The sequence below is a fragment of the Enhygromyxa salina genome (assembly GCF_002994635.1).
GTDB classification, from domain to species: domain Bacteria; phylum Myxococcota_A; class Polyangia; order Nannocystales; family Nannocystaceae; genus Plesiocystis; species Plesiocystis salina_B.
The window spans coordinates 1-44,875 of sequence record NZ_PVNL01000073.1 but is presented as its reverse complement, the minus strand read 5'-3'; the positions used below and the strand labels follow the sequence as shown (position 1 = coordinate 44,875).

Here is a 44,875-nt window from a genome sequence, read left to right as displayed (position 1 = left end):
GGGGTGGACGCGGGCGGGGTTGTTCTGCGGTTCTGAGCGGGAGCTGAGGCGTCTCGCGGCTTGGTAGAACTTCGGCTCGTCGAACAAGCAGGACGGCGGCCAGGGCGTGGTCGCACTCGAGCTTGAGGTTGCATTGAGAGCCGGAGGTGCGGCACGGTTTCGAGTTCGTTCGCGGGGGGCCGCGTCTGCGGCGGTGCAACGACTCCAACGGGTCAATCGACTTCATCCGCTCGTGCATCACGGCGCTCCGAACTCGTATCCCACGCGCGGTCATCGAGTCGTGGCTCGACTCTGCCTTCTTCAACGAAGAACGTGCTCGACCTGGTCGAGGATCTTGGTGTCGAATACGCGATAGCGCTCAACTCGTGCGGCACCGACCCTGTGTCCGCAGCGGAGACGACTTTGGCCAAACGTGGAGCGCACAAAAGGCCGGATGAGGTCCCAGCCCGAACGTTCTGGCGCGGCGGAAAGCCACAGCGGAGCACAAGCCGCCCCGGAGTCATCGCTGATCCCCAAGGAATAGGCCGACGATCTTCAGCCAATCTTCGGGCTGGGACCTCGTCCAGCCCGTGCGCGCTGCACCGTCGCAGACGCGGGCCCCCGCGAACGAACTCGAAGCCGTGCTGCACCTGCGCCGCAGCGTGATCGAGCATCCCACGGCGCGACCTTGGTCTCCCGTCACCCACCCACCGAAGCGGTCGGCCGGCCCGCAGGCCACCCCTCACCCACCCCCGAGCACCAACCGCAGCACCCGCCGCTCGAGCTCCGTCTCCGACTCATACTTCACCAAATAGGCCCAAGCAGCATGCGTCGCCACCAGCTCCCCGATCGAAACCCGCCCAAGCTCCCCCCTCGAGATCAACCCAAACCGCCCAAGCTCGCAGCGCTCGAACAACCCCGCGGCCCCGTCAGCGACCATCATCGCATCCGCGAGCGCCTGCTTCCCATCAGCACAAGCCAGCAACCAGGCCTTCAAGCTCGCCTCATCCTCAGCAAAGGGCACGAGCATGATCGGCGTCCGCATATCCGGCGGAATCTGACTATGCTCCTCAAATACCCCAACCAACGCCGCAGGCAACCGCTCGCGCTCGAGCTCGGCGAACGCATAGCTGCTCAATTCAGGACGCATCTCCGCCGGAATATCCTGAATATGGTCCACCACCTCACGAACGTCCTTCACCGTCTCCGCATCACTCGCAGGCAGCCGATCCGCCCGCATCACCAAGCTGCCCCCAACCCCGACCAGCGCGATCACGACAGCGATCCCCGCCCCCACCAGCTTGCGCCGCCGCTGCGCGGCCACGTAGCCATCGATATCAGCATCCACCGCGTCGTGTGTCTCAGCGCTCGTGTCATTCATCGCATCAGCCTCCCCCTCGATAGATCAGTCACTCCGGCCCCAACAATCGCCGCGCCTGCATGAACGCATGCAGCTCCGGCCAGTGCACGGCCATGAAGTCGAGCTCGCCCCGCCGAAGCTCCGCGAGCAGCGGCTGAATTGGCATGCTCGAGAACACCCCACGGTACTCGTCTTCACCCTCCGACAAGCGATGCAGCGTATACGCCTGCAGCAGATGCAGCGCGCGCCCCAGCAGGTCGCCCTTCCCGCGACCCAGCCGCTGCAGCAGCGCGAACAGCTGCTGGTGGTGATCTTCCCGGGCCAAGAGCGTGGCCTCGGCGAGCTCCACGCTCAAGCTCGAGCTGTCGAGCTCATCGTCCTTGTGCGGCGTGATCGCGTGCTCGCGCGCGGGATCCAGCACCTCGCGGCCACGCTCCAACCACGCGCGAGCCTCGTCGACCTCACCGAGCACGGATCCGCAGATCGACAAGCTGGCGTAGCCCTCTCCGTTGGCTTGCCGCGAGATCCGAAAGGTCCCCAACCAGCCGGTCGCCTCGACGGCCAGCAACCGCGCGCGCGCCTCGTGAACCTGGCCGAGCCGCAGCGCCAAGACCCCGCGCAGCAGGGCCAGGCGCACGTAGACGGTCGCGTAGCGCAGGCTCGAGTCGGACCGGAGCAACACCCCGTCGACCGCCTCGGTCGCGGCCGCGATCTCCCCCTTGCGCATGTCTTCGCGGGCGTGTTCGTAGACGCGGTTGCCATGCTCGACCCGGCGGCGCTCCCTGGCGGCGTAGACCAGACCGACCGCCGCGATCACGTACTCGAGCAGCGGGATGCCGGTCGAGAAGGCCACGGCATAGCTCAGGATCACCAGACCGAAGATGCCGACACCGATGATGGTCGTGCGCAGTCGCCGGGCTGGCTGGTCCGGGAGCAACGGCAGCTCGATGTTCACGAGCTGCGCAGAGACGCTGGCCGGGACCAACGCCGACGAGGGCCTGTCCAGATCGGGTGGCGTCATCGGTACTCACAGTGAGTATCAAAGCTCGCCGCGCGAGGACATCGACGCCCCCGCGCAACGATCGAAACGGCCTGGGAGCGCCCCCCAGGCCGCGTTCGCGCCTAGTCACCGCGCGCTAGGCCTTGCGCTTCTTGTAGGTAGGCGCTGGCGCCGGATCGTCGCGGACGGTGTCCTGCCGCTCCTCGATGACCTTCTCGCGACCCTCCGCGTCGACCTCGACCTTGCGGGCGATGGTGACCTGCGACACGACCCGGAACTCGACGCGGCGGTTGGTCTCGCGCCCGACCTCGTCGCTGTTGGAGGCGAGCGGGGCGGTCAGACCGTAGCCGCGGGCGGCGAGGCGGGAGCTCGCCACGCCCTCGCGGACCAGCCGCTTGCGGACCGCGGTCGCGCGGCGCTGGGACAGGTCGAGGTTGTACTCGGGCGAGCCAATGTTGCAGGTGTGCCCCTCGATCGAGACTTGCTCGAGCTGCGGGTTGGCCTGGATCAGAGCGGCGATCTCGCGCAGCAGGCTGTCGGACGCGGGCTTGATCGTCGCGCGGTTGAGGTCGAACTGGATCTTCTCGTGGATGACGATGCGATCGTCGCGGAGCTCGACGCGGGTGGGGCCGGCCTCGGCCTCGAGCGAGTCGGTGATCGCGGCGGTGAGCGGCTCCGGGGCGACGGCGTCGTGCTTGGGCTTGCAGCCGGCGAGCAGCAGCACGCTCAGGGTCACGAGCGTGAGCCCGCGCAGCGGTCGAAAGGAGGGGGTGAGGTGGACGGAAGACGCGATGGTGCGCATGTTGGTGAGGCTGGGGAGACGGAGAGGTCGCGGCCGTATGTGATGCGTCTGGGTTGGCCGCGGACCCAGGCGACGCGTCGGCGAGAGACCAGTCGCGTGCGCTCTCTCTGAGCCGCGACCCGGGTCAGAGGGTGCAGCAAATCGACATATTTCTTCGGGTCGAGAGGGCCCGTCGCTGGCTCGCCGTTTTCCTGCCGCGTTGTCCCTCGCGGCTTACATATCGGAGCTGATTGATCCTGTAGTTGTGTCGGCTTGAACAACTTCGGTGGTCTGGCGGGCCGAGCCGTACCTGCGCCTGGGTTGTTGGTCTCGACCTGGGGCTTGGCCGATGGGAGGCGGTGGGGGTGCTCATCACTGGGGAAGAGTCGACCGCGGCCCGATCGGATTAAGCCGATCGAACCTAAAAAATTCAGCCCGCCGCGCCGAGCTCGAGCTTGGTCACCACCAGCGCGCCGTTGTCCCGGCCAAATCGACACGCGATCGCCGGATCCTCGTCCTCCATCGCAAACTCGTCGATCGGCCCGAACACCTGAGCCACTTCGTCATAGGTGCACGAGGGCAGGTAGACCCGCAGCACCCGCGGATCATAGAAGCGAAACTGGGCGACCCGGCCGGTCGGCAGCTTGACGCTGGACAGGGTCCGCAGGTGCTCGCGCAGCGCACCCATGTTCAGCCGGGCCCGCACGAACACGCCCCAGCTCTTGCCCCACCCCTTCGCAAGCAGCTGCTCGAGCGCGGTCGAGGGCCACGAGCCCAGCGCGATCAAGCGCGGCGCGCAGACCTCGTAGGTGGCCTCGACGACCCCGTCTTCGAGGTAGGCCCACGGCAACCCCGCCGTCGACGTGAACGCATGCACGGCGTCTTCGCGGGCGCCATCCAACACGGCGAACAGCTCGCCTTTGTCGGGGGCAAGGAGTTCGGACATCAGCGCGAGTTCTCGGGGTGACGACATGGGCTTGGCTCGGTCAGCAGCTGCAGCGTTCGCAAAACGGCGTGGCGTCTTCGGAGGCCTCGGTCAGCGCCTTGGCCTGCTTGGACTGGGTCGCGAGCTCGGCCTCGTCTTTTGCCAGCTGCTCTGGCGGCGGGAGCTCCTCGGCACCACAGGCCGCGCAGCGCTCGCAAAACGGTGTGCCGTGCTCGGCGGCTTCGGCCATGGTCTTGGCCTGGCTGGCCTGGCTGGCCAGCTCGCGCTGCGCGGTCTCGGTGGGGAGCTGCGACTGATGCCCGCCCGTGCACACCTCGCAGACGGGCACCGCCTCGGCCGACGCGGCGCGGAGCACCCTGGCCTGCTTGGCCTGACACGCAAGCACGGCCGGATCTACCGGCTGCGGCAGCCTGACCCGCGGCTGCGCGCTCAGGCCAACGCCCTCGTTGATCGGGTTGACGGGGGCCTCGTAGTACTCGACCTCCTGGTACTCGAGCGCCTCACTGCTCATCAGCACGATCGGCTCGCGCTCGAGCACCAGCTCACCGCTGACGATCCGCCGCGCGACCTGGCTCAACAGCGCCGAGCCCAAGATCGGATCCAAGCTGCCTGGCTCGGCGCCGTGCTCGAACAGGTAGACCCGCAGGCGTCGCAGCGCCTCGTGGTCGAGCGCGCCCCGCAACAGCGCGACGGCTTCGTCTTCGTCGTGGTAGCGGACTCGGTCACCACGGCGAGCGTTTGTCCCGGCGCCGACGCTCCAAGCTCGCAGCGTGTAGCGGGCGAACGGCCCCGCAAATTGAAAGGTGTCGAGCATGCCAGTGCAGACCCCGCGTCGGGCCGTCGAGCCTGTGAAGACCTCGACTCTAACATGAGGGCGCTGCATTTGGGTCCACGCGATTGGGTCCCCTGGGCCCATCCCGAGGCCAGCCACGGCCCAATCCAAGTTGACGTCGCGAGGGCGCTTCGCTAGAGTGCCGTCACGCTGAGGAGTCGGGCATGCTGACGATACGTGAGAGCCAGCTGCAAGCGCTCGCAGAGCCACGGGTCCGTGTGTACTTGGAACAGACCACCAAGTACGTCCGCGCCGAGTACCCCGAAGAGTTCGACAAGCGCGGCGAAGAGGGCGTCGAGCTGCTGGTCCGCCGCGCAATCAAAGACGCACAGACCTACGGGCTGCCGTCGAGCGTCGACGTCACCGGCCTGCTGTCGCTCATGATCATTCTCGGCGACGAGGACTTCGTCACCAAGCCCGAGAACGCCGAGCTCAAAGCCATCCTCGAGAGTGACATCATCAATCCCAGCGACAAGATCGGGATGCTGCTCGACGAGCTCGGTTAGTCACCATGAGTACCCTCGCGGAAACACCCAGAGCATGGGTTGGATCAACATTGCAGAGACCGAACAACAGGTCAGGCTCGCGAGCAGCGCCACGCTGACCAAGAGTGACCTCGACGTACTGTGCGACCCAACCCAGTGGATGACCGACGCCCTGATCAACTTTGGGGTCAAGGTCTACGGCGACGAGCCACTCGGGGAGCTCCATGACAACGTCCGCTGGATCGACCCGGCGACCGTCCGGCTCGGCAAAGAGGGCAACGCGGAGGCGTTCGACGCGTCGCTCGGTCGCGACGGCGTACTGGGTGCGCCCCGCAACCTGATCACGGCGCCCCAGCTGCCCGGCGACGTCAACGTCATCCTGTTTCCAGTCAACAAGGGCGACACCCACTGGAGCTTGCTCGCGTTTTTCAAGGCCGGCCGCAGCTTCGTCCACTACGACTCGCTGCACCCGGCCAACAACGACGCCGCGCAGGCGCTGATCGACAAGCTCCACGCCAAGGGCTACCTGCCGGAGGACGTCGTGTTCGAGAGCCCCGTCGAGGTCGCCCGCCAGGAGGACGGCTACAACTGCGGCGTCTACGTGGTCTCGTTCGCGCGCATGATCATGAACGGCGGCGCGAGGCCGGGCGGCGACGCGCTCGCAACGGTCACCAGCGACACCTGCGATCTGCTGCGCTTGCAGATGTTGCAGTCGTTGCAGCCGCTGGTCTCCTACGAGCTGCCGATGCCCGAGCATCGCCCGCTGCCGTCCAGCGAGACCGACTACACCCCCGCGCTCGTGACCACCGACGAGGCCGAACAGCTCGAGGACCAGGCCGAGGTCCGCCAGGTCGCGGTCAAGCGGCTCAAGGAGTGCCTGGCCAAAGAGGCCCCGGTCAAGCTCAACACCACCGCGCAGTGCGAGAAGGCCGAGGTCTCCAACTTGATCGTGGTGCTGCGCTCGGACGACATCCCGGTCCTGAACCTGAAGACCGCCAAGGTCACCTTTGCGATCGGGAGCCAGCGCTTCACCCGGACGGCGGCCCAGGCTGGCGAGGAGTGGGTGACCGCGCTCAAGCTGCAGATCAAGTCGGGGATCACCGTCGACGTGACCGCCGCGGTGACCCCCGATCTCGAGTTTGTCGCCAATCAAAAGCAGGGCGCGCAGGACATCGGCACTGGTGAAGAGAAGACCCTCGAGTTCACGTTCACGCCCAAGCCGCCACGCCGGATGTTCGCGAAATTCGTGTTCTCGGACCCGCCCAAGCCCGGCCGCGACGAGGAGGTGCAGCCGACCAAGCGGCCATTTCCGGCCGACTTCGAGGTCGAGCTGGTGTTCGACGAGGGCCAGGGCAACGCCATGGCGGCGATCCGCGCGGACGGGCAGATCGTCAGCGCGGACGACGAGCAGCTCGGGGTCCAGATCCCGCACGCGGTCAAGAAGATCTGGCCGCGGTTTCCCGGCATCTCGGACGATCGGGTGCTCCAGTGGGAGACTGACTCCGAGGCCGACGCCCCGACCACGCTCGTGGATCCAACGGCCGAGGAAGAGGTCGATCAGACCCGCAGCGGCCCGGTCCGCAAGGGCCGCTGGGGCCCGACCCCGGACCCCGACTGGGTGCTCCCGGATCAGCACAAGAACGGGACCGAGGAATTCCACCAGCAGGTCGACGTCTCCGAGCTCGCCGAGACGATCGGCAGCGAGGAAGCGCCGCTCGAGTACCTGCTCGAGAACATGCCGCAGACGTGGCACATGAACGGTCACCCGATCGAGCATGTCGTGGTGCTGATGCTGGAGAACCGCGGCTTCGACCACTTCATGGGCTACCTCTACGAGGGCAGCGACAAGCCGAGCAACAGCTACCCGGCCTCACCCAAGGGCAAGCACGCGGGCCTGCGCACATTCGAGGGTATGGAGGGGCTGAATCCCGAGTTTCCCTATGAGTACGAGTGGGAGACCCGGGGCCCGCGATCGCGGTCGAATCCGCTCGGCCCCAAGGTCAAGCAGACCGTTCGCGGCCGCCTGCGGACCCGCAAGGGCGCGCGCGCATGCAACATGCCCCGCACCAACCCACACGAGGACTTCATCCACATCTTTCAGCAGATGTACGGCAATGACGTCGTCGCCAACACCGCCGATATGAAGACGGCCGCCAAGCGCGACCCGCTCGTCAAGTCCGGGGGTGAGTACAAGCGCCCGGCCATGACCGGCTACGCCCACAACTTCGTCGACGGCATCCGCCACCACCGCGGCTACAAAAACAGCGTCTTCATCAGCGAAGACATGATCTCGGAGATCCTGGACATCTACCTGCCGGACCAGCTCCCGGTCATGAGCGGGCTCGCGCGGCACTACGCCGTGTCGGATCTGTGGTTTTGCTCGGTGCCCAGCCAGACCAACACCAACCGGGCCTACTGGGTGGCCGGCTCCGCCGCCGGAGAGGTCACCAACGCCTACTACCCGGCCTACCCCAAGGTGGACAAGGTGAAGGAGCTCCACGCGGATCAGATGCCCGAGGGCATCGCCGACAAGATGCTCCACCGCCGCAACCTGTTTACCGTCTGCGACGAGAACGAGATCGAGTGGAAGTACTACTGGTCGTCGCACTGGCCGCCCGCGCCGATCAAGGGCAATTACTTCAAGGCCATGTTCCCACAATATGGCGGCAAGTCGTTCAACAAGAACGTGCCGCTGATCGCCCAATTCTACACCGACGCCGAGAACGGGACGCTGCCGCCGGTCTCCTATATCGAGCCGATCTGGGGCGGCGGCGCCCACTGGGACGCCGGGATGATGCGCGCGGTGGGCAACGAGTTCCACCCGGTCCAGGACATGACCAACGGCGAGTTCTTCGTCAAGAAGGTCTACGAGGCGATCGCCAACAGCCCCAAGTGGGACACGACCTTGCTGGTGATCACCTTCGACGAGAACGGCGGGACCTACGACCACTTTCCGCCGTGGGCGGCCGTGCCCAGCGGGCGTGAGCCCGAGCCCGGAGCTGAAAAGCCGCTCCAGTTTGGGTTTGAATTCGATTGCTACGGGGTCCGGGTGCCGACGCTGCTGATCGGCAAGCACATCAAGCCCGGGACGATCTTCCGGTCCAACACGGATGTCCCGCTCGACCACACCTCGATCATCGCGACGATCTTGAAGTGGGCGCAGATCCCCAAGAGCGAGTGGAGGCTCGGCGATCGGGTCGACGGCGCCCCAACCTTCGACGAGGTGCTCGACGGCGCTGGCGACGACGACGAGGACCGGCTCGCCAGCGCACCCGGCATGTTGGCGTTCGACGCGGCTCGCAAGTCCCGGATCGAGGGCACCAAGCCGCTCACCTCCGAAGACACGATTCGCCTCCGCTACGTGGGCAACAAGTGGACGACCCCGCCGCCCGACGCGCTCGACTACATCGGCGGGCCGACCACCAGCATGAACTCCTGGTACCCGATCTGTACGCAGGTCAAGGGCGACGCGCTCGAGTTCAAGATCACCAGCGAAAGCGGTGAGGTCAAAGCCGGTGACAAGGTCGTGATCGAGGTGACCAGCGGCCCAGCCACGGGTTACTCGCTGGCGGTGCCAACCAAGGGCGCCAAGACGGTCTACCTGTACAAAGGCAGCAACCCGAGCAGGTGGGTCATCTGGTTGATCAATGATCGGGTCGAGGGCGTCCCGATCCACGCGGGTGACGAGGTGATCCTGTTCGCCGAGTGCTACCTGCCAGAGAAGCTCAAGGGCGGGGGCAGCTACAATGATCCCTATCAGCGGTTGACGGTCGAGACCGGCAGCGCCACCACGCGCTACGTCAAGTGGCGCGCGGGCGAGTGGGACATCTGGAAACTCGAGGGGTAGTCGATCGATCACAACATCGAGAAGGTGATCCACTTGTAGCCGTTACCGGTGTCGTGACAGAGCAGATCGCTGCGCCCGCTGTTGTTGAAGTCGCCGACGAACAGCTGGCTGCCAGCGTGGTAGCACCAGCTTGCGTTCTGATACCAGTTCGTGCCCCAGAACTGGCCGTTGCTGTCGGCGTAGTCAATCCACTTCTGCCCAGCCGAGTCGTGACAGAGCATGTCCTCACGGCCATCCCCGTTGAAGTCGCCGACGAACAGCTGGCTGCCAGCGTGATGGCACCAGCCGGCGTTGTAGTACCAGTCCGTGCCCAAGAACTGGCCGTTGGAGTTGGCGTAGTCAATCCACTTCTGCCCGGCCGCGTCGTGACAGAGCATGTCGTCGCGATAGTCGCCGTTGAAGTCGCCAATGTGGAGCTGGGTGCCCGGGTGGTAGCACCACCCAGCGTTGTAATACCAGTCCGTGCCCCAGAATTGCCCGCTGCCGTTGGCAAAGTCGATCCATTTTTGCCCATCGGTGTCGTGGCACAGCATGTCGTCGCGGCCATCGCCGTTGAAGTCGCCGATGTGTAGTTCGCTGCCCGCGTGCGCGCACCAGCCGTCGGTGTACGACCAGTCTGTCCCCCAGAACTGGCCGTTGCTGTCGGCGTAGTCAATCCACTTTTGCCCGGCGGTGTCGTGGCACAACATATCGTCGCGGCCGTCACCGTTGTAGTCGCCGAGGTGCAGCTTGCTGCCAGGGTGTGAGCACCAGCTGACCTCGTGTTTCCAGTCTGTACCCCAGAAGTGACCGTTGCTATCGGCGAGATCGACCCATTTGTTCCCGGCGCCGTCGTGGCACAACATATCGGCGCGGTGATCCCCATTGAGGTCACCGACATGCAGCTGACTGCCGGTGTGGTAGCACCACTGCGCGTCGCGCTCCCAGACATCGCCGCCGAGGAAGCTCTGATTCGACTCCGGCGCCGCTCGCAGGGTGGTGTCGAGCTCGAGCCCCTCCAGCGCGTCGTCGTCGACGACACAGCCGGCGCTGCAAACCACGGCAATGGCGCCTAATATAGATTTTGCGTTTGCGATCATGTTCGTCGAACGCATGTCACGTGCCTCCTTGGTCTCGCTAGTGGCGTGACCACTTTAGCACGCTCAATCTATCGAGTCTGATTGGCGACACGGCAATAACCCGAGCGATACGGTCCGACCGCCGTGCGCGCGAACGCGTATTTGCGCGCGCCGACGAATACCGCACTCACCGCGAGCCTGCGCGCATCAGCCACCACAGTGACATCTGCGCCAGTCGACGCGCGCTCGATCTCACTCGCTGCCGTAGGGCTGCGTGATGATCTCGAGCAAGTGCCCGCTTGGGTCCTGAAAATACACGCCGCGGCCGCCGTCGTGGCGGTTGATGCGGCGCTTTTGGGTGCGCCCCGGATCGGCCCAAAAGTCGAGGCCGCGTGTCTGAATTCGAGCGAAGATCGCGTCGAATTCCGCGTCGCTGACGAGGAAGGCGTAGTGTTGCGCGGAGATGTCGTCGGCGGCGGCGTCGAGGAACGCGAGCGTCACCTCGTTGCCGAGCTCGACATCGAGAAATGGGCCGAAGGGCTTGGGCGCGGGGAGGTCAAACATCTCGGCCAGGAAGGTCGCGGCCTCGCGCTGATCGCGTGAGCGCACGATGGTGTGGTTGAGCTTGATGGTCATGTGGCCCCGTCTGTGTCCCTGATTGCAGAGGATGGTCGGGGCGAGCAAAAAATTCGCTGAGCGGTTCCCCGCGTCCCGGGGCGTGTTTCGACCCGATCAAATCGAGACACGAACCGAGGGGATCGACTCACACGGTTGAATTTATGGCGCTTCGCGAGCTGCCCGCTTGTCCGGCATCGCCGGGGCTGAGACAGTGTCGGACATGGCGGCCAAAACCGGTGGTGAGTCTGGCGTCCCCGCTCGAGGATCCAGACTGAACATGTGGAGGAGCGCCGTGCTGCTGGCGTCGCTGCTTGGCTGCGGCGACGAGCTGCGGCCGCCGAGCTACATCGAGGTGACCGAGATCTTCACGATTCGCCACGAGGTGGAGCTCGGCCCGCTCAACCCCGAGCGCGTCGGTCCGCTGATCGCTGGGCCGGAGGCGCCGATCGCTGACGTCCTGCCTGGTGATCGGCTGCGCCTCGAGGCCGTGGTCGTGGATCCCCAGGGCGTGCTCGTGCCCGAGCACGAGCTCGAGACCCTGTGGCTCGCGTGTGGGGGCTCGTGTGTGTCCCACACTGGCCAGCTCGATCTGGCCCACGAAGTGTTCGACCAGCGCTGCGATACGCTCGAGAACTACACGACCGACGACCCTTGCCTGCTGGGAACCGGCTCGGGCGCGTTCGAATTCGAGGTGCCTGAGCTGGGAGAGCGCGTGTTCATCCGCGCTGCCCTCAATCCCCGCTACCGGTTTCCATCGCTGCAGCTGATAGCCGTGGTTGCGTGGGATGGCCGGCGCGCCACGGACTGCTGGGAGTCGCGACGCGGCGACCTGAGCAACCTCGAGGGCTGCGGCTTCATCCACCACAAGGTGAGCCTTGGCCCGCTCTGGTTTCTGTACGCCTACGGAGCGCAGATGGGCCTGTCCGTTCCGTTTGAGGCGGACCCGGCGACCCTTCCCCCCCAGCTGTTTCTCCAGCCGGCCAACAGGATCCCGCGAACCCCCACGGTGTCCGTCTCGGTCGACGGCGAGCTGCTCGCCACCGGCGTCCCTCCGTTGGCGCCGATCCCCGTTCGAGCGGGCGCGATGATCGAGGTTCAGCTCTCGTTCGACCAACTCTCGCAGCTGTTCCAGTCCCGGCTCGTGCTGCTGAAAGACAAGGCAGGCAGCGCATTCACCCTGCGCAGCGAGTCGCTGTACTCGCGGACCGCGACCAGCGGCGCGATCGTTCAGTCCGGCAACCTCGAGCCCGTCGAAGACGACGGAAGCTTCAGCTATCAAGTCGACGCACAGCTCGAGCCGGGCATCTCGCGGGTGCTGATCGGCTACACCGACGACGGCCTGGCCAACGACGTCCTGACCCTGGAGTTCGAGCATCAATGAGGATCCGGCGGCGCTACCTGGCGCTGGCGATCCCGCTCTTGCAAGCCTGGGCGAGCCCCGCCCAGGCGCGAGCAGCTGCACCCCCGAGCAAAGCCCAGGCCGCCGAGAGAGTCGAGGCCGCGCCGACGGCTCCGGTCGCGGCGCTGCGTGGACGGGTGCGCGAGCGCGGATCCTCGCGGGCGCCGATCTCCGGGGCCACGGTGATCGTCGTCGACGCGCCAGCCGACGTGCGCCCGGGCAAGCGAGCCGAGCAGCCGCTCGACCCCGACCACATCGCGTGGATGCATGAGTCGCAGACCGACGCCGACGGTATTTTCGAGCTCCCGGGGGTCCCGGTCGGCGCGCTGCGTGTGGTCGTGGTCGCGGGCGGCTACGCGCGGCTCGAGCAATGGGCTGAGCTCGAGGCCAAAGGTGGCGAGCTCGAGCTCTACCTCGAGCCCGATCGCGACGGCCCATACCGCACGGTCGTGGCGACCAAGCGACGGTCGAGCTGGACCGAGATCGAGCCGCTGCACACCCTCGACGGCCGGCAGGCGCGACACTACCCCGGCAGCGGCGATGACCCGGTGCTCGCGGCGATGAACCTGCCTGGGGTCGCTCGCGGCCCGGCCGGGCTGGGCCTGACGTCGTTTCGCGGCGGAGATCCACGCGAGGTTGGGATCTACGTCGATGGCCACCCGGTGCCCCGGGCGTTTCATGTGATCCCAATGGCGAGCGTGCTATCGCCACCGATGATCGCCGGTATCGAGCTGTCCCCTGGCAACTACCCCGCGAGCTACGGCGGCTTTGGTGGCGGGCTCGTGCAAGTCACCAGCCGCCCGGGTCGGCGCGACGGCATCCACGGCGAGGCCCACCTGGATCTGTTCGACGTCGGCGCGACGACCGAGGGGCCCGTCGGCAAGGGATCGGTCCACGTCGGAGTTCGGCGCAGTCACGTCGGCGAGATCCTGCGAGCGATCCCGCTGCCGAACCTGACGGCGCCCAATTTTTGGGACTACATGACTCGCTTGGACCATCCGCTCGGGGGTGGTCACGCGATCGGGCTGCGGGGCTTTGGCGCGGGCGATCGTCTGCGGTTGTCCGATTACTTCGACTTTCGCTCGAGCTTTCATCGGTTCGACTTTGACTATCGGTTCGAGCGCGGCGCCTGGCAGGTGCTGGTGAGCCCCTCGCTGCGGCTCGACCACACGAACCTCAACCAGAGCAGCGATGACCGGTTCGCTCGGCGCAAGGCGCAGGTCTACTCGCTTCGCGCCGCGTTTGGCTGGCAGGCGCTCGAGTGGCTGGCCCTGGACTTTGGCGCGGACGCGGTCGTCGAGTCCTGGCGCCGAAGGCAGCACGGCCAGCTGACCTTCAACTCGGACGCTGGGTTCTATTTCCCCAGTTCCCCCGAGGAGTTTGACGGCGCGCAGCTTCGGTTTGGCGCCTGGCTGGCGACGGCCCTGCGCCTCGGGGACTGGAGCCTGATCCCCTCGGTTCGCCTCAACGTGTTTGCCTACGGTCCAAAGCCCAGCGTGCGCGTCGATCCTCGCGTGCACCTGCGTGGGCCGCTGTCCGAGCGCGCGCAGGTGTTTGCGAGCGCGGGCCTGTACGCGATCCCGATCGCGGGCGCTCACGAACGAGGAACGACCGGGCCCCTCGAGGAGAATTCCGGGTTTGGCTCGAACCGCGTCGACATCCCCGAGTATCTGCTCACCTACTTCGATCCTGCGATCGGCGGCGAGAGCATTGGGCGCTATGCGAGCGCGACGACGGTGACCCACGCGAGCGTCGGCTTCGAGGCCGAGCTGCCCTGGGACGTGGATCTGCGCGCGCTCGGGTTCTTCCGCAGCGCCAGGGCCCACACCCCCGAGTACGAGCCCATCACCGACGACCCCGACCAACCCTTTACCGGCGTGCCGCTACCGGAGCTCGAGTACTACGGGCGTCGCCGCGCGATGGGCCTCGAGCTGCTGCTGCGTCGCAACCTGGCCCCGGGACTGCTCGACGGCTGGCTGGGCTACACGCTGTTGTTCGCGCGGACCGAGGACCAGCCCAACGTCTGGCTCCCCGCGGTGTTCGACCAGCGCCACAACTTCGTCGCGCTGCTGAGCGTCGCGCTGCCCCATGAGATCCGCGTCGGCCTGCGGTTTCGACTGGGCTCCGGCAACCCCCTCGAGCCCATCACCGCCCGCGAGGTCATTCCCTTGTCCGTCGATGAGGTCTACTATCTGCCACTTCGCGGCCCGCGGGGCAGCGAGTATCAGCCGCTGTTTCATCAGCTCGACATTCGCATCGACAAGACCTGGATCCGCGACCGCGCGAGCGTGAGCGTCTACTTCGATGTGCAGAACGTCTATAACCACTGGTACCCCGAGATCTGGATCTACTCGTACGATTGGAGCGCCCGCGAGCAGGCGATCGGCCTGCCGATCTATCCGAGCCTGGGCCTGAGCGTGAGCTACTGACCGCATTCGGGCGCCAGGACCCCGACGCGGGTCATCTACGCATCCACACGAGGCGCGTGGTAGACACTCGCCATGCGTCGACGCCTGTTTCGTTCGGGTCTCGCGGCCTCCGTGCTGCTCTCACTCACGCTGGCGTTCGGCTGCGCCTGGCAGGGCCACATCAAGAAGGGCGACGAGTTCATGGCCGCGGCCAACTACGACGCCGCGGCGACCGAGTACGCCGAGGCCCTGCGCCTGCGCCCCGACGACGAAGAGATCATCGCCAAGCTGGCCGAGGCGCAGCTGGGCCAGATCGAAGCTCGGATCCAGCGCGCCCGCGCGGCGCTGACCTCTGGCGCCGACTCGCAGGCGATCGCGCTGACGGCCGAGGCTCATCAGATCCTCCCCACACACCCCAAGACGATCGCGCTGGTCAGCGAGGTCCTCGAAGTCACCAGCGCGCGCGCCACCCAGAAGGCCGAGGCCGGGCAGTTCGCCGACGCCATGCAGATCTTCGACGCGATCCGCAACGGCCTGCCGAGCGCGGCCGACCGGGTCAGCGGGGCGATGCAGGCGGTGGTCCAGGCCTGGGTCGCGCAGCTGAGCGAAGCGGCGACCGCAGCCGAGGCCGCGGGCCGGGCCGGCTCGGTCTTGATGTATCGGGCCAAGATCGCCGCGCTCAGCGGTCAGGGCATGGCCGAGCGCGACGCCGCCCGAGCGCAGGTGGTCGCGCAGCTGCGCTACTTCGTGCAGGTCAAGACCAAGGCCAACGACGACGGGGCCAACGCGGTCGCGGCCGCGCTCAGCGGTCGGCAGGGCGCGTCCTTGCTCGAGGTCGGCAGCGCGGGCGAGGCCCCGGCGGCGACCCTCACGATCGAGTTCAGCAAGCCCAAGTTCACGACCGACAAGCGCCAGCGCCAGGAGTCGGTGCAGTACCAGTCGGGCACCAAGCAGGTCCCCAACCCGTTCTACAAGATGGCCCAAGACGACGTGCTCGACGAAGAGCGCCGCTTGATGGAGCGCGAGAACGACGTCACCAAGCAAGAGCAGTACGTCGATCAGTACACCGCCGACGTCGCCCGCGAAGGTGACACGCCCGGGACCACGACCGGCGCCGAGCAGAACTTGAGCAACGCCCGCAGCCGGCTAGAGGCCAACCGCCGCTCGCTCGAGGACCAGCGCAACACGCTGATGCGCGCCAAGGAGAAGGCCGCGAGCACGGAGCAGACCACCGAGGAGGCCGTGTACTCGACGCACAGCTTCACGATCACCACCCACGTGCTCACGGCCACCGTGCAGGTCAAGGCCAAGCTCGAGCACGCCGACGGCCGGCCCGGCTCGACCATGGATCAGCCGCTGAGCGCGGAGGCCCAAGACGACACCCACCCGGCCCAGAACATCGCGGGCGTGGCCGAAGATCCCCTCTCGCTGCCCAACAAGGACGAGCTCGCGGCCGGTCTCTACGGTCAGGCTGCCCCTACGGTCGGGCAGCTGGTCGCCGTGAGCTTCGCGGACTATCGGGCGGGGCTGCTCGCGCAGGCGACGGCGGCGACCGATCCCGGCGAGAAGCTCGAGCTGCTGCTGCGCTACGTGATCGTGGATCCGCAGTACGCCGACGCGAAGATCGTCGCGGACATCCTCACGATCAGCGGCGTGCCCGATGCGGCCGCGCTGCTGCTGGCCCAATAGCCGAGCCAATCCCTCGCTCGCCTAGCAACGCCTCCCCTGGTCAGCCAGGAAGGTGGCAGTGGTCGATGAAGATGCCAACGACGATCGTTCCAGGGCCATCGTCGTTGCTTCGCAACCATTTGAAGTGGATTCGATCCGTGTCTGGAAGCAGCTTGGTGTGCCACCAGAACACGTGGTCTTCTCCCTCGAATTCACGGGTCCGGTCTTTGCTGGCCTTCTTGTCACTCTTGGTGCGCCCATTCTCGTCGGATGCGTTCACACCGTGCGCGCCCAAGCCCGCAGAGATCTGCTCGGGCGATGTCGCCGACAGCTCGTTGAACAATTGCGCTGCCACATCGTTGAGCGTGCTCAGGTGTTTGACGAGGATCCCGCGGTGCTCGGTGTAGGGGCGCTTGAACTTGCCTAGTCCTCGCCAGACGCGGTCTACCCAACGCAAGCAGGGGAACGCCGAGCGGACGTTCGCTTCGAACGCGGCCTCGTCCATACTTTCGATACCAACGGCGTCGCGGAACAACTCGACGTGCGTGCGCTCATCGACGACGAAGTGCAAGTCCCGCGCGAGCTGCTCGGCTTCGACCTGCAGCAGACCCGAGCGACCGCTCGACTCGAAGTTGAGACAACCCACGGCCCGCGATAGCTGCCGACAGGCGTGCGCCAGAGCCAGCGACGGCGCAAACACCAGCTCTCCGTCCACGCTGACCTCGAGCACGTTCACCAGGTCGACCAGCTCGGGTTGCTCGTCCCACGATGGCACACGATCGATGGCAATGAGCAACCGTCGACGCCGATCGAGATCGAGAGGAACCGCAGGGTCGCTGTCGTAGACCAGCTCGTAGAACTTGACCTCCTCCGTGACCGGCGCATCCCAAATGTCATTGAGCGAGCGGAGCACCCGCTCGTCGCGCTGCTTGGCGGTCTCGAGCCGGTCGAGGAACTCGTCGATGACATCGGCGACCGCCGCAGCGTCGTCCGCGGGGGCTCCATCCAGACGAAGCCCAGATTCGTCAATGACGTGTCGGATGTCGAGATTCACGGCCGCCGTCCCCGATGCCGCGCGAGGTCGGTCAGCGCTCGAAGGTCACGATCGAGCTGATCGAAGAAGCCCTCGGGCCACCCGCTGATCGCTCCGGTGGGGGAGATATCCAGACTTTCGCACACACCACGAGGATCCGCCTCGGCGAGAAAGAACAACAGCTTGACGTCCGCGGCGGTGATCGGATGACCGGGATCGGCGACGGCGTGACGGATGCCGTTGAGCACATGATCGCTGTGGGTCTCGACGATCACCTGCACACCGTCAGCGACCACCCGCGCCAAGAAGCGGCCGATCTCCGACTGGCCCGCGGGGTGTAGGTGCGCCTCTGGATTTTCTATGATCAGCGTGCTTCCGGCCGGCGCGACGAGGCCGGCGACGATCACAGGGAGCGCATAGGACACGCCAAAGCCCATGTTGGGAGGTCGCGTCCACTCGCTGCGTATCCCAGGGGTCTTGAAGCGCAGCCGGGTGACCATCGAGTTTGGGAACCACGTGGCCTCGAGCTCGATCGGCCGAACAATGCGACCGGTCCACCACTCGGTTTGATGCAGCAAGTCGGCCAGAGTCGGTTCGTCCGGCCCATGGGGCGATGTTGTACGTCGGGCCTCCGAGACCTCCCTGTGGCCGAGCACGGCGAGGACCTGGGCGACATACTGACCGTAGCAGCCCACGCTCAGCTCCGCGATCGACACCGAGGAAGCGCCGAGTGTGTCGCGCGGACCGAGGCGCTCGGCGCTGACGTAGTTGGCGAGCTCCGCCACTTCACCGGCGCCAACGGGAGACGAGAGCAGCGGCAAGTGCAGCGCCCGCTCGTCGGGGACGCCAAAGCGCAGGCCAACGCCAACGCCGGAGTCGAGCCGATACTCAAATATGATCTCGGACTCATTCGCGTTCCAGTTGAGAACGTCGGCCCCCTCGCCGAGCTGCAGGCCCGCGTCGTCGTTGAGCGCGACGGTCGCGGGACGCGCCTGCTGCTGCGCGCGCGCGACGAGGAGCAGCGCGTGAATCAGCGAGGTCTTGCCCGCCCCGTTGGCCCCGGTGAGCACAGTGAGGCGGTTGAGCGGCAGCGTGACGTCATTGAAGCGCTTGAAGTTCCGAATGCGAAATTCGTTGATCACCCGAGCACCGCCTTGGCCGCCTCCGCTGCCGAATCAAAGCGCTTTCGTACCCGGCGCATGTCGCCCGTCCCTTGACTGATCGCCTCGATGAACTCTTGGTCATGCGTCATCAGCCCGCGCGCCGCGGTGGCGAGTTCGGCAGCGCCTGCCGCGACGACGCTCTCTTCGTACTGGGCCAAGACCACGGCCCAAACCTCGAACAGTGCGCGATTGATCGGGTTTCGTCGATCGTTGTCGAGCGGCCACTTGCGAAAAGCGTGATCGCCGAACACGGTGTAGGCGTTTCGCATCGCCCTGCGAAACGCGGCATCGAGCGCCGCGAGTTCTTCGTCACCAAACGCGGCAGGGTCATCCAGCTTCTCCGTCGCCCGAACCAAGAAGGCGTCGAGACTGTGGGCGGCGCTGTAGTTGTCGGACCCGAACATGCTGAACGCACAAAATCGCAGCACGACCTCACGGTCGGCCATGCGAATGTGTTTGTACAGAGATCCGCCCGTTGCCAATGCAAATGGCTGGCTGGCGGCGAGGTTGGCGAGCAGCGTTCGAGAGCGCTCGCGACTCATGCAATGCCGGATCTCCTGGGAGCTCAGCGGGCTGCCTCCCGTATTAATGCGCCGGAATATGTCGAACTTGACGCGATAGGGCGTCTGAGGATCGATGACGTGCACGACGAGCTGAGTGTTGTTCATGCGACGCTTGAAGGTCGCGCCCAGCTGATCGAAGGTGGAGTTGCGGAGATCGTTGAGATAGTCGACCGCGCCCAGCGCGAACTTTTCGCCGCGGACAAAATCATAAATTGTGGTGAGCCGCTGCACGCCGTCGACGACCTGCATCTTGCCGTCTTTGTCCTCGTTGAAATAGAAGGTTGGCAGCGGAATGCCGAGCAAGATGGACTCGATGAGCGACCATTTTTGCCGATCTTTCCAGACATACAGGCGCTGGAAGTCCGGCGCGATGTCGATGTCCTTCTCCTCGATCATGTCGACGACTTGGCGCAACGAGAAGTGCTTTGTATGCACCCGAATTCGCTCGGGATCCCAAGGCTGAACCTTCTCGGAGCCACCGCCATCTTCCTCTTCGGTCTCGACGCCAGTGGCCTCGTTCTCAAAGTACTCTTCTCGGATACTGTCGGTCGGCGGTTGCTCTTGGGACATCGAGGTGGCTCCGAAACAACATTATATCCCGTTCGTCGCCCACGATCGAGAGCAACTCGCGCGCACGACGCCGACGACTCGTACCGACTAGCTCGGGCTCAGTTGACGAGCAGCTTGCCGGTCACCGTGGGATCGATCTGCCCCCGGATGTCCGCCTGCGCGTGCAAGGTGATCGTGCACGAGCGGGTCGTCGCGTCGCAGTGCTCGGGCACCTGCACCTGCACGGTCAGCTCTTGCTGGGCGCCGGGCTCGATGTCCTGCTCGACCTCGACGCGGGTCTGGCTGAGCTGCTCGCGGCTCCACGCTGGCATCAGGTGGTTGCGGTCCTCGAGCTCGAGCGCCTGCTGCTCGGTCAGCTCCATGCCCTGCGCGTCGGCCCAGTGACGGTGACGGACGAACACCCGCAAGATCACGCCCTCGACCCGCGCGGTCTTGGTCCCGCCAGCGAGGCGCAGCGTGGCCTCGGCGGTGCCCCCGGGTGCGACCCGAGCGGTCCAGCCGTCGGGGTCTTGGACGAACTCGAGGCGGGCGCCTTCGCTGCCCAAGGTCTCTCGCATCTTGTCGGAAAAGCCCATGTGTCTTCGTGCTCCTGAACCTGGCCCTGAAAGTATCAGCTACGGCGACCGAGCGGGGTCACATCTCGCTAGCGATCCAGCTGGAGCTCGCCGTCGCGGGTGGTGCCCGAGGGCACGCTGCGCAGGTCGTTGAGGGCCTGCGGGGGCGCGTCGAACGGCTTGCCGTCGGTCCGCAGCAGCTCCTCGCCGTCGCTGCCGACCTTGCTGAACTGGTAGCGGAAGTCGGTGCCCGTGCTCACGCCCTTGCCAGCGTCGAGCACAAAGCCGACGCGCTCGCGCATCAGGTGGGGCTCGCCCGCGTCGACCCAAAAGTACAGCGCGCCCATGATCTCGCCGTTGATCAGCTTGCCCTTGGGATCGATGCGGCGCACCCGGCCAGCGTACTCGAGCTCGGCCCGGGTGCCGTCTTCGGTGTCCTCGAGCTTGGCGAGCCGCCAGGTCAGCTCGCGGGTGACGATTGAGCCGCCCTGACGCAGGCGGCAGACGTCCTTCCAGGTCGCGCCGACGCCGACAGGCTCGCTCGGCAGCCGGACACAGTACAGCCGGTGGACCTGCGCGAGCGCCTGGAAGTGGGCGGGGGAGCCCTCGCCCTGCACGGCCGTGTCGGTGATCCGCAGGCCGCTGGCGTCGACCCGGTGCGAGGTGCTGAGCCCGGCGACCTGCTTCTCGTCGGCCTCGAGGCCGGAGCCGGCCGGGGGCTCGGCTTCGTAGTTGCGGTAGGTGTGGGTGAGCAGGCAGGTCCGCGCGGTGCCCTCGCCCGTGCAGCCGCTGACGCCCACGTCTTCCTCGCGCGCGAACCCGGTCGGCTTCTCGATCAGCGGCAGCTTCAACATGCCGATCGTGGTGATCCGGTAGCGCGTGCCCTCGGCCAGGGCCAGGCGCAGCTGCACGCGCTTGTCGTCGGCGCCGGGGGTCAGCAGCGGCGCGGCGCCGTCTTGCGGCGGGACCGGGACGCCGTCAGCGTCGACCGGCCAGGTCGAGCTGGGCTCGTCGCCCTCGGGGACCTTGGTGTCTGCGCCGTCGGCTTGGCCGATCGCGCCGCCGTCCGCCGGCTCGCCGACCTCTGGCTGATCCTTGCCGTCGCCCTGCTCCCCTTGCTTGGCCAGCTTCTCGAGGTTGCTCGGTTCGTCCTTGGTGCACGCAGGCGTGACAACCATGCCGGACGCGACAAACAAGGCGAGAGCGAACGGACGTCGAAGGGCGCGACCAAGCACGGGACGCGACCATACCCGAGCCGCCCGACCAGGCCAACCGACTACCAGGCCAGCTCGACGACGCCGATCTTGGCGAACTCGTGGCTCTTGCCGCGCACTTCCACGCCGTACTCCCCGCGCTTGCCCTCGGGCGTGCTGATCTTCAGGTTGCTCTTCTCGGACCGCCGCAAGCCGACGATGAGCTCGTGCTCGCCCGGCAACACCTCGAGCCACGGCACCTGAAATTCGAAGCGATGGTGGATGTAGTCACCGGCCCGCCAGTAGTTGGCCGGCAGCGCGCCGCCAGTGAGCTCGTGCGGCTCGGCGGCGACCCGGCTGACCTTGCCCTTTTGCAGGCGCGCGTACATCTTGGTGCCGGCCGGCAGCGGCCGATGCACACGAAACACCGCGTGCAAGGTCGCCGTGCTGCCGCGGTGGAGCGCGCCCTCGATCTCCCAGGCGATCAGCTCCACGTAGGGGTTCCAGCCGACCAGCGTGGGGTTGGCCAGGGTCAGCGGCTGGTCGAAGGCGATGCCGAGCAGCGGATTTTGATCGTCGCGGCCGGCCGGCAAGAAGTTCGCGACCAGGACGTACCCGTGGTGGCTGTTGTCGAGCACGAACAACGGCCGATCACCGGACCGGGTCGCGCTGAAGATGGGCGGCAGATCCGAGCGCCGGATCAGCGCCGTCCGAGGTGTCTCGGCGCTCAACCACTTGTCGAGATCGCTGCGGTTGCTCAGGAACACCTCGTGCTCGGTCCCCGGGCCGTAGTACTCGAGGCCGGGGTCACGGATCCGATGCAGACCCAGCGCGGGCTCGGGGATCTCGCCGGCTTCGACCCCGGCGACGAACCCCCGCAGCGGCGCAGCGATCGACATCTGCTGGTTGACCTGGGTCAGCGTCACGATCCCGAATGCCCAGACTTGATGCGCCAGCGCGCCAAACACCAGCACCAGCGGCGCGGCGGCGCGCATCCGCTGCAAGCCCGAGCCCCCGACCCGCGCCCGGGTGACCAGGCGATCCACGATGGTTGCGAGCGTGTTCAGCCTGACCACCACCCACGCGGGCGCCCACGCCCACTCGCGCTGATCTTTGCTGCGCGGGGCCAGCACGTGGGCCAGCAGCAACAAGCCAGCGAACTGCTTGGTCAACCGCGGCAGCGACGTGACGAGGTCGAAGCCGGGCACCACGCCCGGCTGCGGAAACTCGAGCTCGGTCAGCTGCAACAGCGGCGAGGCGACCCGCTGAGGCGTGCGACCGGCGTCCTTGCCGAGCACCATGGCCCCCAGGATCGCGCCAAACACCAGCAGCCGGCGCGCGGCGATCGGCTCGTCGCTGTCGAACATGCGCTTGCAGGCCGCGGTCGCCAGCAACGCGGCGGGGATCGTGACGGGCGTGGGCGTGGGTCCGTAGGTCAGCGCCCACACGCTGACCACGACCAGCGCGACCCCCAGCCACAGCGCTGGCCAGCGCGCGCGACCGGGACCGAGCAAGCCGAGCACCACCAACCCCGTGAACGGAAACGCCTGATAGCCGAACGCTTCGAGCGTGTCGGTGAAGCTGGCCTTGGACGGGGTCTCGAGCAGATCGAGATCCTTGGCCGCGCCGAGCAAGGGGATGTAGCCCTCGCCCTGATTCCACGCCAGCCACAGCCCGACGAAGCCGGCCAGCGCGGCCCCTGTCCACGCGCTGATCACCGCCCAGCGAGGCAGCTCGAGCTTTCCGTGCTCGGGATCCCGCGCCACGTCGGCGAGCGCCACCAACACCAGGGGGAGGCAGCCACCCAACACCACGCCGAGCGAGGCGACCGCGGCGACGAGACAGCTCAGGCCGAGGCCGGCCAGCGCAATTCGGCGTCCGACACCGCTGTGCTCCGAGCCACTGCGGCGCGAGCGATCGCAGCAGGCGATCAGGCACAGGCTCGCCGCGCTCAGCCACAGCTCGCCGGTCGGGTTGCCGAGGACCGTGCGGCTAGACGCCAGCAGTCCGGGCATCGCAAGCGCAAAGCAGCCCGCCAACGCGACCCACGCTGGCGACCACCCCAGCCGCCGCGCGCTGACCAGCGCGAGCGCGACCAACCCCAGGCCCGCGAGCGCCCCCGGCAGGCGCAGGCCGGCGTCGGCCTGACCGGTCGCGGCGTAGACGAAGGTGCGGAGCTGGTCGGGCAGCCACGGGCTGCGGATCAGCTCGCTGCGTGGCTCGCCGAGCGCGGCGAGGGTGCGATCGAGCACTGGCAGCTCACCCAGCGTCCACAGGCCGGTCGCGCCGAGCTGCGAGAGCAGCACTGCAGCCGCGACCCCCCACACGAGCACGGGTCCGAGCCACGCGATCTTGCGTTGCGGCGGCTCGCTCGGGTCGGCGTCTCGGCTCACGGCCGTCGTTATACTTCACGGATCCAGGACCCGTGATGGCTTGCCGTTTACCGACCAGATCGCTTCGCAGCGGGCGCGGACGCGGGCGCACAGCTGCGGAGGCGCTGACCGGTCGTGCAGCGGCCGCAGCAGCGGGCACCGGTCCAGGCCGCTCGCGGGTCGCGACCAGCTGCTTGGCCCGAGCCGGCTCTGGATCGGCAGCGCGCGCGGCTCAAAGCGGCCCGCGAACCGCTCACCCGGCGCTGCCAGCAACCGCGCGTGCTCACGCGTAGCCGGTGTTGTACTTCATGTCGAATTCACGCTGGCTCATCACCAGCAAGAACAGCGTCTCGAACAGGGCAAGGAACGCGGGAATGAAGGTCCAGGAGAACAGCAAGTACACCACGCCAACTCCGGTCTGGCCCAGGTAGAAGCGATGGACGCCGAGCCCCCCGAGGAACAACGCCAACAGCACAGCCACGACCTTCTCACGGTTGGCGATCCGGACCAGCCCGCCGCCTTGGCCGACGGAGTTCTGCACGACGACGTTGACCGGCGCGCCGTAGCCATGCGGCGGCGGCGGGTAGCCGTGCTGCGGCGGGTACCCCTGCTGCGGTGGGTAGCCGTGCTGCGGCGGGTAGCCGTGCTGCGGCGGGTATCCCTGCTGCGGCGGGTACCCCTGCTGCGGCGGCGCTCCGTGGGGAACCATCGAGTGAGAAGGAGGCGTGCCGTGATTGTGCGGGTTGTTCATTGCGGAGACTCTGCGAGCGGTTGAGGCGGAGCGTTGAAGTCGCGAAACACGTAGATCACGGCGCCGGACGTCGGATCGTTGTCGATGTCGACGTGGCCAGCGCGGGCGAGGTCCATCAGCGCTCGCTCGGCGTCGGCCAGCGTGAGCTTCAAGTGCTGAGCGGTCATCGGGACCGTCAAGCGACCCCCGCAGCGCAGCGCGAGGTTGAGGATCTGCTGCTCGAGCGCGGGCTCACCGTACGCGCGGCGGAGCGCCTTCAAGGCGCCGCGCGGCGCCGCGATCGCGCCAGCGATCAAGGCCACACACAGCAGCGCTGGACCGACCATCAGCCACATTGGCGCCTCGAGAGCCAGGACCAACACGAGCGGCCCAACCAGCGCGGCGACGGCAGCGACCACCAGCCCGAGCGAGACCGCGATCGGGTGCCGGGTCGCCAGCGCGATCATGGAGCCCGGCTCCGCGCTCGGGGTCGCGCTGGTCGGCCCCCTCGAGTTGGTCGCCATGGCGGGCGCAGGGATGATGGAGTTGATCCGGATTCCCCCGGGCCCACCGACCTCGATGGTGTGGCCCCCGTTGTCACTGCGGTAGTCGTTCATGACAGCTCCCCATGCCCAACCGGGCTCACGACTCACCGATGTACCAGCGGTCCTGAAACTCGCTGAAGTCATCCATTTGCTGGCTGAGCACCCCGAGCGCCCCGCCCTCCCAGCGCTGGAACGCGGCGCGGCCGTCCGGTGTTCGCAGCCGCTCCGGAAACGTTCGGATCGTGTACATGGGGTTCTCGTCGGCAAAGTCTCGGCCGATCTCTTGGAAGCCCGCGCCGTCCAGCACGAACTTGGTCTCGCCCCGAAACGCCAGCTCGACGGTCTCGAACCGCTCCCCCTGCATCGCGTCGGCGTATTGCAAGAACACCCTAAACACGTCGATCGGCGCCTTATCGGGGCCGACCTCGCGCAGGTCATAGACGAGCACGTCAGGGTTCAGGTAGTGCCCGAGATGGACCTGGACCTCGATGCCAGCGTTTCGGGAGTCGCCCGTAATCACGTCCCGCATCGGGCCCTGCAGGAACACCTGGTTCCACGCGAACACCCCGCCAATGAGCAACAGCAGCAGGATCGAGACTCCGATCCCGGTCCGGAGAACGCGGCGCTTGTAAGTCCCGGCGGGGGTCTCGTCATCGTGCATCCGCGGTACCGTGGCCGCGAGCAGCGTTGGGATCAGCCGGACCGAGGAAAAACAATGCGACATTTCGCACGCGTCGTCGCGCGTGGTCGGTTGGCGCTCACGGAGACGGCAGCGCGTCAGCGAAGGCTGCCGCGCTCGGGCTGCCCCAGCCGCTGGGTACGTCCCAGCCATGCCCGGCGCTGAAGTCCGCGGTGGCGCCATCGACGACGTCGCGGAAGGTCGCCTGCACGGCCGGCGTCAAATACAGCGCCTGGTTCAGGTAGCCGACCGGGGCCATGCCCTCGTCGTCGCGGTACTGATTGACGACAGCGACCATCGCAGCCCAGACTGGCGCGGAGAAGCTGGTGCCGCCGTAGATCGACCAGTCGGAGTTGAAGTAGACCCAATAGGGCGAGGCGGGCGAGGCGGCGGCCGAGACGTCCGCGACCACGCGACGATCACCGCCGCCAATATTGCCGGCGACGGCGACCTGCCACGGCGGCATGTCAAACGAGATCGTGATCCCCGAGCCCGACCCGTCCCACGCGGTCTCGTCGATCACGTCCCCCGCACCGTCGAGGTACAGCCGGGTCCCACCGACGCCGGTCACCCACGGGCTGCTGCTTGGGGTGTCGGTCCTGCCCGAGTCACCACTGGCCGCGAACAATGTGAGACCCAGGGCCGCGCCGACCAGGGCCGCGTCGTCGTACTGTTCACGCAGGACTCGCGGCTCCGAGTCCTCACGGTGAGCAAACGAGGTCGTGACGACGCTGACGCCGTCGGCCTGGGCTCGCGCGCACGCCTCGGTGTACGCGAACACCATCGAGGTATTGCGGGCATCCGGGCCCTCATAGCCGATGATCTCGGCGCCGGGGGCGAGCGCGCCGGCCCACGTGGTGTCGAGCTGCGACTCGAGAAATCGAGTGACCGGATCCTCCGCCGTATAAAAGATCTGGGGGTTGGCCCGCGTGATGCCCCAGGTCTGCCAGAAGGTCTGGGCCCAGCGGGTGTGGATCTGCGCACCCATGACCACGCCGATCTTCTGTCCGGCGCCGTCGTAGCCCTTGGCATAGAGGATATCGAAGTCGTAGGCCCGGGCCACGCGCTCGGGAGTCAGGCGCGAGCCGGACTCGGCCCCCGGAGGCGGCGTCGTCATGATCTCGCCGATCTCGTTGGGGAGCTGGCCAAGCTCGGCCGGCAGGTCGGCCGTCACCACTCCGGTGCTGCGCGTGGCGACGAACAGCGGCATCGTCATGGGCTCGACCAAGCAGTAGACGGGGAACGGTGAGCCACCAAACTGCGGGTTCTTGCGCATGCACAGGTGCAACGTGACGCCGAACGCCTCGTTGAATTGCCGGACCGTGCCCGAGAACTGGATCAGCTGACGACTGGTCGCCAGATAGTTGGCAGACAGTCCCATGTGCTCGAGCCACGCCTGCAGCAATGACAGGTCGCTCGGCGTCGGCGCGTGGTTGTCGAGCAGCTCCTGCGTGGACATGTAGTCGCCGTATAGATCGCTGGCCGGATTGGAGACCTCGAGCACAAAGTCAGCGAGCTCGGTCCGATCGCGCAAGACCAGCCCGAGCAGCGAGCGAAACGAGGCCTGAAGATCGGCCGGCCCCTGGTCCTCGTAGACCCCAGGGAGCGGCTGCGGGATCCCGCTGGGCTTGGGCACCTCTTCCCACTCCGCCTCCGGGACGTCCTCGAGGCTGGCGCCGTCGCCCGAGTCGCCCGCATCGCTGTCCCCCGAGCCAGCTTCGGCGTCGCCGTCTGAGGCCGAAGTTTCGAAGATGCCGCCGCTGTCGCCGCCCATGGTGACGTCGGCGGGGCAGCCGCTCGCCAGGCCCATTGCCATGAGGATTGATCCCGTTCTGCCAAGTTGGTCGATGTTCATGCTGGGTTTCGTGGCGCTGAGAGCGTCGAGTCAAGCGGTGGTTGGTACGACCAGGTTGGTTCAGCCACAGTGACCGGGGCCGATGATTCCGTTGTTGTAGTCGTCGAGGAGCTCCGAGAGCTCGACGGCAGCAGCCTCGTCCTCGACCCCCAGCGGGCAATTGGGTCCGTTCAGCAGCATCTCGGCCTCAGCGAGCGCATCGACGACCTCGGCTGGGGCCGAGGTCCCGTTCGCTACATTGAGGACCGCCGCGATGTACTGGTGGGCGAGGATGTACCACTTGTTTCCAGCGGGTGGTGTGTTGAGGACCTCGAGACCGTCCTGATTGCAGACGTCGGTCTCGGCATCCGGCCACGGAATCTGCTGATTCGGATTCTTGGCGTCCGCGTGATGATTCTTCCAGTAGCCTTGCGTGAAGGTGCAGCCTTCCTCACCCGTGGTGCCACCTTCGTCGTCGGTGCTCCCTTCGTCGTCGGTGCTCCCTTCGTCGTCGGTGCTCCCTTCGTCGTCGGTCCTGCCTTCGTCGTCGGTCCTGCCTTCGTCGTCGGTCCTGCCTTCGTCGTCGGTGCTGCCTTCGTCGTCGGTCCTCCCTTCGTCGTCGGTCCTCCCTTCGTCGTCGGTCCTGCCTTCGTCGTCGGTTTTGCCTTCGTCGTCGCCGGGGACGACCGCCCAGCCCGTCTCTTCGTCATGGGTCACCTCATTGCCGGGCCCCGCACAGCTGACCGCGAACGTGGTCAGGGTGAGTGTGAAGGTGGCGAAGATTGCGTTGGAGAAGATCCGTGCGTCCATGAACAAATACGCACTGCGAGATATGTACCAAACCCAATAATGAAAACCGGAAAGGGTCATGCTCAAACTGACCAAATTCAGACGATGTCAATGCGTAAGTTCCCCCACCCAGCTGGCACCATTGGTGGCCGCCCCTCTCCAACGAGAAACGACACCCGCCAGACGTCGACGAGGCCCCGAGAGGCCCTTTGGCTCGCGCCCTTCGCGCCATCCTCAAACCCAGGTGTCCGGAGGGCTCGTCAGGTCGGGCTCGGCTCCCCACGAATCGTCGTTTCGTGCTCGCGTCGGCCGTACGGAGAACCGCTCGATTGCAAAAAACTCAGCCGTTCCGACTGATCGTGTGGGGAGAATCCGTCAGGCACGATACCATCGACCGCGTGCAAACTCCCATGCGCTTGGCTCACTACACTCCAGTCCTCGCTGCGTTGCTACTTGGCGGGTGTTTTCAGGATCCCGAGCCGAGGGGAGGCTCAACGAGCGAGACCGGCGATGGCGACGGCGATCCCGGTGATGGAGACGGCGACACCGGCGACGGCGACGGCGACGGCGACGGCGATCCCGGTGATGGAGACGGCGACACCGGCGACGGCGACGGCGATCCCGGTGATGGCGACGGCGATGGCGATGGCGACCCCGCGGCCTGCACGGATGGTCCCTACGCCGTCTCCTACTCGGGGCCTCTCACCCTTCCCGCAGGCGCAAATCCGCAGGGCGTTGCGCTTGGCTACGTCAACATGGACGCAAACCTCGACGTGGTCTCGAGCTCGCGGGACGAGCACCGGATCCGAACCTTTCTCGGGTCGGGCAACGGCAGCTTTGACGTCCCGATCATCACGGAGCTCGGCTCGATGCCGTTTCCCGGTGTGCTCCGAGGCGGCGCGATCGCGGACTCGGCATTCGACATCGTGACGCTCGGCCTCGACAACGGCGGTGGCACGATCATCGCTCGTCTACGTGGCGATGGCCAGGGCGGGTTTGGCGACTACGAGGCGAATCCATTCGTGACGAACCAATTCGTGCTTGGTCTGGCGACCGGCGACAACGCCCTCGATGTGATCACGGCTTCGGGCGGCGTGTTGACGGTGTTCCCTGCCACAGTCGGGCAAGAGAGCTACTCGTTCAATCCGATCATCTCGGCCGGCCCGTGGCCGAGCGGCGGGCTCGTGGCGGCCGGTGACTGGGACGGCGATGCCGACCTCGACGTCGCCGTTGCAACCTTTGGCGCGCTCTATGTGGGACTTGGCAACGGCGCGGCCGAGTACGCGTTCGCGCCGCCGATTCCCTATATGGGGGGGCCGTCCGACATCGCCGCCGGCGACATCGACGGTGACGGTGACCTGGACATCGTGCTCGTCACCGCGGGCGGTGGGTCGGACGCCGGGCACGTGTTCCGTGGCCAGGGCGATGGAACGTTTGGTCCCGACACGGTGATCACGGCGCCGTCGGGCCCGGCCGCCGTGGGCCTGAGCGACATCGACAAAGATGGCATGGCCGACCTCGCGATCGTCGGCGGCCAGACCATGGCGGTCTACCTGTCGACCGGCGACGGATTCGGCCCCGTCATGCAGCTCAACTGCGGGCTCAACCCACGGCAAATTGCGATGGGTGACGTCAACGGCGATTGCGTCGACGATGTCGTCACCGTGTCGATCAGCGCCCAGCAGGTCTGCGTGATGATGTCGGACCCACCGTGAGCCCCTGGCTCAGCCGACCGCCCAGATCTGCTCACAGCGCCCACGCACGACCGCCCGCAACGCCGCAAAGCGTGGGTCCTGACGGACATCGACAAACAGCGGGCAATTGTCGAGCCAGTCGAGGTCGACGAGCACCAGCTGCGCCGCCGCCTCCAACGACGACAGCGTGCGCTCGTGATCATGGTGAAACGCGGCCTGCTCGGCGAACAGCTGATGCATCAAGGTCCGCATCCGGCCATTGTGAATGACCGTGAGCATGAGCTCGTGCTGTTGATCGAGCGCCACCGGATCGTAGGGCTCGAGCAGCGGTGGACCGTAGGTCATGATCGAGCGGGTGCCCTCGCTGGGATTGCAGGACTCCAGCTCCCTGAGCGCCTCGCGAATCATGGTGGTGTCACGCCGCCACGCACCAACCCGCATCTGCATCAGGTGCGCCGACGCGTGGTGGCGAACGGTGCGCGCGAGCAGCTGGACCATGAGCCGATCATAGCCGTCGTAGTCGCCGCGCAGCGCCCGGTGGCGGGCGAGATCGGCGAGACACCAGTCGAGCGCCGGGTCGAGCTCGAGGGCGAGCTCGAGGTGCGCGATGCCTCGCTCGGGGTGCGCGGCCTCGGTCTGCAGGCGCCCGAGGTACTCATGGGCCAGCGCGCAAGTTGGGGCGATCCGCAGGGCCTCACGCAGGTGCTCGGCTGCCTCGCGATAGTACCCACCCTGGACCGACCAAGACGCCGCGGCGATGCGAGTCTCGGCAAACTGCGGGGCCTCGGCCATGGCCCGCTCGACGGCGATCTTGGCGACCGACGCCCAGTCGACGCTGGCGTCGGCGTCATCTTCGTCTTTGGGCATGAACCACGCCCGCATGCACGCGATCGCCAAACCAGCGATCGCGGGCTTGAACTCGGGCGCTCGGTCGAGCACGGCCCGATAATGGGTGACCGCGCCATCGGGGCCGCCCAGCTCCCACTTGGACTTGGCCTGCCGGGCCCGAAGGTAGCGCTCGATCGCGTCAGCGTCGGCGCCGCCGCGGTGTTCGATGATCTGCAGCTCGACGCGCAAAGCCTCGGCGATCCGCTTACCCAGCTTGTCCTGCAGCTCGAACACGTCCTCGAGCAGGCCGTCGAATCGCTCACTCCACAGCTGAAACCCGGTGTCGACGTCGAGCAGCCGGGCCGCGATCCGCAGGCGCTTACCGGCCAGCTGGATGCTCCCGTCCACGACCACGTCCACGCCCAGCTCGGCCCCCAGCGAGCGAGGGTCGCGATCTCCCGCGCCTGCCAGCCGCGCCGTCGCTCCGCTGCCGCTGACCTTGAGCCCGCGGGTCATGGACAGCAGATCGATCAGCTCGTCGAGCAGCGCGTCGGCGACGAACTCCGAGTCGGCGGGGCCGCGATAGCGAAACGGCAGGACCGCCAGGGCCCGGGCTGCCTGCTCTGGAGCCGACGTGGGGCTGGGGGTTGGCAGCCGCAGCCCGGTGCGATCGGTGGTGGTGCTCATCAAGCTGCTCAGCAGCTCGCCGAGCATGGTCGGGCTCGAGGTGTCGACGGCCTGAACGTGGCTGTCATCGGCCGGGGCTGACGCGGACGCCGAACCGACGGTCGGGTGCGAGTCAGCCGGCCGCCTGGGGTCCCAGTCTTCAGGGTCACCATCCAGGGTCTCGTCTGCGATCTGTTCGCGCGCCTGCTCGAGCGCGCGAGCGAACGCGGTCACGCTGGGCCACCGTGCCTCCGGATCACGCGAGAGCGCGCGCGTGAGCGGCTCGAGCAGCGGCGCGGGGATCAACCCGGTGACTGCGAGGTCGGGCACGGGCCCGTCCAGGCGAGCCAGGGCCACAGCGGCCGGGTCGCTGCCCGAGAACGGCAGCGCGCCCGTCAGCATCTCGACGACGATCAAGGCCAGCGCGTACTCGTCGGTGCGCGCGTCGACGGGCTTGGCCTCGACCTGCTCGGGCGCCATGTAGGCCGGCGTCCCGAGCAGCGCGCCGGTCTGGTCGCGACCGGGCCCCTCGTGCATCCGCGCGATCCCGAAGTCGGTGATCACCGCGCGGCCGCTGGTCTCGATCATGATGTTGCGGGGCTTGAGATCGCGGTGGATCACCCCGGCGTCGTGCGCCGCCGCCAGCCCAGCCGCGAGCTGCAGCGCGATCTCGATCGTCTCCAGCGGGCGTGGGCGCCGAACCAGCCACGCGCGCAGGCTCTGGCCCTGGACGTACTCCATGGTCAAGAAGCGCAGCCCGTGGTGCTCGCCCAGATCGTAGGTGCGCGCGGCGTTGCGATGGGTCACGCGTCGGGCGAGGCGAACCTCGCCGCGGAACCGCTCGATCGCGTTCTGGTCGTCCGTACAGGTGTCGAGGGTCTTGAGCGCGACGGTCTCCCCGACCGCGCGATCGTCAGCACGAAACACCGAGCCCATCCCGCCACGGCCGAGCAGCGCCTCGATCTGGTAGCGACCGGCGAACAGCTGTCCGACGGCGGGGCTCAGATCGTCAGCGTGACGCTCGCGGGGCACAGGCCGCAGATTACCAGCCGCCCCGCCGTGGGCCAGGACCCCGCCGCGTCCGCGGCCCATCCTCAGGGTCGGGGCCGGTGGACCGGTGATCCCGGGGATCACGCTGTTGTGCCACACGATGTCACCGACGCTGCCGCGCTGCAGCTTGACGATGAGCGCGCCCAGTTGGTCGTGCCTTGCACGACATCGTCGCCGACGGATCTCCCACACCGCCGAGATGTGCTCGAGCGTGGGGAACGGCGGCGAGGCGACGGCGATGGTGCCAAGCGCCTCGGTCGGCTCGCCGGCGTCATCACCAACACCATCACCGTCGCCAGGATCGCCGTCACCGTCCCCATCTCCGTCAGTGTCCGCGTCGCTGGGCTGCGTGCTCGCGTCGCTGGCCGCTCCTCGATCATCGATACACGCGAGACAGGCGAGGGCTGCGAGTCCAACGGTCAACGGACGAGCCAGCATAAGCTCATGCCAAACTCAGATCAGGCCTGTCACTGCACGGTGAGCCACAAACACCTATGCTAAACGCCGCATGGGCGAGGGCTCGGACAACCAGACGATCGACGCGACGCTCGACGCCGACCCTGCGAACCCGAGCCTCCGGACCGAGAGGGTCCCCGTCGAGCTCACCCGCGGCGAGTCGCTCGGCCGCTACCTGATCCTGGACGTGCTCGGCAGCGGCGGCATGGGCAAGGTCTACGCCGCCTACGATCCCGAGCTCAACCGCAAGCTGGCGATCAAGCTGCTCCACCACGCGCCGGGCACCGAGGCCAGCCGGGCCTCGATCGGGAGCTCCCGGCTGCAGCGTGAAGCCCAGGCGATGGCCAAGCTCTCGCACGCCAACGTCGTCACGGTCCACGACGTGGGGACCCACGCGGGTCGGGTGTTCGTCGCCATGGAGTACGTCGAGGGCACCAACCTCGAGGACTGGCTCGACTCGGCGCCCGCAGGCAGTCCGCACCCGTGGCGCGAGGTGGTCGCCCGGTTTCTCCCGGCCGGGCGCGGACTCGCGGCAGCCCACGCGGCCGACCTGATCCACCGCGACTTCAAGCCGGCCAACGTGCTGCTGGGCGCCGACGGCAGGGTCCGCGTCGCTGACTTTGGCCTCGCCAGGCGGGCCGCCGACGACTCACCCCATTCCCTCGAGAGCTCGCAGGGCCCGGGGCTCGACACGGTCACGCTCGACTCGCTCTCGCTGCGCCTGACCCAGACCGGCGCGTTCGTGGGCACGCCCGCGTACATGGCCCCCGAGCAGTTTCGGGGCGCCGAGCTCGACGCCCGATCCGACCAGTTCAGCTTCTGCGTCGCGCTGTGGGAGGGGCTGTACGGCGAGCGGCCGTTCGCCGGGGACTCGGCGGCGGCGATCCTGTTTGCGATCCACGAGCACCAGCTGCGCGAGCCCTCGCCAGCCGTGGCGGCCAGGGTCCCGAGCTGGCTGCGGCGGGTGCTCGAGCGTGGGCTCGCCAACGAACCCAGCGCGCGCTGGCCCGACATGCACGCGCTGCTGCGGGCGCTCAGCAACAACCCCGCGGCCGGGCGCAGGCGGGTCGGCGCGATCGTGCTGGGCCTCACCGGACTCGCCGCGGCGATCGTGGGGCCGCAGCTGTGGGCGCAGCCACAACCATCGCCGCCGCCACCGCCACCGCTGTGCCAGGGCGCCGAAGCGGCGCTCGGCGACGCGTGGGATGCGGGGCAGCGCGATCGAATCCACGCCCGCTACGCCCAGCTCGGCGAGCGCTGGGCCAAGGACGACGAGGCCCGGCTGATCCGCCTGCTCGACGCGTGGACGGGTGCCTGGCTCGCGGCCTGGACCGAAGCCTGCGCGGCGACGCGGATTCGCGGTGAGCAGTCCGAGGATCGGCTCGACGATCGCATGCTGTGCCTCGCCCGGCGTCGCTCGCGACTGGTGACCTTCATCGAGTCGATTCAGAGCGCGACCGAACAGCAGCTGCGCAAGGCGCCCGCGCAGGTCGACGACATCGGCGACGTCGCCGACTGCAGCGACCCCGAGGCGATGCACGACCGGATCCCACCGCCGGCCGACCGCGAGCGCCGAGCCGAGTTCGAGCGCGTGCTCGAGGAGTTCGACGCGGTCGCGGTCCAGCGCTCGATCGGGCGCTACGACCTGGCCAAGACCCGGCTCGAGCCCGCGTACGCGACCGCGCTCGCCAGCGGTCACCCCACCTTGATCACCGAGGCCCGCTACACCCGCGGCGACCTGCTCACCCAGCTCGACGACCCACAGGCCGAGGCCGAGCTGGTGCTGGCCTACGAGTCGGCCCTGGCCGCGGGGCTGTTTCGATTTGCTGGGCGCGCAGCCCAGGATCTCGCCGCCTACCTGACGGACTTCGAGCCGCGTCGCGCCGAGGCCGAGCGGTGGCTGCGGACCGCCGAGGCGCTGGCAGACTACCTCGACGACCAGAGCATGCGCTTGCTGCTGCTCGAGACCCGCGCCCGGCTCGAGCGTCGCCGCGGCAACTACGCCGAGGCGATCGTTGGGTACCAGCGCGCGGTCGAGCTCTCGACCGAGCTCAACGGTCCGGACGCCAAGCGCACCGGGGACGCGCTGTTCAACCTCTCGTCCGGGTTGTTCGAGGCCGGCAAGCTGTTGGAGGCAAACCAGGCAGCCACGCGCGCCGAGACAATCTGGGCCGACCAGCTCGGACCGCTGGATCCCCGTTCGCTCGCGGCGCTCAACGCTGCTGGGGTGTTCGCCTGGCAGATGGGCGATGCCCGAGCCAGCAAGCAGGCGTTCGAGCAGCTAATGGCCCGACGCGAGCAGCTGTTCGGGCCCGACCACGTGGAGGTCGGCGCGGCGCTGTTCAACTACGGATCCATGCTCACCGAATTCGGCGCGCCGCAGGCCCGCGTGCCGCTCGAGCGCGTGCTGAAGATCCACACCAGGCACTACGGCCCCGCCTCGATGCCGGTCGCGCACTGCAAGGCCAACCTGGCCAAGGCGATCATCGTCGAGGACCCCACCAACCTCGCCGCCGCGCTCGTTCTGATCGACGAGGCGATCGCAACCGTCAGCAAGGATCGCGACGAGGCCCACCTCGAAGTCCTGATCGCCAAGGGAATTCGCGTGGAGATCCTGCGCCGCAGCGGTAGCTACGAGCGGGCTCTCGCCGACGCCACGCTGCTGCTGCGCCTGTTCGAGCGCTCGGACACGCAGGAGATCTCGAACATCGCCGATCTCTACCTGGACCTGACGTACATCGCGTTGGGCCTGGGCGACAACGAGCAGGCGCTCGCGCACGTGGAGAAGGCGGCCCAGGTCGCTGCGCAAGAAGCAACCGGCCCACGCAAGACCGCCGAGCGCGAGCTCGTGACGGCGCGGGTGCTCCGTGAGCTCGGCCGCGAGCAGGCGGCCAGCGCTGCGCTGACCCGCGCACGAGCGGCCTACCTCAAAGGCCAGGCCGGGTTGCCCGGCGATCCGGTGTGGGACGCGATCGAGGCCTGGGACGACCCCCCGCAGCAGTTGGCCCCCCGGTGAGCTCGCAGCTTATGCTCGGCCCCATGAGGACCGACAGCACCCGGCGAGTTCGCGCCTTCCCGATCACCGCGCTGGCGGGCCTGACCCTGCTCGGCCTGTCGTTTGGGCTGGGCTCGGCGGCGGTTGCAAGTCACGCCGATCCGGGTGTGGCGGCGCTCGCCAGTCACACCGCGAAGCTCGTGCGCAACGCGGCCGGCGAGCGCGAGGCGTTCGCGTACACCGTCACGATGCCCAACCCGCAGCGGCACGAGTTTCACGTCGAGCTGCAATTTCGCGGGATCCCGGGCGACCGCGTCGCCCTCGAGCTGCCCAAGTGGAACCCGGGCGCCTACCGTCTGACCGACGCCCACCGCAACGTCCGAGCTGTCAGCGCCAAGCCGCTGGCTGCCGCGCCCAGCTCGGCGCAAGACCCCGCGCTCGCGGTCACCAAGCTCGACGAGAACACCTGGGAGGTCGCCCACGGCGGCGCGCCCTTCAGCCTCGAGTATCGGGTCTACTGCGGCAGCTACCCCGGGATCGGCGGCTGCTACCTCGACGACGCGATGGGTTTCATCAACGGCGCGCACGTGTTCATGTACGCGGTCGGCCACAAGCAGCGACCGATCGAGCTGCGCGTGACCGAGCTGCCCGGCGGCAAGCAAGCCGAGGTCGTCACCGGGTTGCCAAGCCGCGGCAAGGGCAAGGCCGCCCACTTTTGGGCCAGCGACTTCGACGTGCTGGTCGACAGCCCGATCCACGCGGGGATCGTCGACACCGTCAGCTTCGAGCTCGGCGGTCGGCCGATCCGCGCGACCCTGTCCGGCGAGGGCGCGTGGAAGCCCGACGAGATGCGCGAGGAGATCCACAAGATCACGCAGGCCGCCGCCGCGATCTTTGGCCCGCTCGAGACCGCGCTGCCGTTCACCGACTACACCTTCATCTATCACGTGCTGCCCCAAAACGGCGGCGGCCTCGAGCACCTCAACTCCACGGTGATCGGCGTCGATCCCTGGATGTTCGCCGACCAGAAGGGCAAGCGGAAATTCTGGTCGGTCACCGCCCACGAGTTCTTCCACCTGTGGAACGTCAAGCGGATCCGCCCCGCCGTGCTCGGGCCATTCGACTACGACCGAGAGGTCCACACGACCATGCTGTGGTTCTCGGAGGGCTTCACCAGCTACTACGGGGCCTTGATCGTGCGTCGGGCTGGGCTCACCGACGAGGCCCAGGTGCTCGACGAGCTCGAGCGACGGATCAAGGCCGTCGAGACCCGGCCAGGCCGCAAGCTGATGTCGGTCGAGCAGAGCTCGTGGGAGACCTGGTCCAAGCCCGACGACTACGACAAGGCCTACTTCTCGTACTACGACAAGGGCGCGGTGATCGGGATGCTGATGGATCTGCATTTGCGCAGCGCCAGCCAGGGGATCGCCAGCACCGACACCGTGTTCCGCGAGCTGTGGAAGCGCTGGCGCGAGACTGGCCTGGGCTTGACCCCGCAGCAGCTCGAGCAAGCGTTCGTCGATCAGGCCGGGGCCGGGGCCGACGAGCTCCGGCAGATGTTCAACGACTACGTGCGCGGCACCGCGGAGCTCGACTACGATCGCTACCTCGCCCACGCGGGCTATCGGCTCGAGCGCAAGATCAAGCAGCCCGGGCCGTGGATCGGCGTCGACGTCGACCGCCGCGGGTCCACGCTGATCGCTCGCAGCGTCGAGCATGGTGGCCCGGCCGACCGCGGCGGCGTGGCCGACGGCGACGAGCTCTCGGGCCTCAACGGACGGCCGATCGATCCGAGCAACTATGATCAGGCCCTGCGCGCGCTCGAGCTCGGCGAGCCGTGCACGCTCACGGTCACGCGCACCGGCCGGGTGCTCGAGCTCGCGGTCACGCCGATCGAGGGCGGCGAGCCGAGCTACGAGATCGTCGATCTCGACGACGTCAGCCCCGAGCAACTGCTGCTGCGTCGCGACTGGCTCGCGCTCGATCCCTGATCGGGTTTGCGGCCCAACGCCGTCACGGCGACTGGGGGGTGAGGCTGACGAAGCTCCGGATCGTCGGCTCCACCACCACGCCGCTGACGTCGACGGTGTGGAACACGTCCCACGAGCCATCGCCGTCGAACTGCATGAGCCCGAGCGCGCCCTGCGGCGCCCCCTCGCTGTCGATCGTCAGCATGTTGTCGGCGCTGAACGTGCCGTCGGCCTCCGCGAACAGGACCCGAACGCCGGGCGGCGACTCGACGTTGAAGATCAGATCCTTGGCCATGTCGCAGTTGAAGTCGACCACGGCCAGGCCGCTGGTCGGGACCTCTAGCTCGATGACGTCGCCAGCCGGCATGAAGACGCCCGGATCGACCCGGGCAAACACCGCGAGCCGGCCACCGGGGCCGTCCATGAACGCGATGTCGTCACCAAGCTCGCCGTCGAGGTTGCCGAGCACGAACTCGCTGGCCTGGATCGGGATCGGCTGAGCAGGGTTGTCGTTCCAGAAGTCGTTGGGCATCCCGCCGGCCCGCTGGGTCAAGATCCACAGCTTGGGCCCGCCGCCAGAGCTGCCGATCGCGAGCAGCTCGTCGCCACCATCGTCGGTGTCGGCCAGCTGAACCTGCTTCAGCTGCGCGTCGGCCGGGAACCTCGGCATCAGCGAGAACGAGAGATCGAAGGGCACCTCTCCAAGCGGGATCGCCTGCGGATCTCCGATCGCGGTCAGCACCAGCCCGGCTTCGGTGACGATCACGATGTCCACGAAGTCGTCAGCGTTGAGCCGGCCCAGCGCCATGTCGACGATCATCGGGTCGCCCGGGATATCGAAGTAGTCGTTGTCCCCGATGTGCAACGCCGTGGGCGGTCCGTTGGCGGGATCGCTGATGTAGCCATACAGCCGCCCGTTGCCCGTCCGGACCAGGATGTCGGTGTCGGTGTCCGCGTCGAAGTCGTAGGGAATGACGTCGAGGACCGGGTTGACGAACACGTCCATCTCGTCGCCTGACAGCCGGTACTCGTTCGGTGGCATGCCCGGCAGGAACTCGAGCACCTTCACGAAGGTGCCGCCTCGCCTCGCCAGCAAGAAGTCCGTGCCGTTGCCGCCGATGAAATTGCCGGACAGCAAGCCGAAGGGATCCGCGGCGCCGTCGGCCTTGGGACCCTCGAAGAACTCGTACACGTTCAGATCGGTGCACCCATCGGGGACACACACCTGCGCGACCTCGTCTTCGCCGTTGGCGCAGTCTGGTTGGTCGTCGCAGATCAGCGAGAACGGGATCGTGTCACCGTCGTCGCAGTAAAACGCGTTGCCGCAAGCCTCGTCGGTCTGGCAGCCGCCGCAGAAGCCATCGATGCAGGTGAGCGTGGGCCCGCACTGCGAGTCGGCGTCACACGGCAAGCCCAGCGCGTCGGCGCCGTTGAAGCACGCCCCAAGCGTGACGCCAATTAGCGCGGCTGAGCCGAGCGCGAACAGGAGGTAACGGTTCGAGTCCATGGGTCGAGCTCAGAACTGGCCAGTCAAGAGCAGCCCGGCTCGACCGGGGCCCACGCTGGGTACGAGGGAAGGCACGCGCGCCTGGGTTGGCGTTCGCGCGGCCTTGTTGCGCTTGACGCCAACACCGATCAGCGCGGCGCCCACCGGGACGAACACGCCCGCGACGACGCCCCCGGTGATCATCACGATGTTGGCTCGCGCGCCGTCAGTAAACTGCTGGTCGCGCCCGCTCAGGTCGTCGGGTGCGAGGGCGCTCAGATCGTTGGCCGCGGCGCCCTCGATCCCGCCGAGCGTCAGCATCACGCCGCCCGCGACCACGCCGACGGCGGTGAGGCCGACGCCAGCGAACAGCAGCGGGTTGCCTGGCTTGGCGGCTGAGGGCGGCGGCGCGACGGTCTCGGGCTCTGACTCGGGCTTGGGCTCGGGTTCAGGCTCGGGCTCGGGTTCGTGCTTGGGCTCGAGATCCGGCTCGAGCGCCCGAGCGAGCGCGGCCAGCTCCTTGTCGACCTTCGCTTCCTCTTCGGCGCGCTCAGCCTCGTCTTCGTAGAGCAGGTCGAGGTTGGCCCGGTAGCTATCGAACAGCGCGCGGGCCTGCTTGAGGTGGATCGTGTTGTTGTCGAGCTCGTACGCCTTGATGTGCGCCTGCGCCAGGTTGAAGATCAGCAGCGCCTTGATGCTCGCGTTCTCGTGGGTCGACTCGATCAGCGCGTAGGCTTGCGTCCACAGCTCGATCGCGCCGACGTAGTCCGCCGTCTCGTACTCGACCTGGCCACGCTGAAAGATCGACTGCGCGGTCTCGGCCTCGGGCGCCGCGGCTGGCGAGGCAGCGCGGGCGTCGAGCGGGACCGCGAGCAGCAAGCTGGCGGCGCTGAGCCACGCGCCCACGACCCTGATCCGCGGCGGAGCATGTACGGAGGAGGTGCTGAGATCGCGCGAGAACGGGAGCATGGCGAGCAGCCGAGATTCTACCAGCCTCACGCGGGGCATCACCAAGGTCAGTTCCCAGCGCGGTGATCCACGCGGTCACAGCCGCCAGGCCTCCACGGGCGTGAGACCGTCGCGATCGTTGGGCCCACACGCCCTGGTCGCCATGGCGCCCAGCGGCTATCGTCGCCACGCATGCCAGCCATGATCCGCGCCCGCCGAACGTGCCTCCCCCTCGTCGTCATCGGTCTGTGTATGGCCATCACCGCTGGCTGTGGCGGTGACAAGGCCGCGAACGCCACCAAGGGTGCCAAGGCCACGGCTGGCACGCCGGCCGCCACACCAACCCCGGACACCGCTGCGCCGCCACCAGGCGATGCGTGGACGTGGACGCTGCCCAAGGGCCTCAGCGCCGCGCCGGCTGTGCCCGCCGACAACCCCATGAGCGCGGCCAAGGTCGAGCTCGGCCACCAGCTGTTCATGGACAAGCGCCTGTCGGGCGACGGCTCGCGCAGCTGCTACTCGTGCCACCAAAACGAGCTCGGCGCCGCAGATGGTCGCGCGCTCGCTCTGGGCGCGGGCGACAAGCCGCTGACCCGCAACACGCCGACGATCTGGAACGTCGCCTACCATCAAAACGGCCTGTACTGGGACGGCCGCGCGGCGACCTTGGAGAAGCAGATGATCGGCGCCTGGAAGGGCGGCAACATGGGCGCGGGCGACGATCTCGCGGCCAAGGCCAAGGAGATCGGCGCGCTGCCGGAGTACACCTCGCAGTTCGCCGAGGTGTTCGGGCTCGAGCCAGGCGCCGAGATCACGCCCGACCACGTGGCCATGGCAGTCTCGGCCTACGAGCGGACCTTGCTGTGCGGTGACACGGCCTTCGATCAGGGCAACCTGAGCGAGTCCGCCGCGCGCGGCTGGGATCTGTTCCGCGGCAAGGCCTCGTGCTCGACCTGCCACGCGGGCGACAACTTCTCGGACGGCCAATTTCACAACGTCGGGATCTCGCACGACGACGCTGGGAACCCGCGACCCGACGCCGATGTCGGCCACGGCAAGGTCAGTGAGGCCGAGACCGACAACCATAAATTCCGCACGCCCACGCTGCGCAACGTGACCAAGACCGCCCCCTACTTCCACAACGGCTCGGTCGCCGATCTCACCGAGGTCGTGCGCTACATGGCCGCAGGTGGAAACGCCAAGGCGCCCGGGGTCGATCAGAACCTGCGCAATACTCAGCTGACCGAGCAAGAGATCGCCGACGTGGTCGCGTTCCTGGGCGCGCTCGAGTGCCCGGGGTCGCTGCAGGTCATCGGCGACCAAGCCGTCGCGGGGATCCCGGAAGCTGCTGCCGATGCCGCCCCGGCGGTCCCGTAGCTCACCAGAGCAGCGCGCTCCGCTGGTTGCTGCCCGGGTGGATCAAGCCTGACTGGGCGGCGTCAGAACGGCTCGAGGTGAACGCTGAGGTGCTCCGAGAAGTCGGACCCCGCGTACACGACCAGCTCGTACATGCCGGGACTGAACTTGAACACCGTCGTCAGACCCGTGTCCGCGTACAAGTGGGGTTGCTCCGAGCACGCGGCGCAGGCTTGGAGGTTGAAGTCCAACTCGGCGTCCTCGCCGTCCTCGCCAAGAATGAAGACCCCCGTCCGCATTTCCTCCGGGAACCAGAGCCGCCGCGTCGCCACGATTCGACTCCCGAATGGTCCGATGACGTCGGCGGCGGCACAGTCCATGTCGATCTCGAATACGACGTCGCCGGTTGGGTCCGCGACCGCGTCGGGCTCGCCTGCACACTCCCATAGCCGCGCTCGATATTGCTGGTGGTGGCACCGCGGGTACTGCTCGTACTCGCTGAGCAGCTCGGAGAACTCGACGCCGAGGACCTTTGGGATCGCCTCGCGCCAGTCGTCGAGCGTCGTGAAGTAGAGCAGCTCGTCGCACAACCCGGCGACCGCCTCCGGCCCGTACTCCTCGAACAGGAACGAGGCGAAATTTCCGGCCCGCTCGTACTCCGCGTACGGGAGCGGCGCCAGGGTCAGGATGTCTTCGATCCCCGCGGGATACGTCGGGCCCGTGGGCGTCCAGTCCGAGTGATACCGTGGCCCCGCCAGGTACTCGGCGACTCCTTCTTCCAGCGCGCTCGGACACTGAGAGCCATGAGTCGCGTAGGTCACAGCATGGGCGGCCTCGTGCATGTCCGGGACGCTCCTCGTCCACGGGACGCCGTATGCCGTGCAGGCGCCGGCCCCCGGACGGCACTTGCCTGTCCAAACGTCTTGCGACAGCCACAGGTAGTCGTGGTGGAGCGCGGGGTCATACCCGAACAACTCGATGATCGAGCTCGTGTGGCGATCGAGGGTCTCAAAGCTCCCGCCACAGGCATCGTCGGGTCCGCGGTCGTACCCGTAGATCGTGACGTGCTCGCCCTCCCAGACGAAGTCATGGTCGTCGCGCCAATCGACCAGTTCAGGCTGACACGCCGCCAGCGCGACGCTGAGCAACAGCATGGGCTCGGTTCTCATTTGGCGCTCATCCTACCAGACCCGCCGACCGCTCGTCCGAGGAACGAGCGGCCGGGGGCAGCGTGCACTTGTTCGCTGCTGGCTAATTCCAGGTCGTCCGTGGGACCGTGATGGTCCAGCTGTTCGCGTCGGCGTCAACATGCTCGATGACGAAGCTATCGAGCATCCAGCTGTCGCCGTGTTGGTGCGCCGTAATCGGCGACGAGTTTCGGCCCCAGCGCAAGTCGGCAACAACCCCTCCGCCGAGCCCGCTGATGACGAAGTGCGCGTCGCCAGCCTCGACCGCGTAGACTTGGCTGCCGCCGCGGTCGGTCCGGATCGTGCCGAGGCCGACCTGGTACAGCCGGATCGCCGACCGCTCGACCTGGAGCACCGACGTCCCGTTGGTCAGCTCCACGGGGCCGTCAGCGAACAGTTCGAGCTCCTCGAGGGTCCAGTAGCCCGTGGGTCCGTCCGTCGTGATCTCCAGCCAAGAGCACCAGGGGTCGACGCACGCGCTCGCCTGAGACTGGAAGCTACCTGTCCCGGAGACCCGCCCCCCAAGCACCTCGGGTCCCATGATCGAACCGCTCGACGACTCGCCCAGGTGCAAGATCTGGTTGATGCCGGGGGACGTGGGCACGATGCTCTCGAAGATCTCGGAGTTGTTGACGTCGTTGTCGAGGCAGGTGAGGTAGGCGTCCGGGTCGTCCGGGAGCGAGGCCGAGCCGACCTCTGCGTGGTCGACGGTGATCCTGAAGTTGTTCAGCCCCGGCCAGTTCCCATTCTTGCCCTCGTTGACGAGCCAGGAGGCGGAGTTGAACATGCCCGGCACGCCAGTCGGATCGTTGAGCGCCTCGTAGCACTCCTGCTGATTCTCGGCGAGATAGTTCTGCAGCTTCTGGGCCTGGTTTTCGCCCACTGGGAACGCACCTGCATCGATCAGATTCTGAATCCGGGTAGAGACCGATCGACAGATCTGCTCAATCAGATCCGAACCACAGTGGGTCACGAGCGTGTCCTGGTCGACTGGCTGTTCGGCGTCGCAGCAGGCGACGACCGCCGACAGCTCGTAGGGCTCGGCGAGCGGGCCGATTCATGGACCTCCTCGCACCACGACGGATCGCCGATGGTCTGCCCGCAGTCACCCAGCAGGGTGTTGAACGAGATGGATGCCGTGAACTCGCCAGTACACTGATAGATGGTCCGTGGGTAGTCGTCGCCGCTCAGCGTGCACGGAGGGGGCGGGAGGCCTTCGTCTTCGCCGGTCTCGCCGATCGAGTCTTTGCATTCATTGGGATCGACGAGATACTCACAAATGGAGGAGAGCTCTTCCTCCTTGGCACAGCCGCCGAGCAGCGCGAGGACGGAGAGGGCCTGTGCCGCGATGATGGACTGGTGATATCGGAACATGACGGGGGCTCACTGCACGGCACATGCCACCGATCCACCATTCCCTTGTTCCCACGTGTCGCGCCTCCAAGCCGGTTTCTTCGAGGCACGCGTCCCATCGAGCAGCTGCAACTGACGAGAAAATCGTCAGCATCGTCGGTGCCCACGTGACCGAAAATCGACCAAGCTTCACGCTCGGGGGCCTCACGACGGTTCTCGCGGCACCGACGAAAAACTCGTCAGTGCGACGAATTTCTCGTCGCCTCGCGACGCGCCCACGAGTTCGGCCGGGTACACCACCTTCAGGCCCTCACCGAGACTCGGCGGAGACTTGCCCGTCGTGCATCGCTCGTCCCGTGTCGGACCGCGCGGCGGAGCGGATCTCGTGGTCGTCGATGAAGAGCAGCGAGACCGCCGACCGGAACGTCGCTGACATCCGATCAGCCGCCCCGCCCCAACGGCTAGCCCACCGTCCCGGCC

33 protein-coding genes are annotated in these 44,875 nt (G+C 67.3%); 9 read left to right on the top strand and 24 right to left on the bottom strand.

Annotation, left to right across the window (positions count from 1 at the left end; all coding sequences use genetic code 11):
- Nucleotides 1-721: 721 nt before the first annotated feature.
- From ENSA7_RS18955 to ENSA7_RS18935, 5 genes are all read right to left on the bottom strand, one after another.
- A complete protein-coding gene (locus ENSA7_RS18955; protein ID WP_106090716.1) occupies nt 722-1,360 on the bottom strand; it encodes a hypothetical protein in 639 nt (212 codons plus the stop codon).
- A gap of 28 nt (nt 1,361-1,388) precedes the next feature.
- Nucleotides 1,389-2,360 (bottom strand): hypothetical protein, encoded by a 972-nt coding sequence (locus tag ENSA7_RS18950; RefSeq protein ID WP_106090715.1) that lies wholly within the window; start codon nt 2,358-2,360, stop codon nt 1,389-1,391.
- 115 nt (nt 2,361-2,475) lie between these two features.
- Nucleotides 2,476-3,141 carry an OmpA family protein gene (locus ENSA7_RS18945; RefSeq protein WP_106090714.1) on the bottom strand — a complete coding sequence of 222 codons (666 nt, stop codon included), beginning with the start codon at nt 3,139-3,141 and terminating at the stop codon, nt 2,476-2,478.
- Nucleotides 3,142-3,550: 409 nt separating this feature from the next.
- The gene (locus ENSA7_RS18940; RefSeq protein WP_181233891.1) at nt 3,551-4,066 is read right to left on the bottom strand and encodes a DUF4123 domain-containing protein; all 516 of its coding nucleotides are present in this window, start codon (nt 4,064-4,066) and stop codon (nt 3,551-3,553) included.
- A gap of 40 nt (nt 4,067-4,106) precedes the next feature.
- Complete coding sequence (locus tag ENSA7_RS18935; protein WP_106090712.1) at nt 4,107-4,880, bottom strand: hypothetical protein; 774 nt, start codon at nt 4,878-4,880, stop codon at nt 4,107-4,109.
- A 182-nt stretch (nt 4,881-5,062) separates the two neighbouring features.
- Between ENSA7_RS18935 and ENSA7_RS18930 the strand changes: the two genes are divergently transcribed.
- Nucleotides 5,063-5,404: a hypothetical protein gene (locus ENSA7_RS18930; protein ID WP_106090711.1), complete on the top strand. Its 342-nt coding sequence runs from the start codon at nt 5,063-5,065 to the stop codon at nt 5,402-5,404.
- 34 nt (nt 5,405-5,438) lie between these two features.
- The gene (locus ENSA7_RS18925) at nt 5,439-9,230 is read left to right on the top strand and encodes an alkaline phosphatase family protein (RefSeq protein WP_106090710.1); all 3,792 of its coding nucleotides are present in this window, start codon (nt 5,439-5,441) and stop codon (nt 9,228-9,230) included.
- Nucleotides 9,231-9,238: 8 nt separating this feature from the next.
- Here ENSA7_RS18925 and ENSA7_RS18920 read toward each other — a convergent pair whose 3' ends face one another.
- Both ENSA7_RS18920 and ENSA7_RS18915 read right to left on the bottom strand, forming a co-directional pair.
- On the bottom strand, nt 9,239-10,270 hold the full coding sequence (locus ENSA7_RS18920; protein ID WP_181233890.1) for an FG-GAP repeat domain-containing protein: 1,032 nt from the start codon (nt 10,268-10,270) through the stop codon (nt 9,239-9,241).
- A gap of 270 nt (nt 10,271-10,540) precedes the next feature.
- Entirely contained in the window at nt 10,541-10,924 is a 384-nt protein-coding gene (locus ENSA7_RS18915; protein WP_106090708.1) for a VOC family protein, read from the bottom strand.
- A gap of 259 nt (nt 10,925-11,183) precedes the next feature.
- Here ENSA7_RS18915 and ENSA7_RS18910 point away from each other — a divergent pair, with 259 nt between their 5' ends.
- The 3 genes from ENSA7_RS18910 (at nt 11,184) to ENSA7_RS18900 (ending at nt 16,402) form a co-directional block, all read left to right on the top strand.
- Entirely contained in the window at nt 11,184-12,287 is a 1,104-nt protein-coding gene (locus ENSA7_RS18910; RefSeq protein ID WP_146157851.1) for a hypothetical protein, read from the top strand.
- On the top strand, nt 12,284-14,734 hold the full coding sequence (locus tag ENSA7_RS18905) for a TonB-dependent receptor (RefSeq protein ID WP_106090706.1): 2,451 nt from the start codon (nt 12,284-12,286) through the stop codon (nt 14,732-14,734). The genes ENSA7_RS18910 and ENSA7_RS18905 overlap by 4 nt, the downstream gene beginning before the upstream one ends.
- A 72-nt stretch (nt 14,735-14,806) precedes the next feature.
- Nucleotides 14,807-16,402: a hypothetical protein gene (locus ENSA7_RS18900; RefSeq protein ID WP_106090705.1), complete on the top strand. Its 1,596-nt coding sequence runs from the start codon at nt 14,807-14,809 to the stop codon at nt 16,400-16,402.
- Nucleotides 16,403-16,442: 40 nt separating this feature from the next.
- Here the strand turns inward: ENSA7_RS18900 and ENSA7_RS18895 are convergent, their stop codons facing one another.
- From ENSA7_RS18895 to ENSA7_RS43865, 11 genes are all read right to left on the bottom strand, one after another.
- Entirely contained in the window at nt 16,443-17,435 is a 993-nt protein-coding gene (locus ENSA7_RS18895) for a hypothetical protein (RefSeq protein ID WP_106090704.1), read from the bottom strand.
- Nucleotides 17,432-18,556: an AAA family ATPase gene (locus tag ENSA7_RS18890; RefSeq protein ID WP_106090703.1), complete on the bottom strand. Its 1,125-nt coding sequence runs from the start codon at nt 18,554-18,556 to the stop codon at nt 17,432-17,434. The genes ENSA7_RS18895 and ENSA7_RS18890 overlap by 4 nt, the downstream gene beginning before the upstream one ends.
- A complete protein-coding gene (locus tag ENSA7_RS18885; RefSeq protein WP_106090702.1) occupies nt 18,553-19,710 on the bottom strand; it encodes a GmrSD restriction endonuclease domain-containing protein in 1,158 nt (385 codons plus the stop codon). The genes ENSA7_RS18890 and ENSA7_RS18885 overlap by 4 nt, the downstream gene beginning before the upstream one ends.
- A gap of 98 nt (nt 19,711-19,808) precedes the next feature.
- Complete coding sequence (locus tag ENSA7_RS18880; protein ID WP_106090701.1) at nt 19,809-20,285, bottom strand: sporulation protein; 477 nt, start codon at nt 20,283-20,285, stop codon at nt 19,809-19,811.
- Nucleotides 20,286-20,353: 68 nt separating this feature from the next.
- Nucleotides 20,354-21,442, bottom strand: a complete 1,089-nt coding sequence (locus tag ENSA7_RS18875; RefSeq protein ID WP_106090700.1) for a hypothetical protein — start codon at nt 21,440-21,442, stop codon at nt 20,354-20,356.
- 98 nt (nt 21,443-21,540) lie between these two features.
- Nucleotides 21,541-23,850, bottom strand: a complete 2,310-nt coding sequence (locus tag ENSA7_RS18870; protein ID WP_106090699.1) for a glycosyltransferase family protein — start codon at nt 23,848-23,850, stop codon at nt 21,541-21,543.
- A gap of 262 nt (nt 23,851-24,112) precedes the next feature.
- On the bottom strand, nt 24,113-24,580 hold the full coding sequence (locus ENSA7_RS45060) for a TM2 domain-containing protein (RefSeq protein ID WP_244923843.1): 468 nt from the start codon (nt 24,578-24,580) through the stop codon (nt 24,113-24,115).
- Entirely contained in the window at nt 24,577-25,176 is a 600-nt protein-coding gene (locus tag ENSA7_RS18850; RefSeq protein ID WP_106090697.1) for a hypothetical protein, read from the bottom strand. The genes ENSA7_RS45060 and ENSA7_RS18850 overlap by 4 nt, the downstream gene beginning before the upstream one ends.
- Before the next feature lie 25 nt (nt 25,177-25,201).
- A complete protein-coding gene (locus ENSA7_RS18845; RefSeq protein WP_146157850.1) occupies nt 25,202-25,828 on the bottom strand; it encodes a hypothetical protein in 627 nt (208 codons plus the stop codon).
- A gap of 34 nt (nt 25,829-25,862) precedes the next feature.
- Nucleotides 25,863-27,599 carry a S53 family peptidase gene (locus tag ENSA7_RS18840; RefSeq protein WP_106090695.1) on the bottom strand — a complete coding sequence of 579 codons (1,737 nt, stop codon included), beginning with the start codon at nt 27,597-27,599 and terminating at the stop codon, nt 25,863-25,865.
- A gap of 99 nt (nt 27,600-27,698) precedes the next feature.
- Nucleotides 27,699-28,427: a hypothetical protein gene (locus tag ENSA7_RS43865; protein ID WP_106090694.1), complete on the bottom strand. Its 729-nt coding sequence runs from the start codon at nt 28,425-28,427 to the stop codon at nt 27,699-27,701.
- A 377-nt stretch (nt 28,428-28,804) separates the two neighbouring features.
- On the opposite strand from ENSA7_RS43865, the gene ENSA7_RS18825 reads away from it, so the two are divergent.
- Nucleotides 28,805-30,121 carry an FG-GAP repeat domain-containing protein gene (locus tag ENSA7_RS18825; RefSeq protein ID WP_181233888.1) on the top strand — a complete coding sequence of 439 codons (1,317 nt, stop codon included), beginning with the start codon at nt 28,805-28,807 and terminating at the stop codon, nt 30,119-30,121.
- A gap of 9 nt (nt 30,122-30,130) precedes the next feature.
- On the opposite strand, the gene ENSA7_RS18820 is transcribed toward ENSA7_RS18825, so the two are convergent.
- A complete protein-coding gene (locus ENSA7_RS18820) occupies nt 30,131-33,067 on the bottom strand; it encodes a protein kinase domain-containing protein (protein WP_181233887.1) in 2,937 nt (978 codons plus the stop codon).
- Nucleotides 33,068-33,152: 85 nt separating this feature from the next.
- Between ENSA7_RS18820 and ENSA7_RS18810 the strand changes: the two genes are divergently transcribed.
- Both ENSA7_RS18810 and ENSA7_RS18805 read left to right on the top strand, forming a co-directional pair.
- Complete coding sequence (locus ENSA7_RS18810) at nt 33,153-36,116, top strand: serine/threonine-protein kinase (protein ID WP_106090689.1); 2,964 nt, start codon at nt 33,153-33,155, stop codon at nt 36,114-36,116.
- A 23-nt stretch (nt 36,117-36,139) separates the two neighbouring features.
- A complete protein-coding gene (locus tag ENSA7_RS18805; RefSeq protein WP_181233886.1) occupies nt 36,140-38,086 on the top strand; it encodes a M61 family metallopeptidase in 1,947 nt (648 codons plus the stop codon).
- Between the two features lie 22 nt (nt 38,087-38,108).
- Here ENSA7_RS18805 and ENSA7_RS18800 read toward each other — a convergent pair whose 3' ends face one another.
- Both ENSA7_RS18800 and ENSA7_RS45055 read right to left on the bottom strand, forming a co-directional pair.
- Nucleotides 38,109-39,572, bottom strand: a complete 1,464-nt coding sequence (locus tag ENSA7_RS18800; RefSeq protein ID WP_106090687.1) for a low-density lipoprotein receptor class A repeat-containing protein — start codon at nt 39,570-39,572, stop codon at nt 38,109-38,111.
- Between the two features lie 9 nt (nt 39,573-39,581).
- A complete protein-coding gene (locus ENSA7_RS45055) occupies nt 39,582-40,520 on the bottom strand; it encodes a hypothetical protein (protein ID WP_219908010.1) in 939 nt (312 codons plus the stop codon).
- Nucleotides 40,521-40,751: 231 nt separating this feature from the next.
- Here ENSA7_RS45055 and ENSA7_RS18790 point away from each other — a divergent pair, with 231 nt between their 5' ends.
- Nucleotides 40,752-41,876 carry a cytochrome-c peroxidase gene (locus ENSA7_RS18790; RefSeq protein WP_181233885.1) on the top strand — a complete coding sequence of 375 codons (1,125 nt, stop codon included), beginning with the start codon at nt 40,752-40,754 and terminating at the stop codon, nt 41,874-41,876.
- 62 nt (nt 41,877-41,938) lie between these two features.
- Here ENSA7_RS18790 and ENSA7_RS18785 read toward each other — a convergent pair whose 3' ends face one another.
- The 3 genes from ENSA7_RS18785 to ENSA7_RS18775 form a co-directional block, all read right to left on the bottom strand.
- The gene (locus ENSA7_RS18785) at nt 41,939-43,024 is read right to left on the bottom strand and encodes a hypothetical protein (protein ID WP_146157848.1); all 1,086 of its coding nucleotides are present in this window, start codon (nt 43,022-43,024) and stop codon (nt 41,939-41,941) included.
- A gap of 82 nt (nt 43,025-43,106) precedes the next feature.
- A complete protein-coding gene (locus tag ENSA7_RS18780) occupies nt 43,107-43,925 on the bottom strand; it encodes a hypothetical protein (protein WP_106090684.1) in 819 nt (272 codons plus the stop codon).
- A gap of 86 nt (nt 43,926-44,011) precedes the next feature.
- Entirely contained in the window at nt 44,012-44,416 is a 405-nt protein-coding gene (locus ENSA7_RS18775; protein ID WP_106090683.1) for a hypothetical protein, read from the bottom strand.
- Nucleotides 44,417-44,875 lie beyond the last annotated feature (459 nt).

Excerpts from the sequence above, each read along its gene's own strand:
- ENSA7_RS18955 (WP_106090716.1), bottom strand. The coding sequence starts at position 1,360 with ATGAATGACACGAGCGCTGAGACACACGACGCGGTGGATGCTGATATC.
- ENSA7_RS18950 (WP_106090715.1), bottom strand. The coding sequence starts at position 2,360 with ATGACGCCACCCGATCTGGACAGGCCCTCGTCGGCGTTGGTCCCGGCC.
- ENSA7_RS18945 (WP_106090714.1), bottom strand. The coding sequence starts at position 3,141 with ATGCGCACCATCGCGTCTTCCGTCCACCTCACCCCCTCCTTTCGACCG.
- ENSA7_RS18940 (WP_181233891.1), bottom strand. The coding sequence starts at position 4,066 with ATGTCCGAACTCCTTGCCCCCGACAAAGGCGAGCTGTTCGCCGTGTTG.
- ENSA7_RS18935 (WP_106090712.1), bottom strand. The coding sequence starts at position 4,880 with ATGCTCGACACCTTTCAATTTGCGGGGCCGTTCGCCCGCTACACGCTG.
- ENSA7_RS18930 (WP_106090711.1), top strand. The coding sequence starts at position 5,063 with ATGCTGACGATACGTGAGAGCCAGCTGCAAGCGCTCGCAGAGCCACGG.
- ENSA7_RS18925 (WP_106090710.1), top strand. The coding sequence starts at position 5,439 with ATGGGTTGGATCAACATTGCAGAGACCGAACAACAGGTCAGGCTCGCG.
- ENSA7_RS18915 (WP_106090708.1), bottom strand. The coding sequence starts at position 10,924 with ATGACCATCAAGCTCAACCACACCATCGTGCGCTCACGCGATCAGCGC.
- ENSA7_RS18910 (WP_146157851.1), top strand. The coding sequence starts at position 11,184 with ATGTGGAGGAGCGCCGTGCTGCTGGCGTCGCTGCTTGGCTGCGGCGAC.
- ENSA7_RS18905 (WP_106090706.1), top strand. The coding sequence starts at position 12,284 with ATGAGGATCCGGCGGCGCTACCTGGCGCTGGCGATCCCGCTCTTGCAA.
- ENSA7_RS18900 (WP_106090705.1), top strand. The coding sequence starts at position 14,807 with ATGCGTCGACGCCTGTTTCGTTCGGGTCTCGCGGCCTCCGTGCTGCTC.
- ENSA7_RS18885 (WP_106090702.1), bottom strand. The coding sequence starts at position 19,710 with ATGTCCCAAGAGCAACCGCCGACCGACAGTATCCGAGAAGAGTACTTT.
- ENSA7_RS18880 (WP_106090701.1), bottom strand. The coding sequence starts at position 20,285 with ATGGGCTTTTCCGACAAGATGCGAGAGACCTTGGGCAGCGAAGGCGCC.
- ENSA7_RS18875 (WP_106090700.1), bottom strand. The coding sequence starts at position 21,442 with ATGGTTGTCACGCCTGCGTGCACCAAGGACGAACCGAGCAACCTCGAG.
- ENSA7_RS45060 (WP_244923843.1), bottom strand. The coding sequence starts at position 24,580 with ATGAACAACCCGCACAATCACGGCACGCCTCCTTCTCACTCGATGGTT.
- ENSA7_RS18850 (WP_106090697.1), bottom strand. The coding sequence starts at position 25,176 with ATGAACGACTACCGCAGTGACAACGGGGGCCACACCATCGAGGTCGGT.
- ENSA7_RS18845 (WP_146157850.1), bottom strand. The coding sequence starts at position 25,828 with ATGTCGCATTGTTTTTCCTCGGTCCGGCTGATCCCAACGCTGCTCGCG.
- ENSA7_RS18840 (WP_106090695.1), bottom strand. The coding sequence starts at position 27,599 with ATGGCAATGGGCCTGGCGAGCGGCTGCCCCGCCGACGTCACCATGGGC.
- ENSA7_RS43865 (WP_106090694.1), bottom strand. The coding sequence starts at position 28,427 with ATGGACGCACGGATCTTCTCCAACGCAATCTTCGCCACCTTCACACTC.
- ENSA7_RS18810 (WP_106090689.1), top strand. The coding sequence starts at position 33,153 with ATGGGCGAGGGCTCGGACAACCAGACGATCGACGCGACGCTCGACGCC.
- ENSA7_RS18805 (WP_181233886.1), top strand. The coding sequence starts at position 36,140 with ATGAGGACCGACAGCACCCGGCGAGTTCGCGCCTTCCCGATCACCGCG.
- ENSA7_RS18800 (WP_106090687.1), bottom strand. The coding sequence starts at position 39,572 with ATGGACTCGAACCGTTACCTCCTGTTCGCGCTCGGCTCAGCCGCGCTA.
- ENSA7_RS45055 (WP_219908010.1), bottom strand. The coding sequence starts at position 40,520 with ATGCTCCCGTTCTCGCGCGATCTCAGCACCTCCTCCGTACATGCTCCG.
- ENSA7_RS18790 (WP_181233885.1), top strand. The coding sequence starts at position 40,752 with ATGGCCATCACCGCTGGCTGTGGCGGTGACAAGGCCGCGAACGCCACC.
- ENSA7_RS18785 (WP_146157848.1), bottom strand. The coding sequence starts at position 43,024 with ATGAGAACCGAGCCCATGCTGTTGCTCAGCGTCGCGCTGGCGGCGTGT.
- ENSA7_RS18775 (WP_106090683.1), bottom strand. The coding sequence starts at position 44,416 with ATGTTCCGATATCACCAGTCCATCATCGCGGCACAGGCCCTCTCCGTC.